The organism is Sphingomonas sp. Leaf25 (genome assembly GCF_001421635.1).
Taxonomy (GTDB): domain Bacteria; phylum Pseudomonadota; class Alphaproteobacteria; order Sphingomonadales; family Sphingomonadaceae; genus Sphingomonas.
The window spans coordinates 152,535-210,205 of the sequence record NZ_LMKU01000028.1; the positions used below are offsets into that span (position 1 = coordinate 152,535).

The following is a 57,671-nucleotide window of genomic DNA, read 5'->3' on the forward strand; positions in this document are numbered from 1 at the left end:
AGAGGCGCGGAGGCGCAGAGGAGGTTGCGTTCGAGGCTGTCTTTCCCGCGATAGCGGGCCTGTTGCCGGTCTCCCGATCGCACGGGACATTGCGTCCCGAACCACCTCCTCCGCGCCTCTGCGCCTCTGCGCGAACCAACCTTCTTCGCGCCTTCGCGTGAACTACCCACTTCTTACCCTAGGAATCGTCGCCCCAGCGAAGGCTGGNGGCCTCGTGCGGCTCCTGTCGCGCGCTGTCAGCGGGAGATCCCCGCCTTCGCTGAGATGACGTTTGTGTGACGGGGATCAGGCCCGCTTCGTCTCGCGGCTCCAGCGGACCCATTCGAGCAGAACGAACACCACCGCGACCAGCCCCAGCGCGGCGGTGAAGCGGAATACCGGGGCATAGCCCATCTGTTCGACCGCTTCGCCCAGCCCCGCGCGGCCGAGCGAGCCGACCAGCAGGGTGAGCGACGACAGCAGCGCATATTGCACCGCGCTGTGTTCCTTGCTGGCGATCGAGGACAGATAGGCGACGAACGCCGCGCCGGCCAAGCCACCGGCGATATTCTCCCCCGAGATCGCGACCATCAGCCGGACCATCCGCGCATCGACGCCAAGGTTCAGGAGGCCGGTCGCGCCCGCCACCGCATCGATCACCGGGGCGCCGGCCGCCAGATCGGCATAGAGCAGGTTGCTTAAGGCCGCGACGATCGCGCCGAGCAGCAATGTCGGCATCCGCCCGGCCGTCGCGAACAGGATGCCGCCCAGCGAAATGCCGAGGATGGTCATGCCGACGCCGAAGATCTTGGAGGCGAAGGCGACCTCGTTGTTCGTGTAGTGCAGTTCCGTGAGATAAAAGGGATAGGCGAACGGCCCCCAGATCGAATCGCACAGCCGGTAGCTGAGGATCAGCCCGAGGACGATCACCACGCCGTAGCCCAGCCGCCCGACCAGTTCGGCCATCGGCAGGATGAGTGCGCGATAGCCGTGTTCGACGATGCCGGTCGCCGGGTCGGTCCCCGCCCCGCTGCGCCGGGTCAGCCATGCCGCGACGAGCGCGGGAACGACGACGGTCGCGACGACGATCCACGGGCCGGTAAGGCGGGTGAAATCGCCGACGCTCGGTGGCGTTTCGCCCGGGCCGACGGCGAGCGCACGGGCCATGAAGGCGGCGATGGTCACGATCGCCCAGCCCCAGCAAAGGCCGACGATGATGAGCCCGGTGCGCTTGTCGGCACGCGACGGGCCGATGGCGGCCTCGCCCGGTGTCAGCGCGGCCGGGCGCGGCGTGTCGGGCGCGAAAAGGGTGACGATCAGCAGCAATGCCATCAGGGCACCCATGATCGCATAGACCAGTGGCCAGCCGATCCGTGCCGCCATCACCAGCGCCAGCGCGCCGCCGACGAGGCTGGCGGTGCGATAGCCGAGCTGATAGGTCGACGACAGTAGGCCCAGCGTCGCGCGTTCATCCGCCACGTCGATCCGCCATGCGTCGATCACCACGTCCTGCGTCGCGGCGGCGAACGCGCCGATCACCGCCAACAGCGCGAACCAGCCGAGCCCCAGCACCGGGTCGGTCGCCGACAGCGCGACGAAGGTGGCGGCGAGCACCCCCTGACACAGCAGCAGCCATGACTTGCGCCGCCCGAACCGTTCGAGCAGCGGCAGGCGGAGGCGATCGACCAGCGGCGACCACAGGAATTTGAAGGCGTAGAGCAGCCCGATCCACGACAGCAGGCCGATGGTGGCGAGGTTCACCTTCGCCTCCCCCAGCCATGCGTTGAGCGTCCCGAGCAACAGCGTGAACGGCAGCCCGGCGGCAAAGCCGAACGCCAGCATCGTGGCCGTCTTGCGATTGCCCAGCCCGGTACGGATCAGCGCCAGTCCGGTCGGCGCGGCGTCTGTCATGCCTATCCCCTTGTGCAGCGCGGGACCGTAGGCGGGGGGTGCGGTTGGAGCAAGGTGGTTGGAATTTGCTGCCCTCTCCCCGGATAAGGGAGAGGGATACCGCAGCTTGCCAGCTTGCTGGCTAGCGGAGGTTGGGAGAGGGCGGGTTGTATTCGGACTTTACCCGTCAAAACCCGGACTTCGTCACTCCCGCGAAGGCGGGAGTCCATATACGCTGGCGTTGCGATCCTATTGGGACGTCGGCGTGTATGGATTCCCGCCTTCGCGGGAATGACGAACATGCGTGGCGTGGCCCCTTGCCCTCCATTAGCCACGGCTTCCGATAGTTGCGCCTGAACCCCGCCAACCGAAAGCTTCTTGCCCTGCCCGGCCGATCGGGTAGGCGCACCGGCATGACTGTTCCCCATCCGATGGCCACGCATCGTCGCATCCTGATCGCCAGCCTGATCGGTACGTCGGTCGAGTTCTACGACTTCTATATCTATGCGACCGCCGCGACACTGGTGTTCGGGCCGCTGTTCTTTCCGTCGGACAGCAGTTCGGCGCAGTTGATGGCGAGTTACCTATCGATCGGCCTCGCCTTCATCGCGCGGCCGCTGGGCGCGGTGGTGTTCGGGCATTTCGGCGACCGGCTGGGGCGGAAGTCGACGCTGGTCGCGTCGTTGATGCTGATGGGTGGGTCGACGCTGCTGATCGCGTTTCTGCCGACCTATGCGCAGGTCGGCTGGGTCGCGCCGCTGCTGCTGTGTACGTTGCGGTTCGCGCAAGGGCTGGGACTGGGCGGCGAATGGGGCGGCGCGGCGCTGCTCGCGGTCGAGAATGCGCCGCCGGGGTGGCGCGGGCGGTTCGGCATGGTGCCGCAGCTCGGCGCGCCGGTCGGGTTCATCGCCGCCAACGGGCTGTTCCTGATCCTCGGCCTGACGCTCAGCGATGCCGATTTCGTGGCGTGGGGCTGGCGGTTGCCGTTCCTGTTCAGCGTCGCGCTGGTGGGCCTGGGCCTGTGGGTTCGCCTCAAGCTGACCGAGACGCCGGCGTTCCGGGCTGCGCTGGAACAGGAAGCGCCCGCCGGGGTGCCGATCGCCGAGCTGGCGGCCGGGCATCTGCGCGCGACGCTTGCCGGTACCTTCGGGGTCGTCGCCTGTTTCGCGCTCTATTACATCGCGACGACGTTCGTGCTGGGATATGGCACCACGACGCTCGGCTATACGCGCGGCGCGTTCCTCCAGACGCAATTGGTGGCGATCCTGTTCATGGCGCTCGGCATCGCGTGGGCGGGATGGTGGTCGGACCGGGCGACGCCGGGGCGGGTGCTTGCCGGAGGCTGCGTCGGCGTGGTCGCGGCGGGCGCGATGCTGGCGCCGATGGTCGGCGGCGGGAGCCTGTTCGCGATCGGAGCGTGGCTGTCGTTCGCGCTGTTGATGATGGGGTTCGTCTATGGGCCGCTCGGCGCGTGGCTCCCCTCGCTGTTCCCGGCGCGGGTGCGCTATACCGGCGCGTCGATGGCGTTCAACGTCGGCGGGGTGATCGGCGGCGGGCTGACGCCGAGCATCGCGCAGGCGCTGTCGGTCGGGCATGGCCTGAGCGCGGTCGGCATGATCCTTGGCGCGGCGGGGGTGGCGAGCCTGATCGGCCTGGCGATCACGCCGAGGCGCTGAACGGCGGCGTCGCCCCGACCGGCTCGGGCATCGGGCAGACGCGGTTGCGCCCCGCCCGCTTGGCGGCATAGGTCCAGCCGTCGGCGCGTTCCAGCAGGCGTTCGAGCGTGTCGCCACCCTCACGCTCGGCAAGCCCCGCGCTGACCGTGACGGCGGGGAGATGCGCGCCCATCGCCGGCATCGCGCCGCGTACCGCCTGCGCCGAAAGCCATGCGCCGCGCAGCGTCGTCCGGTCGAGCAGCGCGACGAATTCCTCACCACCCAGCCGGGCGACCAGCGCATCGGGCGGCAGCGCGGTGCGCAGGACATGCGCGAAGGTGCGCAGCACCGCATCGCCGGTGGCATGGCCATAGCCGTCGTTGATCCGCTTGAAATGATCGAGGTCGAACACGATCGCCGCGACCGGCGACCGGGCGGCGGGATCGAACAGCCGCGCGGCGCGGCGTTCCAGCCCGCGGCGGTTGGCGAGGCCGGTCAACGGATCGGTTTCGGATTCGGCGATGGTGTGGCCCATCACCTTCTGCATCACCAGCAACAGCACCATCAGCCCGGCGGTAACGATCAGGATGCCGCCGGTCGCTTGCGAGAACAACGCATAGGCGCTGGCGGCATAGTCGCGCGCGGTGGCGCCCGAGCCATAGGCGGCGGCGAAGAACGGCTTGACGAGGAAGTGGACGCCGAGCAGCCCCGAGACGAAGGTCAGCCCCCACCACAGCCGGCCGCCGCCGGTACGCGCCATCCGCTGCGCGACGACCGCCGACAACGCGCTGGCGGTCGCGAACGGCGCCTGGAAGCAGAGTTCGTACCACAGCGTATTGCGCGGCCCGCCCCAGATGCCGGCGCGGATGACGACACCGAGCAGCAGGATCGCACCGGCCGCCGCCCATGGCTTGCGCAGGCCGCCGAGCGCGGCGAAGCCCAGCGGCATCAGCACGATGCACAGCAGGAACGACGCATAGCTGGTCGCGGTGAACGTGCCCGTCCACTCGGTCAGCCGGACACCCAGTTCACTCAAGGGGGTCAGCATGCCGATCGCATAGACCGCGAAGAACCACATCACCTCGCGCTGGCCCGAATAGGACAGGCGGATGGTCGCGAACGCCACCGCGAACAACGCCGCGACGCACATATTCCCGATCAACGCATAGATCGCACCGTCCACCTGGCCTGTTCCGTCCGATACCGTACTGGATCGCCGACCTAGCACGGCGTCCCCACCAAGGCGTTAACGCGCCTGGAAGTCGGATGCTTTTGCCCGGACCCGTCGCCGGCATGACGTCGATCGATCAGGCCCGGGCAGTTCAGGCGAGGCGAAGCAGAGTGATCTTCGCCTTGCCATAGACACGTTCGACATCGATCGTGAATTGCGGCAGGTCGATCGTCTCGGGCTTCGCGGTTTCGACGCTGACCCAGGTGGCGGGGCCGATCCAGCCAAGCCGGGCGAGCTTGTCCGCCGCGACCGCGCCCGCGCCGCTGTCATAGGGCGGGTCCATCATCACCAAGTCGAGCGGACGCGGTGCCGGCCCGAGCGACAGGACCGAGGTAGCGCGGACATCGGTGCCCCCTGCCCCCAGCTTGGTGATGTTGGCCCGCAGCGCGTCGAGCGCCGCGCGGTCCTGTTCGACGAACAGGCAGGTGGCGGCACCGCGCGACAGCGCCTCCAGCCCCAGCGCCCCCGATCCGGCGAACAGATCGGCGACCGCCAGTTCGTCGAAGCTGCCGATGCGGCTGGCCAGCATCGAGAACAGCGCCTCACGCGTGCGATCGGCGGTGGGGCGGGTGGCGTCGCCCTTGGGCGCGGCGATCGGGCGGCCGCGCCATTCCCCGGCGATGATCCGCATCAGCGCTTGCCCCCGGTCGGACGCCCGCCCTTGGGTTTGCCCTTGGTCGGTCGGGTCGATGGCGTGGCCTTGGCCCAGCCGGTCGGCTTGCGCTTGGGCCGGTCGATGAAGCTGGCCCGATCGGCGTCGGACGCCTCCGCCTGCGTCATGCGCCGGTCGACCGGACCGCGCGGGGGCGCGGGCGCGGGTTCCTCACGGCGTACGACACCGCCGGTCCGGGCGGGACCACGCGCCGGGCGGGGCGCCGATTCCTGCTCGTCGTCGCGGGGTTTGCGCGAAACCCGCGCGACACCGTCATAGCCCGGCCGCTGGACATAGGCCGCCGCCCGCCGGGTGCGGGCGTTGGCGCCATCAGGGGCATGGCCATAGGCCCGGCGATCGCCCAGTCCCGGCTGCTTGCGTTCGGACGGCGTCTGTCCCGCCTGGGTCAGCGGATCGAACCCGTCCTGACGATCGACCGGGCGTTCGGTGGCGTGGGTGCGCGGGCCGGCACGACGCGGATCGACCGGCCGGGGACGATCGCCGAACCCGCCACGCTCGGTGCTGCCTTGCGGCCGGGCGCCGAAGCGGGGGCGTTCACCGTCACCCTGCGGTCGCGTGCCGAAGCTGCGGCGTTCGCCATCGCCCTGTGGTCGGGCACCAAAACTGCGGCGCTCGCCGTCGCCCTGTGGTCGTGCGCCGAAGCGGGGGCGTTCACCGTCACCCTGCGGCCTGGTGCCGAAGCTGCGGCGTTCGCCATCGCCTTGCGGGCGGGGAGCAAGCGTACGACGTTCGCCCTGCCCCGGCGCTCCGGCTGGCCCCTCGCGGTCGGGGCGCCGGCCGCTGAAGCCCGAGCGCTGGCCGTCGCGCTCGATACGCGGGCGGCGTTCGTCGGTGCGCGGCGTCGCCACCGGTTCGGGGCGGGGCAGCGGGCTCGCGCGCTTCCATGCCTTCAGCGCCGCCGGATCGGCCCCCTCCGGCGTCGGCTTGACGGTCGGCTTGTTCACCAGCGTCTTGCGGAAGGCGACCAGTTCGTGCTGACGGATCTCGTCGACCTCGCCTTCGGGCAGGTCTTCGAGGTAGAACGGGCCATAGCGGGTGCGAATCAGGCGCGAAACCTTGAGTCCGAGATGTTCGAGGACGCGGCGCACCTCGCGGTTCTTGCCCTCGGTCAGCGTCATCTCGATCCAGGTGTTGGTGCCGGTGCGCCGTTCAAGATTGGCGTTGATCGAGCCATAGCGCACCCCCTCGATCTCGATGCCGAGCATCAGGTCCTCGAGCTGCTGCTGGCTGACCTCGCCATAGGCGCGGGCGCGGTACGTCCGCTCGACCCCGGTGGCGGGCAGTTCGAGCCGGCGCTTGAGTTCGCCGTCGGTGGTCATCAGCAACAGCCCCTCGGTATTCAGGTCGAGGCGGCCGACGGGGATGAGGCGCGGCAGGCCGGCGGGCAGCCGGTCGTAGATCGTCGGGCGACCGGTGTGGTCGCGCTCGGCGGTGAGCGTGCCGGCGGGCTTGTGGAAGCGGAACAGCCGCGTCGGTTCGGGTGCCGCCACCGGCGCGCCGTCGACGGTCACGCCCTTCAGGTTGCGCAGGATCGTCGCCGGCGTGTCGATGGTGACGCCGTCGATCGCGATGCGGCCGGCGGCGATCATCCGTTCGATGTCGCGACGCGAGGCGACGCCCGCGCGGGCCAGCAGTTTCGCGATGCGTTGCCCGTCGGCGGGCGTTTCGGCGGGGGATTCAGGAGGCGTGGCGATGACGAAAATATCCAGCTTGCGGCGAGGCGATGAAAGTTTGCGCCAAAGCGGTTCCTTCATCGCATTCGTGAGTTTGACGCAATCGTATAGGATGGAAGCCATCCGGTGGAAAGCGAGTGGGTCCATGTTGTTCGGTCGGAAGAAACGGCACATCACGCGCATCCTCGTGGTCGAGGACGAACCGCTGGTCGCGTTCGATACCGAATATTTCCTGACCGCCAGCGGATTCGAGATCGCGGCGACCGTCGATTCGGTCGCCGACGCGCTGCGGGTGATCGAAGGCGGGACCGAAGTGGACCTGGTGCTGGCCGACATCAACCTGGTCGATGGCAGCGGGCTCGATGTGGCGCGGACCGCGCATGGCCGCGGCATACCGGTGCTGCTGGTGACGGGGTCCTGCCCCGAAGGCGCGCGGGTGTTCGCGGCGGGATGTCTCGCCAAGCCCTATCCGCAAAAGGATCTGCTCGGCGCGATCAATGCGATCGGCGCGGTGATCGGTGGCGAGAAGCTGCCCAACCGCCTGCCGAGCGGATTAAACCTGTTCGGCAGCGCGGCCTGAGCCGATTGCTCCCCTCCCAGAGAAGGGAGGGGAGCAGGAAAAGTGCTATAGGCCGATCCATCCGACCGAAGGCGTCGCCCCAGCGAAGGCTGGGGCCTCAAGCGGCGCTTGTCACGCGCTACTACCGGCAGATCCCAGCCTTCGCTGGGATGACGTTTGTTTCAAAGCAGATGGATCAGCTTCCGGTCGACCTTAGCGGACGCTGGCGACCGTTACGGGCCGTGCAATCTGCGCCACGCGGACCTGGGCATCGCGCTTCATTTCGGTGCGGCAGCGGCGGCTGTCGGCGTAGCCGCGCATGCCGGTGACGACCGAGGTGCAGGCGCGGCGTGCGGCGGTATCGATCCGCGCGTCGAGCAGGCGGCGGCCCTCGGCGGTGGCGAGGTCGAGGCCGGCATAGGAGACGCGGGTGCTGACGGGCTCGCGCAGTTCGGCATGGGCGGCCGACGACAGGCACGCGAGGGCGGCCGCCGCGAGGGCGATGGTACGGATGGTCATGGGGAAAGGCTCCTGCGAAGATCGCCCGTCGCGCCGATGGTCATCCCGCAAACCGGGTGCCGCCGTCCGCCGGCATCGCGGCCCTAGCCCTGCCGCATTGCAGCATCGTGGCGGGGCCATGTCGATATGATGACGGTCCCGAAACAACTTCCTTGCTTGCCGGTTTACCGCGCGTTCCCTACCTGTTCGGCCATGTCGCTTGTTCCTGCCGCCGCCGCCGAACCGCCCTATCTGCGCACGCTGAACGCGCCCCAGCGCGAGGCGGTGCTGACGACCGACGGGCCGGTGCTGGTGCTGGCCGGCGCAGGCACCGGCAAGACGGCGGCGCTGACCGCGCGGCTGGCGCACCTGCTCTACACCCGCAAGGCCTATCCGTCCGAAATCCTGTCGGTGACGTTCACCAACAAGGCGGCGAAGGAAATGCGCGAGCGCGTCGGCCGGCTGGTCGGCGACCTGGTGGAGGGGATGCCGTGGCTGGGCACGTTCCATGCGATCGGCGCGAAGATGCTGCGGCGGCATGCCGAACTGGTCGGGTTGCAGTCGAACTTCTCGATCCTCGACACCGACGACCAGTTGCGGCTGATGAAGCAGTTGATCCTTGCCGCGAACCTCGATGAGAAGCGCTGGCCGGCGCGCAGCCTTGCCGGGCTGATCGACGGGTGGAAGAACAAGGGGCTGACTCCCGCCGACATCGATGCGGGCGAGGCGGAGCGCTTTGCCAATGGGCGCGGGGGCGAACTGTACCAGCAATATCAGGACCGGTTGAAGGCGGTGAACGCCTGCGACTTCGGCGACCTGCTGCTGCATGTGCTGACGATCTTGCGGACCAATCGCGAGGTGCTGGCGCAGTATCAGCAGCGCTTCCGCTACATCATGGTCGACGAATATCAGGACACCAACAGCGTCCAGTATCTTTGGCTGCGGCTGCTGGCGCAGGAGCGGCGCAACCTGTGCTGCGTGGGCGACGACGACCAGTCGATCTATTCGTGGCGCGGCGCGCAGGTCGAGAATATCCTGCGGTTCGAGCGTGATTTTCCCGGTGCGAAGATCGTGCGGCTGGAACAGAATTACCGGTCGACCCCGCATATCCTCGGCGCGGCATCGGGGGTGATCGCGCATAACGGCGGGCGGCTGGGCAAGACGCTGTGGACCGAATGCGACGTGGGCGAAAAGGTCCGCGTCATCGGCGTGTGGGATGGCCCCGAGGAAGCCCGCCGCGTTACCGACATGATCGAGCGCGAGCGGCGCAACCTCGACGGGTTCGCCATCCTGGTCCGCGCGCAGCACCAGACGCGCGAGTTCGAGGACCGCTTCATCGCGACCGGCATGCCGTATCGCATCGTCGGCGGTTTTCGCTTCTACGAGCGCGCCGAAATCCGCGATGCGCTGGCGTATCTGCGCGTCGTCAACCAGCCGGCCGACGATCTGGCGTTCGAGCGGATCGTTAACGTCCCCAAGCGGGGGCTGGGCGACAAAGCGGTGCAGACGGTCCACCGTTTCGCCCGCGCGACCGGCAGTTCGCTGATGACGGCGGCGGCGCGCATCCTCGACACCGACGAACTGACCGGCGCGGCGCGCAAGTCGCTCGGGCGGCTGGTCGGCGATTTCGCGCGCTGGCGTGACATGGCGCAGAGCCTGCCGCATGCCGAACTGGCGCGGCAGTTGCTCGACGAGAGCGGCTATACCGCGATGTATCAGGCGGAAAAGACCGCCGAGGCCGCCGGGCGGCTGGAGAATCTGACCGAGCTGGTCCGGGCGATGGAGGAATATGAGTCGCTGGGCGCCTTCCTCGAACACGTCAGCCTGGTGATGGATAACGAGGCGTCGGCCGAGGAGCCCAAGGTCACGATCATGACGATCCACGCCGCCAAGGGGCTGGAGTTCGACACGGTGTTCTGCGTCGGATGGGAGGAAGGGCTGTTCCCGTCGCAGCGATCGATGGACGAGGGCGGCACCGCCAGCCTCGAGGAAGAACGCCGCCTCGCCTATGTCGCGATCACCCGCGCGCGGCGGCTGGCGGTGGTGCTGCACGCCGCCAACCGGCGCATCTATGGCCAGTGGAATTCCTCGCTCCCGTCGCGCTTCGTCGGCGAATTGCCGCCCGAGCATATCGAGACCGAGACGACGATGGCGGGGGGCGAGAGCCTGTGGCGGGCCAACTGGTCCGAACGCGGCGATCCCTTCGCCGATGTGTCGCGCGGCACCGGGCGGGGGCCGGGCTGGCAGCGCGCGGCGTCGCAGGGGTCGACCTTCACCCCCGCCCCGTCGCGCGTGGTCGAGGCGCGGGCGAGCGCGATCAGCCTGGGCAACAAGGGGCGCGGCGACCTGAAAAAAGGACAGCGCGTGTTCCACCAGAAGTTCGGCCATGGCACGATCGAACTGATCGAGGGCAACAAGCTGGAAGTCGAGTTCGCGACTGCGGGACGCAAGCGCGTGCTCGATACCTTCGTGACGATCGACTGATCTTTTTTGCCGTATACTGTTCGCCACTGATGCAGATCAGGAACGACGGATGGCTTTTGCCGTACATCCCCTGTTCAGCAACCGATGTTGCGGGAGATGTTCGATGGAACAACGGAACAACGCCGACTATTATCGCCGCCGCATAATCGAGGCACGGGCGCGTGCCGATAGCGCGTTCCTGCCTGAAGTGCGGGTGGTCCATACCGAGATGGCCGAGCGCTATGCGCAACTGCTGGCCGAGGTCGAACACGGTGACCGGCCGCGGCTGGGCATCGTTTCGCGGTCCTAGGCTGGATCGACATTCAACGAAATGCCGTCCTAATCTCCTCCCCTCCCTGACAAGGGAGAGGCCGGGGGTGGGTCGGCCCGAGAGGAAACATAAGCCCTCCACAACCGGCCTACCCACCCCCAAACCCCTCCCTTGTCAGGGAGGGGAGCNCGATAGGTCCCAGACTCCGGTGCATCCGAACGAAAGCGTTGCCCAGCGCAGGCTGGGACCTCAAGCGGCTCCTGTCGCGCGCCGTCACCGGGAGATCCCAGCCTTCGCTGGAATGACGCTTGTTGAAAGGAAGCCGGATCAACCTTCGGGGCACGATTTCGTACCGGCGTCCAAGCAACCGGCGGGAAGGTCGCTCGTTCACCAGCGGTGTTACCCGTTGAGCGAGGATTCAAGCACGATGCCCTATATCAAGACCCGCGATGGAACGAGCCTGTTCGTCAAGGACTGGGGACAGGGGCAGCCGGTCATCCTGATCCATGGCTGGCCGCTGTCGGCCGATAGCTGGGACCCGCAGTCGATGGCGCTGGCCGATGCCGGATACCGGGTGATCGCCTACGACCGGCGCGGATTCGGCCGGTCGGACCAGCCGTGGTCGGGCTATGATTACGACACGCTGGCCGACGATCTGGCGGATGTGATGAAGGAAACCGGCGTCACCGACAATGCGGCGATCATCGGCTTCTCGATGGGTGGCGGCGAAGTGGCGCGATACATGTCGCGGCACGGCGGCAAAGGCGTGACGAAGGCCGGGTTCATCGGCTCGGTCGTGCCGTACATGCTCAAGACCGAAGACAATCCCGATGGCGTGGCGCAGGACCAGCTCGAGGAGATCGCCGACAATATCAAGGCGGACCGGCCGAAATTCTTCCGTACCTTCTTCGACCAATTCTATGGCGTGGGCTTCATCACCAGCCCGGTGAGCGAGGAAACGCTCGACCTGTCGTGGAACACGGCGATGATGGCGGGGCTGAAGCCGACGCTGGCGTGCGCGGAATCGTTCGGGACGACCGATTTCCGGGGTGACATTGCGTCGATCACCGTGCCGACACTCATCATTCACGGCACCGCCGACCAGACGGTGCCGATCGACGCGACCGGCCGCGCACTGGCCAAGGCGCTGCCGAATGCCAAGCTGATCGAATATGACGGCGCGCCGCACGGGCTGTTCGCGACCGAGAGCGAGCGGCTGACGCTCGATCTGCTGGCGTTTCTTGGGACGCGTTGAGACAATAGGCCACCCTCGTCATTCCCGCGCAGGCGGGAATCCATAGACGCAACCGGCGTTGCTCCTTCGCGAATGCCAGCGTGTATGGACCCCCGCCTACGCGGGGGTGACGATATGGTGGCCATCTTTGCAAGCCCCGACCCAATACCCCCCAAGCCGATCTGCATTGCGCTCCCTCGGAAGCGGACCTAAGCCCCATTCCCATGTCCGCTTCCCCGCATCCTTTCGCGATCCCTGCGTTTCGGGCCTATTTCCTCGCCCGGCTGTCGAACACGCTGGCGCAGATCGCGATGGTCGTGGTCATCGGCTGGCAGGTGTACGATATTGCTCGGCAGACGATGACGGTGCGCGAGTCCGCGTTTCAACTGGGGTTGATCGGCGTCGCGCAGTTCCTTCCGTTGCTGGTGCTGTCGCTGGTGGCGGGGTGGGTCGCCGACCGGGTCGACCGGCGGTGGATCGCGCGCGGATCGGTGGCGCTGGAGGGAGGCTGCGCGCTGTTGCTGGCGTGGTTGACCTATAGCGGCACGATCAGCCTGCCGTGGCTGTTTTTCGTCGCCGCGCTGCTGGGCGTCGCACGGGCGTTCGCAGGTCCTGCGTTGCAGGCGCTGGCTCCCAATCTCGTGCCCGCCGCCGTGCTGCCGACCGCGATCGCGATGAGTTCGATCGCGTGGCAGGGCGGATCGGTGCTGGGGCCGGCGATGGGTGGCTATCTCTATGCCGCCGGCCATTATCTCCCCTATGCGGTGTCGGCCGCGCTGTTCCTGTTCGGGCTGGTCATGCTGTTCCTGATCCCGCCGATTCCGCGTGCGGTGATCGCGGGGAAGGCCAATCCGTGGCGGCAGATGCTCGACGGCCTGTCCTATGTCCGGCGCAACCGGCTGGTGTTCGGCGCGATTTCGCTCGATCTGTTCGCGGTGCTGCTGGGCGGAGCGACGGCAATGCTGCCGATCTATGCGCGCGACATTTTGCAGATCGGCGCGGACGGGCTCGGCCATCTGCGTGCCGCGCCCGCGCTGGGCGCGGTGGTGGTGGCGGGCGTCTTCGCCATCAAGCCGCTGTCGAAGGACGTCGGGGCCAAGATGCTGCTGTCGGTGATGGGCTTTGGTGCGGCGACCGCGTTGTTCGGCCTCTCTGCGCCGCTGCTGATCCCGGTGTTCGGCGCGGCGGCGATCGGCCATGATACCGCGCCGGCGGTGCTGCTGGCATTGGCCGCGTTGTTTGTGGTGGGTGCGACCGACATGGTATCGGTCTATGTCCGCCAGTCGCTGATCCAGTTGCACACCCCCGATGCCATGCGCGGGCGCGTCGGCGCGGTCTCCACGTTGTTCGTGTCGGGATCGAACGAGCTGGGCGAGGCTCGGTCGGGCTTTCTTGCGGCACTGGTCGGCCCGGTCGTGGCGGTGGCGGGCGGCGGCGTGCTGGCGATCGGCGTTACGATGCTGTGGTCGCGCCTGTTCCCCGAGTTGCGCGCCGCGCGAAGCTTCACGCCCCCCGACAATCTCGAAGTCATCCCCAAGGAGAGCCAGCCATGAAGGCCGATACCATCCTGCAAACGATCGGGAATACGCCGCACATCCGCATCAAGCGGCTGTTCGGCGATGCCGAGGTGTGGATCAAGTCCGAACGGTCGAACCCCGGCGGTTCGATCAAGGATCGCATCGCGCTGGCCATGATCGAGGCGGCCGAAGCCTCGGGCGAGCTGCAACCCGGCGGCACGATCATCGAACCGACCAGCGGCAACACCGGCGTCGGCCTGGCGATGGTCGCGGCGGTCAAGGGCTACAAGCTGGTGCTGGTGATGCCCGAGAGCATGAGCCTAGAGCGGCGGCGGCTGATGCTGGCGTACGGCGCGAGCTTTGACCTGACGCCGCGCGAAAAGGGCATGAAGGGCGCGATCGAGCGCGCGCATGAGCTGGCCGCGCAGACGCCGGGCGCGTGGATTCCGCAGCAGTTCGAGAATCCGGCGAACGTCGACGTCCATGTCCGCACCACCGCGCAGGAAATCCTGCGCGACTTCGCCGACACGCCGATCGACGTCATCATCACTGGCGTGGGCACCGGCGGGCACATCACCGGCGTCGCCGAGGCGCTGAAAAAGGAATGGCCCGAGCTGAAGGTCTATGCGGTCGAGCCTGAACTCTCGCCGGTGATTTCGGGCGGGCAGCCCGGACCGCATCCGATCCAGGGGATCGGCGCGGGCTTCGTGCCCGCCAACCTGCACACCCAGGCGATTGACGGCGTCATCAAGGTCGACGCGGCGGTCGCCAAGGACATGGCGCGGCGCAGCGCGAGCGAGGAGGGCATCCTCGTCGGCATTTCGTCGGGAGCGACGCTGGCGGCGATCCTCCAGAAGCTGCCCGACCTGCCCGATGGCGTGCGGGTGCTCGGCTTCAATTACGACACCGGCGAGCGCTATCTGTCGGTGCCCGACTTCCTGCCCGAACAGTGACGACCCCCGCCCGCCCCGTGCCGGCGTCCCCGGCGGGGGCGGGCGGCGTCCGTACCGGATCGCCCATCCTCGACGGCGTGCTGGTCGCGCTGTCGCTCGGCGCGGTCGTGGTGCCGGCGATCGTCGTCGAGCATGCGCCGGTGGTGCGCGCCAGCGCGATCCGGCCATCGCGGCAACCGGTCGCGGTGGTCCCGCCCGATGTGGTGCCGCCGGTCGAGCCGATCGCGTTCCGCGCGCTTCCCCCCGATGAGGCCCGCGCGTTCAATGCGACCGTGCCGTTCGTCACCGGTCCCAATCCGGCGGCGCGGCCGTTCGCCTTTGCCGGCGATCTGGAGAACCGCACCCGCGCCACCGACTGTCTGGCGGCGGCGGTGCTGTACGAGGCGGGCGACGATGCCGTGGGGCAGCGGGCGGTGGCGCAGGTCGTGCTCAACCGCGTGCGGCATCCGGCGTTCCCCAAGAGCGTGTGCGGCGTGGTGTTTCAGGGGTCGGAGCGGACGACCGGGTGCCAGTTCACCTTCACCTGCGACGGGGCACTGGCACGCGCCTATCCGCTGCCGTTCTGGGACCGGGCGCGCAGCGTCGCGGCGGCGGCGCTGGCCGGGGCGGTCTATGCGCCGGTCGGCTATGCCACGCATTACCATACCGACTGGGTCGTGCCCTATTGGCAGTCGAGCCTCGACAAGATCGCGGCGGTCGACACGCATCTGTTCTTCCGCTGGACTGGCTGGTGGGGCACGCCGGGCGCGTTCCGCCGCACGCCCGAGAGCGTCGAGCCGCGTATTCTCCAGCTCGCACCCTATAGCGACGCGCACAAGCTACCCGAGGTGCTGGCGGTCGAGCGTGAGGCGGGGCTGCTGACCGGCAGCTTCGCTGCGCCCACGCTCCGCCCGAGTGCGGATGATCCCGACACCTTCCTGATCGCGCTCGACCTCGCGTTGCCGCCCGACCAGTGGCCGCAACTGGCGCAGGCGGCGTGCGGCGAGCGGGCGCGGTGCAAGCTGCTGGGCTGGGGCGAGGCGGCGCAGGTGCCCGCCAGCGCGGCGGCGGCGAGCGATCCGGCGTCGATTGCGACGATGCGGTTCAGCTATCTGCGCGACCGCAGCGTGCCGCTGGAGCGGACGCTGTGGAACTGCCAGCAGGTGCCCCGGCCGCCGGCACAGTGCATGCGCCGCGCGGTGCCCGCCCCTGCCCCCACGCCGGCTGCGGCGGTGCGGCCGGAACCGGCGGCGGTCGCGACCCCGCTGGCGGGAGTGCGGCGCAAGGGCGAACCTGCCCCCGCTTCCGTGCCGTCAGTCGGCGCGACGCAGTAGCGCGCGGGCGAGCGCGTCGGCATCCTCGACCGCGAGGTCGACGACATCGGGCCGCGCCATCCCGCGCGCGCCCGCCGTGCCGACCTGGACTGTCGCGATCCCGAGCAGGCGTTGCAGCGGTCCGCGCGTCACCGATACCGCCTGGATGCGGGCGAGCGGTACGATCCACGCCTGTTTGGCGAGCACGCCGCGCATCACCTGCAGATGGTCGCCGACGATCGCATAACGGTGCCGCCGCCGCGCGATCAGCGCGAGCGCGACCGGGATCGGCACCAGCACCAGCGCGAAGGCGACCAACGGCAGGAAGACGGTGCCGACCGCGATCGCGACCAGCGGCACGCCGCCGCGCCAAACCCCCGCGCGCACGACATGGCCGAACGCGACAGGGCGCAGCGGCAGCGGATCGAAGCGCGGATAGCCGGCCTCCGCCAGCAGCGCCGCAACCTCGTCGTCGCGCGCGAACGGGGCGACGCTCTGCCGCCCGCCGGCATCGTCGCTGCCGCCCAGCGTCTGGAACCGCAGGCTAGACCAGCCGAAGCGGCCGCTGACCATGCCGCGTTCGATCAGCGCAAGCTGCACCCGGCGCAGGCTGACGACCACCTCGGTCCGGGTCAGCAGCCCGCGCACTCGGCGCAACCGGTCGCCCTCGCGCTCCAGCCGGAAGCCATATTCGACCAGCAACGTCCGCACGATGCCGCTGATCGCGCCCAGCAGCAGCGCGACGACGAAGGCGAGCGCGGCGAAGATCGGCGTGACGAGGCCGATCGCCTGTTCGCGCGCGATGCCGGCGATGTCGCGCACCTCGCGCCAGTCGAAATCGATCAGGTCGCCCAACTGGTTGAGCGCGGCGAACAGCACCCCGACCCAGACCAGCGAGAAACCGAACGCGCCCATCGCCAGCACCCGGCCGATCGGCATCGCAAACACCGTCACCCGCTTCGGTTCGACCGGGCCGGTGGCGGCGGCAGCAGGGGTCCCGCCCTGTCGCAGCACGGCGCGAAGCCGCGCGGCTTCGGCCAGCGTCACACTGTCGAGCGATGCCTCATCCGCCTCGCCGCCGCCGGTTTCGACCTTGACCCGGGCAAGACCGAACAGGCGCGCGAGCGGCTTCTGTTCGATCGACACGTCCTGGATCCGATCGAACGGGATCGAGCGGCGGCTGCGGTGGAGCAGCCCCTCGGCGATGGTCAGTTCGCCGGCGTCGATGGTGTAGCTGAACTGCCGCCAGCGGGCCCATGCGAACACGCCGAGCAGCACGATGCCGACCCCGAGGATCGCGGCGGCGATCTCGACCCGCCCGCGCGAGAATGCCGCGAACAGCGCGATCAGGCCGGGGATCTGCTTGGGGGCCTGCGCGATGATCGACAGGCCGATGGTGCCGGGGTGCAGGCGGCGCGTGTCGGCCACGCTCACCACGGCGATGCCTCGATCGCGGCGCGGATGCGGTCGCGCACCGCCTCTGCCCGGTCGCGCGCAAGGCCGGGCACGCGGACCTCGGCGTGTTCGGTGCCGGCGGTGTGGAGGACGAGCGTGGCGACGCCGCACATCCGCTCGATCGGCCCCTGCGTCAGATCGATATGCTGGACCCGTCCGACCGGCACGATGGTGTGGATGCGGACCCACCAGCCATGCGCGACGTGCAGTTCGGTGTCGTCGATCGCGAAGCGCCAGTGGGCGAAGCGACGCGGCGGCGCGACCAGCGCCAGCCATCCCGCCAGCGCCGCCGCGATCGCCAGCACGATGCCGTTCGGCAGATCGGTCTGGTAGAGGATCGCCTCTGCCCCCAGCGCCGCCGCCAGCAGCACGACGGCGACGATCGCGCCGTGCCAGCGCAAAACGCGCAGGAAGCGGGGATCGAGGGGGGCGAGCGCGAGCGGCGTATCCATGGCGGTGTGATAGACGGGTAAGACGCGCGCACTCAAGCGAAACCGGCCCCTTGTGCCCGCGCCCGCGCGGGGCCATAGCGCGCGCATCCTATCCATGACGCAAACCAGGGCGGTCCCATGAAACTTCGCATCGTCGTGACGCTCAAGAACGGCGTGCTCGATCCGCAGGGCAAGGCGATCGAACATGCGCTCGGCTCGCTCGGCTTTTCGGGCGTGGAGGACGTACGCGTCGGCAAGCTGATCGAGCTCGACGTCGCCGACGATACCGACGACGCGACGATCGACGCGATGTGCCGCAAGCTGCTGGCCAACACCGTCATCGAAAACTACCGGGTGGAGCGCGCATGAAAACCGCCGTCATCGTCTTTCCGGGGTCGAACTGCGACCGCGACATCGCGACCGCGCTGCGTGCCGTCACCGGCACCGCGCCGACGATGGTGTGGCACCGCGACAGCGAATTGCCGGACGACATTGGCCTCGTCGCGGTTCCCGGCGGCTTTTCCTATGGCGATTACCTGCGGTCGGGCGCGATCGCCGCGCGGTCGCCGGTGATGCAGGCCGTCGTCGCGGCGGCGGACAAGGGGCTGCCGGTGCTGGGCATCTGCAACGGCTTCCAGATCCTGACCGAAGCCGGGCTGTTGCCGGGCGCGCTGATGCGCAATCGTGGCCTCGCCTTTGTCTGTCGCGACGTGGCGTTGAAGGTGGGTGAGACCGCCTCGTCCTTCACCAGCGGCTATCGCGCGGGCGACACCATCCGCGTGCCGGTGGCGCATCACGACGGCAATTACGTCGCCGACGAGGCGACGCTCGACCGGATCGAGGGCGAGGGCCAGATCGCGTTCCGCTACGCCGAACCGGTCAACGGATCGGCGCGCGACATCGCGGGCTTGGTCAATGCCAAGGGCAATGTGCTCGGCATGATGCCCCACCCCGAACGCCGCATCGAAGCGGCGCACGGCGGCCGGGATGGCCGCGCCCTGTTCGAAGGACTGCTGGCGACGATCGGGGCGTAGGCGTCTAGGTCCGTCCCGCGAACGGCGAGAAATCGGTGTCGGCGTCGAACACGTCGACGCCTTCGCGCCGCTTGAGCCAGCCGACCACCCCATAGGTCAGCGGCGTCAGCACCACTTCCCAGCCGACTTTCAGCGCCCAGTTGGTGGCGAGCACCGTCAGCACCTGCCCGGTCGGCCACACCCCGAGGAACGCGAGCGGGTAGAAGATCGCGCTGTCGACCGCCTGCCCGACCACGGTCGACCCGATCGTGCGGGTCCACAACGCCTTGCCACCGGTCCACAGCTTCATACGGGCGAGGACATAGGCGTTGACGAACTCGCCGGCCCAGAAGGCGACGATCGAGGCGAAGACGATGCGTGGCACCTGGCCGAACACGCTTTCATAGGCACCCTGCCCGGTCCAGCCGGCCGCCGGCGGCATCGCCACGACGGCGGCGGCCATGAACGCCATGAACAGCAGCGCGGCGAAACCGACCCAGATGGCGCGGCGCGCCTGCGCATAGCCATAGACTTCGGTCAGCACGTCGCCCAACACATAGGAGACGGGAAAGAACAGGATGCCCGCGCCGAACACGAACGGCGTGCCGGCGATGTCGATCGCCGCGACCTTGCCCGCGCCGATGACGTTGGAGAGCAGCAGGATCGCGACGAATGCCGCCATCACTATGTCGAAGTGGCGGAAGCCGCCCTGTCCCGTCCTGCTCGTGTCGATCCGTTCCGTCATGCCGTCCCCCCCGTCCCCGCATGCCGGACGTTATGATAGCGGTTCCGCTCCGCCGCAATGCACGCTAACGGGAGGGCGGGCACCCGTAGCTCAGCTGGATAGAGCAAGGAGCTTCTACCTCCTTGGTCGGGGGTTCGAATCCCTCCGGGTGCGCCAATCCATGCCGTTCGGCGCGCAGCCGCGATCGTCGTTGCTGCCATGCACCGATCGCCGCGCTGCAATCCTCGGCCCAGCGCGCGGCATCATGCTCGCCAATCGCCTCGACGATCGCCTCGACGAGACGGGCCTCCAGCATGCGCAGTGGGTGGCGATCGGCGAGCAGCGCAGTGCGGTCCAGCGTGCGTCCTGCCACCTGTATGCTGCCGGTCGCGCGAATCACCGAGATCGCGTGGATCGCATCGCTCGCGATCCGGTGGCGGCCGATGGGCAGCGCCAGCATCGACCATCGCATTGCCGGGGTCAGCCCCAGCGGGATGGCGACGTCGCGCGGCGCGGTGTCGCGGTGGACCCGGTCGAGGTCGTCGAGCGTCGTGCAGCAGATAGCCCCGGCCGGCGCGGGAAACCGGTCGCCGGCGGCAAGGAACAGGCGGGCGACCGTCATCGGCGCTGGCCGGCCGATGCGACAGGGTCGACCCGCGATCGTTGTTGCGTTCCGGTCATCCCGATCATTCTCCGCTACGGTTCCGATCGCCGTATCGCTGCGGTTCTTAATGCCGGGACACCAGGACAATCTACAGTTAAATCAATGCACTAATGGAGTGAAACCAGTATCGTACCGGATCTTTCCCACCCCGAAAAGAACATGCCGCCCCAGTGGGGCGGCATGTCGGGTGCAGAAGCGATCGGGTCAGTTGTTGGCGCTGGTACGGATCGTACCGTTGACCCCACTCGGGAAGAAACCGCCGGAGGTTTGCAGCGAGCGGTTGAGGTACACGATGTTCAACACCTGCGCCGGGGTGCGGCTGAACGCGATCCCGCTCGAATCGGTGGGGACGAGGTTGGATACCGCGCTGGTGCCGCTGCCGGTCGGGCGGATGCCCTGATCGAGATCGGTGCTGCCGTCGAGGCTGTCACGCGCGTTGGAGATTGCCTCGACCTGACCGATCAGGTCGAGGTTGGGGGAGTTGATCCCCTTGCGATACAGCACGGTACGGACGAGGCCAGCGTGATAGGCTTCGGCGGCATGGATGCCGGCGGCGGCTTCGAGGAAGGTCTTGTTGTTGATGAAGCTGACCGCCCCCTTGTACGCGGTGACGCCGACATCCTCGAAGATGAACGCGCCGAGCAGGAACGCCTCGTCGCTGCCATAGACGTTGAACGCTTCTCCGGCACCGATCAGCCCGGCGGCGCGCGCCGCGTTGGAGAAGGCGCTGGTCGCGGTCACGCCGATGTCGATCGCCGGCTGGGCCACCGCCGCCGACCCCAGCGCCGCGCGCAGGAAGTTGACGTGGGCGACTTCGTCGGCGGCGATCTCACGGGCATAGCGCGCGACGAGCGGGTCGGTGAAGTTGACCCGCGCGCCGCCCGTCACCGCACCCTGCGTGCCGGTGCCGCTCAGGCTGCTGTTGGGCAGCCCCGCGCCGGTCGCGGCGAACGAATAGAATTGCGCTTCGAGATATTCGAGGTTCAGCGCAAAGTTCAGCACGTCGGCATCGCTGATCGCGCTGGTGGCGGTGGGCGTCGGCGTGGGGGTCGGTGCCGGGGCGACATAGCCGCTGCCCTTGTCGTCGCACGCGGCGAGCAGCGACGCACCGGCGGTGGCGACTGCCGCGCCCCCGGCATAGCGCATGAACTGGCGCCGGGCGGCGCGACGTTCGTCGCACGCTTCGAGCACTTCGAGAATCGGATCCTGGATGGTCATGGGAATCTCCGTGTCGCTCTTCGGCGTTAGTTGGCGGCGCTGGTGCGGATGGTGCCGTTGACACCGTTCGGGAAGAACCCGCCGCCGTTCGTCTGGGCCCGGTTGAGGTAGACGATGTTCAGCACCTGGCCGGCCGAGCGGCTGTAGGCGATGCCGTTGGTGTCGAGCGGCACGATGTTGGTCGCGGTCGCATTGCTCGACAGCGGGCTGAGCCCCTGATCGAGATCGGTGCTGCCGTCGAGGCTGTCGCGCGCGTCCGAAATCTTGTCGGTCGCCTCGATCAACATCGCCGACGGGGTCGCGATACCCTTGGCATACAGCGTCGTGCGCACGATCGCGGCATGATATGCCTCGACTGCGAGGATGCCGGCGGCGGCTTCGAGGAAGGTCTTGTTGGTCAATAGCGGTGCCGCGCCCTTGTAGGCGGTGACGCCGACGTCCTCGAAGATATAAGCGCCGAGCAGGAACGTCTCGTCGCTGGCATAAGGGTCGAAGGTAGCACCGGCGGCGATCAGCCCGGCGGCGCGGGCGGCGTTGGAGAAGGCGCTGGTCGGGGTCGCGCTGATGTCGATCGCCGGCTGGGCGACGGCGGCGGTGCCGAGCGCGGTGCGCAGGAATTCGACATGGGCGCGCTCGTCCTGCGCGATCTCCCGCGCATATTGACCGACCAAGGGATCGGAGAACGACACCTGCCGTCCGCCCGTCACCGCACCCTGCGTGCCGGTGCCGCTCAGGATCGAGGTCGGCAGACCGGTGCCGAACGCCGCATAATAATAGAATTGCGCTTCGAGATATTCGAGGTTCAGGGCGAAATTGAGCACATCGGCATCACTTGGCGCGGTCTGCGCCTCGGCGATTCCCGATTGGCTGGCGAGGACCGCAGCCCCGCCGACAGCGGCGGCACCGCCCATCAGACGGAAGAAATCGCGTCGTTCTTCGCGTCGTTTTGCCCGGGCGTCGAACGCTTCGGCAACAAGCATCTGATCGGCCATCCGTATTCTCCCTGATTATCCTTTTGCGCTTCAACCATCAGCTTCGATGGACCGGCCCGTTCGGATCCACCGGGGTACGGTTCCGTACCGGGTGCATCCGCCGCGTTGATCGCGACGAAACTTACGGGCAATTGTTTTGCGTAAGGAAGTTTCGGGTGAAGATAGACAGTTCGGGCGATACCGCGTCTTATCTGCCAACAACAGACAACCGACTGGTCGGTGGACTGAACGCGACCGCGCGTCGTCGGTTGGCGATGGCGGCCAGCCGCATCAAACTGGAACCGGGCGACGTGGTGATGCGCGCCGGCGATCCCATCGACCGGCTGATCTTTCCAGAGAGCGCGCCGGTGATGCTGTCAGTGTCGACCGGCGGATCGTCGCAGGACATCGGCATCGTCGGGCGCGACGGGGTGATCGGCTGGACCCGCCTGCTGGGCGAGCATCCGGCGCCGTTCACTGCGACGATCCGCATCCAGGGCGGCACGGCGATCGTCGTTCCCGCCGCCGCGATGATCGACGCGGCGGCCGACGACAGCGCGGTGGTGACCGCGGTACTGGCCTTTGCCCAGCGGTTTTCGATGCAGACCGCGCGCACCCTCGCCTCGGCGCTGCGCGACGCGCCCGAGCGGCGGATCGCCCGGCTGCTGCTGATGATCGAGGACCGGATCGATGGCGACACCATGGCCGTCACCCATGCCGCGATCGCGACCACGCTGAACCTGCGCCGGGCGACCGTGACCGATTGCCTGCACGTCCTTGAGGGCGAGCATCTGGTGCGCTGTTCGCGCGGGCGGATCGTGCTGCGCGACCGCCCCGGTCTGGAGGGGCGCGCCGGGCTGGCCTATGTCGCGGCCGACGGGCTGGGCTAAGCGTTCGTCTGAAAACCGGTGCCGGCCCGCTCCCCCTCCCGGCATCGCCTCGAAACTCGCGGTTGCGCGAGTTTTTGAGGACAATCCGCGTTACAGCGCGATCATCGTCCCTGTCGCCACGATTGGCCCGGCGGGTGCGGCGTGCGGCATGCCGGCGGCCTGTTCCATGCTGATCGCCAGCGTCGCCGGTCCGGCCGTCTCGCCGCGCAGCGCCGCCGGCAGCCGGATGGCGAGCATCCCGTCGTGACCGATCGGCCCCAGCGATTGCGGCGCACCGCCGGCCGGGATGATCCATAATTCGGGCAGCAGCTCCTGACGCGGCAGGTCGTGCATCCGCACGCGCACCTCGCCGCTGCGCCGTTCGATCCCGACCGCGAGCAGCGGCTTGCCCTGTGGATCGGACAGTTGCGCGACCGCCAGCAGCGGCACGACCGGCACCGCGACCGGCGGCGGCGCGACCGGGCGCAACAGCAGGACCGCGAGGGTGGCGGCGACCGCGCCCAGCGCCGCGCTGGTCCAGCGCCACTGGCGAACCCGCCGTTGCAACCGCATGACCGGATCGTCGAGTTGCGCCGCGATCCGCCGCCACACCGCGTCGGGCGGCGCGATGGGCGCGATTTCGGCGAACAGCGGCGACAGCCGTTCGTCCCAACGCGCCACGGCATCGGCAAACCCCGGATCGTTGGCGGCGCGCAGGCGTACCGCGTCGCCATCCGCACCGTCGATCAACCGCAGCGCGGCCTCGGCGGCGGTCAGGTCATCGTCCTCACGGGCGGCGGCATCAGGCATCGTCGAGACATTCCCGCAGGCGGAGCAGGCTACGGCGGATCCAGCTCTTCATCGTCCCGATCGGCACCCGGTGCCGGTCGGCCAGTTCGCCATAGCTGTAGCCGTCGAAAAAAGCAGCCCGGATGCAAATCGCATGGCCGCCATCCAGCTTGGCGATACAGGCGAGCATCCGGTCCTGTTCCTGCCGCTGTTCGATGACCACGTCGGCCAGCGGCGATTCGTCGGGCACGATGTCGGGCAATTCGCCGTCGGCGACCGGTTGCCGCTGCGCCGAGCGCAGCCGGTCGATCGCGGTGTTGCGCGCAATGCTGCATAGCCAGGTGATCGGGCTGGCGCGGACCGAATCGAACCGGTCGGCGTGGTGCCACACCTTCAGATACACGTCCTGCAACACCTCTTCGGCCAGTGCCGGGTCCTTCAGCACGCGCAGGCATACCGCGAACAGCTTGGCGGAGGTGCGGTCATAGACCAGCCGCATCGCCACCGAATCGCCGGTTCCCAACTGCCCGATCGCCATCGCCAGCCGGGCGCGCTCCATGTCCCTGACGCTCACGCTACCCGATCCGTCATCATTCCCCCCTGCTGGCCGGTCATGCCGGCGTATCCGCCCCGTTTCGGTTTCCACAAACGCCGGATGACGATCGTCCGCAAGCGGTCGCGATGCCGAAGATCGGTACGTTTCGGACCGAATGCACCCGTAGATCGGGCGCGCGGGTGGCGGATTTCGCTCATCCCGGTCGCCGGGCGGTACGCAGATCGATGCCAAGGCGCTGAACCTTGTAGTAGAAAGTCTTGCGCGGAATCCCCAGCCGGTCGATCGCCGCGCCGATCTCGCCGCCGGTCGCGGCGATCGCCGACAGGATCGCGTCGCGTTCGAACGCCGCCAGCCGATCGGGCAAGGGCAGCGTGTCCGACGGGTCGGCGGCATCGCCCGCCACGTCGTCCAGCCCGAGCACGAACCGGTCGGCGAAATGGGCGAGTTCGCGCACATTGCCCGGCCAGTCGTGCCGCGCCAGCAGGTCGCGGGCTTCATGGGTCAGCGGCGGTACGGCGCGCCGCAACCGCCCGGCCGAGGCATCGACCAAATGCGCGAACAGCAGCGGCACATCCTCACGCCGTTCGCGCAAGGGCGGCATGCGCAGCCGTACCGCGGCAAGGCGATAGAGCAGCGCCGGGGCGACCGCATCGGCCGCGCGCCGGGCTTCCTCGGCGGCGGTGGCGATGACCCGGACGTCGACCGGCACCGGATCGCGCGAACCGCGAATGGCGCGATCCTCGACCAACTGGGTCAGGCGCGCCTGGAGCGGCCGCGATGCCTGATCTATATCGTCGAGGAACAACGTGCCGCGATGCGCGCCGATCGCGCCGCGATCACCGACGCTGGCGAACAATTCGCTGTCGATCAGCGCATCGGGCAAGGCGGCACAGGCGACCGCGATGAAACGATGCCGCGCCCGCCTGCCCGCGCGGTGGATGAGGCGGGCGAGCAATTCCTTGCCGGTCCCGGTCTCGCCTTCGATCAGCAGGTCGATGTCGGCATTGGCGAGCGCCGGGATCATCTCGCGCAGCCGGGCGACGGCGGGCGAATTGCCAACCAGCGCGACCTGTTCGGCGCTGGCCGCCTGCGCGCGGAGTCGCCGATTGTCGAGCGCCAGCGAGCGTGCCGCCATCGCCCGCGTGGCGGCGGCGATCAGCGCGTCGGGATCGAACGGCTTGGACAGGAAATCCCACGCGCCGCGCCGGATCGCATCGACCGCCATCGCCACATCGGCATGGCCGGTGACGAGCACGACCGGCAGCGTCGCATCGCGTTCGTTGAGAATATGGAACAGCTCGATCCCCGACATATGCGGCATGCGGACGTCGGTGACGACGATGCCGTCGAAATCGGCGTCGATCGCGAGCAGCGCGGGCGGCGCGGCGGGAAAGGTCATGACGTCGAACCCGGCGAGCGTCAGCAACTGCGCGGTGGAAATGCGCAGATCCTCGTCATCCTCGACCAGCGCGACCTTCCCTGCGCTCATGGCACGCGCCGCAACGTCAGCTCGAACGTTGCCCCCCGGTCCGAGGGCAGCAGGCGCAGCGATCCGCCCAGATCGGTCATGATGTCCTGCGCGATGACGAGGCCGAGGCCAAGACCGCTCGGCCGGCTGGTGGCGAACGGCGTGAACAGCCGGTCGGCGATCGCCGGATCGATGCCGGGGCCGTTGTCGGCGATAGTGAGCGACACGCATTGCTCCTCGCTGCGCAGCGTCAGGGTGATCGCCGGATCGTCGCGGCCGTCGAGCGCCTCGGTCGCGTTCTGCAACAGGTTGACCAGCACCTGTTCGAGCCGGACGCGCCCGGCGATCACCAGCAGGTCGCCGGGCACGGCTACACCATGGAACGTCACCCGCGACAGCCGTTCCTTCAGGATCAGCAGCGCGCCGTCGACCACATCGGCGAGCACGACCGGGCCGATCGTCCCGCTGCCCTTGCGCGCGAAACCGCGCAGTTCCGCCGTCACCGACCCGATGCGATCGGTCAGCCGGGCGATGGTGCCGAGATTGCCGTCGACCGCCGCGAGGTCGCCGCGTGCCAGCAACTGGCGGGCGGCGGCGGCGTAGTTGCGGATCGCGGCGACCGGCTGCGCGGTTTCGTGCGCGACGCTGGCGGTGATCTGCCCCAGCGCCGCCAGCCGGTTCGCCTGCCGCAATCCCTCGCGCAGGTCGGCGGCGCGGCTTTCGGCGGCGATGCGGTCCTCGATCTCGGCGCGCAGCAGGCGGGTACGATCGGCGACCGCCGCCTCCAACTCGCTGGTGCGCAGGCGGCGGCGGCGTGCCCGTTCGCGCAGCGTCCAGCCGAGGCCGGCGAGCGCCAGCGTGACGAGCGCGGCGGCAAGCTCCGCGCCGCGCACGACGCCAGCGATCGTACGGGGCGGCGCCATCGCCAGATGCACCTGCCAGCCGGCATCGTCGGGCCGGGTCGTCACCAGTTCATAGGCGGTGGTCGAGCGCGGCAGGCGCAGCGTGTCGCCCTGCCGCACGAACGGCGGTGGCCCCAGCGCCTGCGCGCCGGTATCGGCGCGGACGGCGGCGGCGACCGCCGGCGCGATCGGCCGCGTCGTCGTGAAACGCCATGCCGGGCGGCTGGCGATCAGCACCACCCCCGCCGCATCGGTAACGAAGGTGATGCCGCCCGCCGCGTGCCATTCACGCTCGATCCGGTCGAACTCCAGCTTGACGACGACCACCCCGCCCTCGCGCGTGCGCCGGCTGAGGTACAGGCCGGCGCGGTGGCTGACGGTGCCGAGTGCGAACTGGGTGGCGGCACCGTCGCGCAGCGCGTCGCGGTAATAACGGCGGAAGCTATAGTCCTTGCCGACGAAACTCTGCGGATCGTCCCAGTTGCTCGCCGCGACGGCGAAGCCGGTCGGGTCGGTCACATAGATCACCGAGGCGCCCGTCGTCCGCGCCAGCCCCGCCAGCTTAGTGTTCAGCGCGCGCTGCGCATCGGGCACGCCGCGCACCGCGCCGACCACGTCGCGGTCGTCGGCCAGCGCCAGCGGCATCAGGCGGAACCGCGCGATCTCGCTGGCGAGCAGCACCTGTCGCAGTCGCGCGTCGGCAGTCATCCCGGCGACCATGTCGCTGCGCGCGCGCCGTTCGACCACCCGCCCGACCAGCAGCGCCACCGCGACCCCGAGCAACAGCGCCGCGAGGGTCCAGCCGGTCCACGGACGCGATGGCTTCGTCATGGAGTCGGTATAGGTCGCACGCCGCACCTGTGCAACAATTTGCACATCGCACCGTCCGATGTGGCAGAAAACTGCATGCCGACACGCCACATCTTGAACCATAGCATTGGTATTGAATGATATTTTATTTGCGATTGCGTTTAGGACAAGCCGGGTTGCAGCAAACTATCGTGCCTCCATCGCGCCAAGCCCCGTCGCAGAACGGCAAAGCGCAGTTCAGAGGATGAAAGGCACCCGCATGATGATTGCCCCCACCGCCAGCCACCCGCCGGTCCCGCCCGTCGCGAAGCCATGGTATCGCCACCTGTATATCCAGGTGCTGGTCGCCATCGTCGCGGGCGTGTTGCTCGGGCACTTCTACCCGTCGACCGGCGAGGCGCTGAAACCGATCGGCGATGCCTTCATCAAGCTGGTGAAGATGATTATCGCGCCGGTCATCTTCCTGACGATCGTCACCGGCATTGCGGGCATGCGCGACCTCGCCAGCGTCGGCCGGGTGGCGGGCAAGGCCTTCGCCTATTTCCTCACCTTCTCGACGCTGGCGCTGGTCGTCGGCATGATCGTCGGCAACGTGGTCCAGCCGGGTGCCGGGCTCAACATCGATCCGACGACGCTCGATACGTCGAAGGTCAGCGAATATGCCGCCAAGGCGCATGATTCGACGATCACCGGCTTCCTGACCGGGATCATCCCCGACACCTTCATCTCGGCGCTGACCGAGGGCAACATCCTCCAGACGCTGTTCGTCGCGATCCTGTTCGGCATCGGCCTCGCCATGATCGGCGACAAGGGCGAGCGCGTGCTCGACGCGCTCAACGACATCTCGATCGCCTTCTTCAAGGTCGTCGCGATCGTCATGAAGGCGGCACCGCTCGGAGCGTTCGGCGCAATGGCGTTCACCATCGGCAAATACGGCATCGGCACGCTGTTCAGCCTCGCCGCGCTGGTCGGCACCTTCTACCTCACCGCCTTCCTGTTCGTGACGGTGGTCCTCGGCCTCGTCGCCCGGGCCTGCGGCTTTTCGATCTTCAAGCTGATCTCGTATCTGAAGGCCGAACTGCTGCTGGTGCTCGGCACCTCGTCGTCGGAAAGCGCGCTGCCGTCGCTGATCGAGAAGATGGAACGCGCCGGCATCCCGAAGTCGATCGTCGGTCTGGTCGTTCCCACCGGCTATTCGTTCAACCTCGACGGCACCAACATCTATATGACGCTGGCGGCGCTGTTCATCGCCCAGGCATGCAACGTCGACCTGACGATCGGCCAGCAGATCCTGCTGCTCGCGGTCGCCATGCTGTCGTCGAAGGGTGCGGCGGGCGTCACCGGCGCGGGCTTCATCACGCTGGCCGCGACGCTCTCGATCGTGCCCACCGTGCCGGTGGCCGGCATGGCGCTGATCCTCGGCGTCGACCGCTTCATGAGCGAGTGCCGCAGCCTGACCAACTTCATCGGCAACGCGGTCGCCACCGTCGTCGTCGCCAAGTGGGAAGGCAAGCTCGACAAGCATCAGTTCGACGAGGCGCTGGCCGGGCGCAGCCTGCGCGTCGACCAGATGCCCGAAGGCGCCGTTCCGGCTGAGTAACCATCCTTTAAGCGATCGGCCGGAGGGAAGACCCCGGCCGGTGGCATGTTCCGCCCCGCGAGGCACCGGAGAGGTATCGATGACCATGTTCCTGCGGCTCTGCCGCACCACCACCGCCCTGACGATCCCGGCCATCGCCCTCGTCGCCGCAACGTCCGCCGCTGCGCAGACCGCTCCGCAAGCCTCGCCCGTCCGCACCCAGGTCGCCGTCGTGGCGCAGACCGGTTCGGACAACCGCAACTCGCCGTCCGCAATGCGCGGTCCGGTGGCCGACAAGGGGACGGCCCGCCCGGTGGCGCAGGAATATCCCGCCACCGGCGTCGGCGACGGCGTGACCGCCGGCGGCTACAACCAGTCGCGCTGGGCCGAGGACTGGAGCAAGTATCGCGATCCCAAGAAGCGCGACGACATCCTCGATCGGCTGAAATACATCCCGATCGTCGGCGACGACGTCTATCTGACGCTGTCTGGCGAGTTCCGCGCCCGCGTCAACCTGACCACCAATCCCAATCTGCGCGACCGCGAAGCGCAGCGGCAGGACATCTTCCGCGTCGTCGGCGGTGCCGACCTGCATATCGGCGAGCATGTCCGCCTGTACGGCGAGCTGGCGCATGCCGGCATGTCGGGCCGCAATCTGGGGGCGAAGGCCGGACAGTTGCACAACGACCTCGTCGTGCAGCAGAGCTTCGCCGACGTGACCGGGACGATCGGCGGCGTCGACGTCGGCGTGCGCTATGGCCGGCAGACCTTCGCCGATGGTCCCAACCTGATGGTCGTGCCGCGCGACAACAACACCATCTTCTTCGTCTACAACGGCGTGCGCGCCTGGGCGAAGGGCGACAGGGTTCGCGGCGACGTGTTCGATTTCAAGACGACCCGGCTGGGCGTCGGCGGCACGCGCGACGACATCGTCGACGACAATCGCCGTTTCTCGGGCGGCACCGCCGGCTTCGTCCTGCCCAAGACCTTGTTCGGCGGATCGAACCTGTTCTTCGATCCCTTCGTCTGGCGGCTGCGCAACAGCGCAGCGGTATGGGGCGGCCGCACCGCCGAGGAAGTGCGCAAATTCTACGGCCTGCACCTCTATGGCGATGCCGGTCCGGTCAACCTCGACTGGACGATCAACCATCAGGGCGGCGAGTTCAACGACCGGCCGATCTCGGCTTGGCTGATCCTGCTGCAACAGACGTACAAGATCGGCAAGGCCAAGACCGCGCCGCGCGTCGGCTTCCACTTCGATTATGCGAGCGGCGGCAATTCGTACAACGGCGGTACGCTCAAGACCTCGCTCGCGCCGTTCGGCAACAACATCTATTACAGCTACCAGCTCTATGCGACGCCGACCAACATGATCGCCTTCGCGCCGAGCGTGCAGGTCCAGCCGCACAGCAAATTGCGAGTCGCCGCCGAATATCAACTGTCGTGGCGCGACAGCCTGAACGATGCGGTCTACCGCGCCAACGGACAGGCGTTCGCCGGCACGCAACTGGGCAATGCGCGCAAGATCGCCGATACCATCCGCCTTCAGGCGATCTACACCGTCAGCCCGCGGGTCAGCCTGACCGCGCGCTACGAGCATCTGATCGCCGGCCCGGCGCTGACCGATGCCAATTACCGCAGTTCCGACTTCGTGGCCGGCTGGGTCAGCTTCCGTTTCTGATCGCGACTCTCCTGACGCCCCGGTGCCCGTCACCGGGGCCTTTCCTTGCCTGTTTGAAACGAGTCCGCTTATGTCCCCCGCCCCCCACGCCGCCGCCCGTGCGCTGCTCGCCGACCCGCTGACCAACAAGGGCACCGCCTTTACCGAGGAGGAGCGCGACGCGCTCGGGCTGCACGGCCTGTTGCCGCCGCATGTCGGCACGCTCGACAGCCAGATCGAGCGGCGGCGGCGGGCGCTGGCGCGGATGGGCGATGATTTCCAGCGCTATGCGTTCCTGCGCGAGTTGCAGGATTCGAACGAGATCCTGTTCCACGCACTGGTCCAGCGCGACCTGCCGGCGATGCTGCCGCTGGTCTATACCCCGACCGTCGGCGAGGGGTGTGAGCGGTTCAGCGAAATCTGGCGGCGCCCTCGGGGCCTGTTCCTGTCATGGCCCAACCGTCACCGCATCGCCGACATGCTCGCCGATCCGGCGCTCGACCGGGTGAAGGTGATCGTGGTGAGCGACGGCGAGCGTATCCTCGGCCTTGGCGATCAGGGTGCCGGCGGCATGGGCATCCCGATCGGCAAGCTGGCGCTCTATACCGCCTGCGCCGGCATCCATCCGGCCGAGGTGCTGCCGATCCTGCTCGATGTAGGCACCGACAATGCCGCGCGGCGCGACGACCCGCTCTATGTCGGCTGGCGCAACCCGCGCATCCGGGGCGCGGAATATGACGCCTTCGTCGAGGATTTCGTGGGTGCGGTCGCCGCGCGCTTTCCCGGCGTGCTGTTGCAGTGGGAGGATTTCGCCGGGCACAATGCGTACCGGCTGCTCGATCGCTACCGCGACCGCTTGCTGAGCTTCAACGACGATATTCAGGGCACGGCGGCGACCGCCGTCGGCACGCTGCTGGCGGCGATCGGGCGGACCGGGGTGCCCTTGGCCGAGCAGCGGGTGGTGCTGTTCGGCGCAGGCGCGGCGGGCAGCGGCATCGCCGAAATGCTGGTGCGAGCGCTGGTCGGCGACGGGCTGGACGAGGAGGCAGCTCGGGCGCGGATCTGGGCGGTCGATCGCGACGGGCTGATCCTGTCCGATATGGACGGCTTGAGCGGACCCCAAGCGGCGCTGGCGCGCGACCCGGCCGACTGCGCCGGCTGGACCCGCACTTCGCTGGGGGCCATCGATCTGTTCGATACCGTTGCCAACGTCCGTCCGACCGTGCTGATCGGCGCATCGGGCCAGCATGGCGCGTTCGGCGAAGGCGTGGTGCGGACCATGGCGCAGCAGGTCGCGCAACCGGTGATCTTTCCGCTGTCCAACCCGGTATCGCGCGCCGAGGCGCATCCGTCCGACCTCTTGCGCTGGAGCGCGGGCCGTGCGCTGGTCGGCACCGGCAGCCCGTTCGGCATCGCCGGGGTCACGCAGGTCAACAACGTCTATATCTTTCCCGGCGTTGGCCTAGGCGCGTTGGCGGCGGGGGCGCGGTCGATCACCGATGGCATGTTCATGGCCGCCGCGCGGGCATTGGGCGGCATGGGCAGCGACGACACGCTGCTGCCGCCGATCGAACGGTTGCGCGACGTGGCGCTCGACATCGCCGAGGTCGTCGCGGCGCAGGCGGTCGCCGACGGGGTGGCGACGACTCCCGACACCGTCGATCGGGCCGCGATTGCGCGGCGGATGTGGTCGCCCGCCTATTGATGTCTCGTTCCACGCGCCGGGAACCTTGCCCGGCGCAATGGCTTTGATGACGCACTGTCGTCATCGCCGGTTCACCTCCGACGGCACAGTATCGGCGTGAGAGGAACGAACATGAAGAAACTGTTGAACATTTTTGCCGGCATCGGGCTGATGCTGGCCGGGGCTACCGCCACCGTCTCCGCCACCCCCGGCGTGGCCGAGGCCCAGCCGCATCACGCGCGCGATGGCCGTCACGACCGGCGCGACGATCGCCGCTGGGACCGCGATCGCCGCAACGACCGGCGCTGGGATCGTGACCGGCGTGGGGATCGCCGCTGGCGGAACGACCGTCGCCGGACCGACTCGCGCTATCGCGGTGGCGAGCGGATCATCGACCCCCGCTCGCGCGAAGCGCGTGCGATGGGCGTCCAGTATCGTGGTCCCTGCCGCTATGTGATCCGCAACGGTCGCCGCGTCTGCGGCTGATCGTACCGGACCTTTCGACGAACACCGGGGCGATCACACGATCGCCCCGGTATTTTCGCATCAGAAGCGCAGCCGTGCGCCCGCGATCACCGATTCCTGATGATCGTCGCGACCGGTCTGAGCGCTGGCGACGCCGTACAGTTCGAAGTTCGGCGTGTAGCGATAAGTGACGCCGCCCGATGCGGTGCCGACCATCGGCGCACGCCCCGCGCCCAGTGCCAGCAGCCCCAGTCCGCCATTGGCATAGCCGCCGAGCGCCTCGGTCCGCGTCCCCTGAACCTGATAGCGACCGCCGAGCGTCACGAACGGCCGGAACGCCGCATCGGACAGTTCGCTGCGACCGAAGCCGAGGCCCGCATCGATGAAGCCCGCGCGATGCTGGTCGCGCGCGACGGTCAGCGCGAACGGGCTGCCGCCGGTTTCGCCCACCCCCTCGCGGGTCGTGCGGACGAAGGTGCCGCCGACGCGCGGGGTCAGCGCCCAGCTATCGCCGATCGGCGCGGCATAGAACACCGACGCATCGGCACTCCAGCTCGTCAGGTCATAGCGGCTGGTGGCCGCGCCGATCCGCCCCGGCACCAACCGGTCGGTCCGTGCCCGTGCGTCGTTATAGACCAGCGATCCGGCGAAACCGAAGCCGCCCGCGCTCTGGTAGCGCGCGGTCGCACCGGCGACGAGGCCGTCGGCACGGGTCTGCGTCGCCAGCGTGTTGATGAACTGGCGCGTGTCGAGCCAGCCGGCGAACACCCCGAACGAAGCGTTGGCATCACCATAACCGATCCCGCCGAGATAGCCGTTGCCGCGCGTCTGCGCCTTGGCGGTGCCCTGCGTCGCGTCGGCGCCCAGCGTATGCCACTGCCCGAGGACCTGCGCGAAGGTATAGGCCCCCGCGTCGGTGCGACCGGTAGCAAAGGCCGGACCGCGCGTCGTCTGCGCCAGCGTCAGCGCATTGTCGACGCCGATCTGCGTCGCGGAGGCATAGGCTTCGGGCGTGACGAGCGCGAAGCGGGCCGCATCCGCCCCGCCATTGGCGTTGAGCAGCGCCGGTGCGGCAAGGCCCAGCGCGCTGCCGTCCGGCTGGAGCACCAGCGTACGGTTGGCATAGTCGATGCTGCGCGCGACCTGCGGCGAGACGGTGCCGTCGGTGCGGAACTGGCCGAGCAGCGAAATGCGATCGGACCGCTGCGCGACATAGCCGAACAGGTCGGACGGCTTCTGGATGGTCGAGTAGCTGCCGGTGATCCCGCCGCTGGCGACGATCAGGTCGAACGACGTACCCGGCCGGATGGTGCCGGTGGTGAGCAGTTGCAGCGTCGATCCCGTCTCGATCGACACGGCGCCGTTGACGACCAGCCGGTCGCCGCCCGACTGGGCGAGTTCGAACTGCGAGATCGACCCCGACAGCAGCGCGACATTGCCGTTGACGGTCATCGTGCCGATCGACGCACCGGGGCTGAGCAGCCCGGCAACGGTCAGATTGCCGTTCACCGTTCCCGCCGACCCGAAGGTCGCGCCCGCGCCGACGTTGATCCGCGATGCGTTGATCGTCGATCCGGCCAGCCCGACCAGCCGCCCGGCGCTGAGCGAGGCGACGCCGAGCGAGGCGGTGCCCGCGATGGTGGCATAGCCGCCGGTCATCGCGAACGCCTCGACATTGCTGATCGAGCTGAAGGCGTTGGCCGAGGCGGCGTTGCCGCTGGTCACGGTGATGGCGTCGTTGCCCGCCCCGCCGTCGACCGATCCGGCGAACAGGCCGTTGACGACCAGTCGCTGATCGCCGGCGCCGAACGCGATCGGTGCCGTCACCCGTCCGTCGGACGCGATGGTCAGGTCGGTCGCGGCGTTGATCCGCTCATAGGCTTGCGTACCGGTCAGCGTCAGGATGCCGCTGCCGGCGCTCGCCAGCGTCTCGAACCCGGTCAGCGTGCCTTCGGCCAGCGTGCGGGTGCCGTTCACCTCGATCGTCGCGAGATCGCTGCCCGCACCGCCCGCGACGGTGCCGAACAGCGCGCCGCCTGCCGCGAGGCGGAAGCTGTCGTTGCCCGCTCCCAGGTCGATGTTGCCATAGGCACGGCCGCCGGTGCCGATGGTAAGCGACTGATCGCCGTCACCGAACGCAACCGATGCCCCGCCTTCGCCGAAGCTGCCGGTCACGGTCAGCGCGCCACCGGCGAGCGAGACGATTTCGAAGCCGATCGCCTGACCGCTCAGCGTCACCGCGCCGGTATTGGCGAAGCGCAACAGGTCATTGCCGGTGCCGCCGGCATAGAAGCCCGCCGCCGTCGCGCTGCCGATCGAGACGAGGTCGTCGCCGCCACCCAGCGCGATCACGCCGGCATCGCCGTCGATCACGACCCGCTCGGCGGCGTCGGTGCCGCCGATCAACCCGACGCGATTGCCCTGCTGCGTCAGGTTAAGGCTGGTGCCGGCCAGCGCGATGCGATCGAGCGCCTCGGTCTGGGTGAGGCTGAGCGTGCCGTTACCCTCGACGAACAGCCGTTCGAACCCGCGGATGCTGCCAAGGCCGTTGCGATCACCGGCGAGGATCACGTTGTACAGGTCGTCGCCATCGCCGCCATCGACGGTGCCGGTGACGCGCGACCCCGGACGGTCGACGAACACGTCGTTGCCCGACCCCAGCAGCACCGATCCGGCGACCAGCCCGGCGTTCAGGAAATAATCGTTACCCCCGTTCAGCGCCACCGATCCGGCGATCGTACCGTAGTTGTAGATCGTCTCCGCGCCATCACCGCCGGTGATCGTCGTCGCCCCGGCGCTGGTGAGCGTCTGCCCCGCCGCGACGGTCAGCGAACCGCCGCTGACGTCGACCGTGTTGAAGCGGAACGTACCCGAATAGGTGACGTTGCCGGCGCCGATCTGACGGAAGCGTTCGAAGTTGACGAACTGGTCGCCGTTGACGCTGCCGCCGCCACCGGCGTTGAGCACGAAGGTGTCGACGCCCTCGCCCGCATCGACCGTGCCGATCTGAGTCGCATAGCCGGCATGGAGGAAAGTGTCATCGCCCGCGCCGAGGAACACGTTGCCATCGATCCGGCCGTAATTCTCGACATAGTCGTTGCCGGCGCCGAGCGCGATCGAACCGATGATCGTGCCGGTGTTGCTGATCCGGTCGTCGCCACGGCTGCCCTGCACCGCACCCGCCAGATAGGGAGTCCCGAGCGTGAGGCCGAGCAGGTCGTCGTTGGCAAGCACGGTGCCCGCCCCGCCCCGGATCGTCGCGGCGTTGGTGAGGTCGAGGGTGGAGCCGTACACGATGATCGCGGACGAGCGCGCGCCGGTCGCCTCGATCACGCCGTTACCGAAGTTGGCGATGGTGGTGCGCACGCTCGACGGACCAAACACAGAGATCGCCGTGCCGGGATCGGTCGCGATGCCGGGACCGTTGGCCGTATTAAACACTTGCTCGATACCGCCGCCATTGGCGCGGATCAGGCCGGAATTGGCGATTTCCACGGTCCGGGTTTCACTCGGAAACTCGGTCGGTGCGAAACCGGCGGTCACGGCATGACCGACCGAACCTTCGGCAATGATCGACCCACCGTTGACGAGTTGGAGTTTGCCGCTGCCGGCACCGTCCTGCGCGCTCATGTCCAGCGCGGAACCATATTCGCTGCGTCGGGCCGAAATCGTGCCGGTGTTGATGACGACCACGCCGAAGCTTTCGCCAGGCGCCCCGGCGAACTGGCCGCTTGTGGTTGCGAACAGGCCACCGCCCCCAATCGTGCCGCTGTTGCGCGCGACGATCGACCAGTCGCTGTAAAGCGCGACCGTATCACTCTGACCGAAACTGTCGGAATTGCCGAACCGGCCGTAATTCGAGATGCCGCTGTTGCGGATCGTTCCGCTGTTATCGAAGCTGATCGCGCCCTTCGCCCGGATTTGCACCGCCGGACCGGCTAGGCCCGCACGACCGATCGTCCCGGTGTTGGCGAAGGCTCCGGTCTGGCCGTCGAAGAAGCCGATCGTCGCCTGGTTGGTGAAACCGCCGATTTGCGGGAATTGTACCATCCCGTCGGCACTGCGGAAGTTGTACGCGCTACCGGTATAGACGCCGTTGCGGAAGTTGGCGGTGTTGACGAACGACCCGTTGCCGCTGAGCCACAACGCGTCGTAAGACGGCGTGCCGGCAATCGTCAAAGTCGTCGCTACGTTGATCGCTTCGATGTCTTCGATCTCGAACCCAGTTGCGCTGCGCTGCCCAAGCGACACGGTGCCGCTCGTCGTCCGGCGATAGCGATAGACATCATCGCCCTCGCCGCCATCGATCCGGCCGGTCACGCCGGTTCGCCCATCCGTTTCGACGAACAGGTCGGTCCAGTTGCCGAACTGGAGATCGCCGTTCAGCGTGCCGCCTGACGAGGTGTACGTCGACGAACCGTAGGAATATTGTTCCTGCCGGAGATCGACGTTGCCGACGATCGTGCCGGCGTTGTCGATAACGATCGATTTTCCGGAAATCGCGGTCTGTCCACCACCGGAAATCGTGCCGCCCGCCAGATTGGTAAGCACCAGAGGATAATATCCGTAGCGCGACTGCGTGATGGCCGGTCCGCTCATGCTGGCGATCCGGCCGCTGTTGGTGAGCGTCGTGGCCTGGTAGGATTCGCCGTACTGCACCGCCGTACCCGCGACCTCGATCGTGCCGCTGTTGGTCAGGTTGCGCACGTTCGACAGGCCGGTCGCCGCCAGCCCGCCGGTCGCCTGGACGATCCGGCCGGTGTTGGTGACGTTGATGCTGTTGCCGATGCCGATACCGCCGTTGAGGCTGATCGTGCCGGTATTGACGATCGATTCGCCGCCGGCGATGGCATAGGCGCGCTGGAACGACGGCCCGCGATCGATGACCGCGATGGTCCCGGCGTTGGTGAACGTGCTGCCACTGCCGCCGACGACCGCCGCGTTGGCGCTGCTGTTCGTGCCGTAGTTGAGCGTCAGTACCCCACGGCTGGTCACGCGCAGGTTCTGCGTTGCCGCCGCTTCTTCGACTGCCAGCGTCGGCGTCGTCAGGATGAGGATCGGACCGGCGCTGGTAGTGACGTCGACCGAGGTATCGACGCTGCCGTTGCCCGCGAAGATCAGCGGACGGGTGCCGGTGGTGCTGGCGATCGTCAGTGCGGCATTGTCGTACAGGTCATAGCCGATGTTGCCGAACGTGCCGGGATTGACGCTAACGGTCGCATCGCCGCGCACCCGGTAGGTAATGGCCGCGCCCGGCGCATCGACGGTGCCGTTGATGCCGGCGAAGATGCCCGGCCCGCCGTTGGCCAGTTCGGTGACGATCCGGCCGTTGTTGCCGAGGACCAGATTGCCGTTCAGGACGCCGCCGCGCAGCGCGAAATAGGTGTTGTTGCTGGAGCTGTAGACGCTGCCATCCGACAGCACGACATCACCGGTGATCGTGCCGGCGTTGGCGATCGTGACGTTGTTGATCGACTGATAGAAATTCTGGCCGTTCGATGCCGGACCGATCGCCCGCGCACCGCCCGAGATCGTACCGCCCGCGCGGTTCACCAGTTGCGCGCCACCATTGATCGCGACCCCGGTGTTCGCCGACGTGATTGTGCCGGCGTTACGCAGATCGCCACCAAGCACCACGCCCGCCTGCGCCCCTTCGATCCGGCCGGTGTTGACATTGGGTTCGTTCGAATAGTTCGAGCCGTTGAAAACGACGCCGACCCCGGCAGTCGAACGGATCGTGCCGCTGTTGGTCAGCCCGGCGGAGAACAGGTTCGCGCCGGTCCCGGTTGTCGTGATCGTGCCGGTGTTGACCAGACGGCTGTTGAAGCCGGACTGCACCGAAACACCCGATCCGGTCGACACAATACTGCCGCTGTTCTCGACCCGGCCACCGTTGTTCCATGCCACGGCATAGGCATCGGGCGTCACGGCGGTCGAGCGGATCGTGCCGGCGTTGGTGAAATTCGACCCGCCATAGGACTGGCTGCCCAGATCGTTCGTCACGACCGCTTGCGCGGCAGCCAGATCGGTGTTGTTGACGACCGTGCCGTCGCCACCGATCCGCAGCGTGCCCGGCGAGGTGAAACCGGTCGCGAGCGTCACGGTAGTCGCGGGTGCCAGATACAGGCCGAGCGTTTCGAACCCGGTCGCGGACTGGAGCAGCGACGACGCAAGCGTCGCGCTGTCGGCGAAGCGGACCTGGAACTGATCGGTGCCCGCCCCGCCGTCGATCGCGCCGCTGATACCGGTGCGCAGCGCGCCGTTTTCATAGGTGACGACCAGCGTGTCGTTGCCCGCACCGAAACGGACGTTGCCGGTGATCGTGCCGGTACGGTTGGTGATCGTGCTGCCATTGACGAAGTTCGAGCCGTTCGACGTGGCGGCCACCACGACGTCGCCGGTGATGGTGCCGCGATTTTCGAGCGACAGCAGGTCGGCGGCGCGGATCGCGGTCGAACCGGCGGTGGTGATCCGCCCGGTCGTCGCGTTGGACAGATACACCGACTTGGTATTCAGCGCGGCGCCGGTTCCGGCATTGGCGATAACGCCGCTGTTGGTCAGATTGAGCGAACCGAAATTATTGGACGACAGGTCGCTCTGGATCGTCGCGGCGGTGGTCGACGCGGTGATCTTGCCGCTATTGACGATCGAATTGCTGGAATAGGTCGTGGTGGTGCCGAGCGGAATCAGCGCGCCACGCGTACCGCCGTCGATCGTGCCATTGTTGGTCAGGCTGCGCACCTGGCCCACGATCGCGCCGATCGTGCCGCCGGCCCGGTTGGTGATCGATTGAAAACCGCTGTTCGGCGCATTGGCAACCAGTCCGATGCCGGTGGTGCCGTTGATCGTACCGGCGTTGTCGATCGTCGCGAAGGTATCGCCGTAATAATAGAAATTGTTCGACGCCGCCGGTCCTGTCAGCAGAACGCCGACGTTGCCGGTGACGCTCGCCCCGGCGGCAACGTTCAGGTTCAGATACAGCGACTGATAATTGTTGAATGCGTTCGATGTCGGACGGAGCAGCCGGATACCGGCGCTGCCATTCCCGTCGACCGAACCGTTGACCGTGACCGATGCCGACGAATAATTCTCCGCCGGTGGCGTCAGATCGATCGCGGGCGCCCCTGCACCGCGCACGACGGCACCGTTTTCGACGATGACGCGCGGATTGACGACGGCGATCCGTATGCCGTTGTTGTCGGTCCCGCTGCAGGTAACGTCGGTATTTGCGACGGCCGGGTCGGGCGCGCATTCGGCATAGGCGGGTGCCGCGACCATCATCGCGAACAACATCCCGCTCGAGGCCAGGGCCCGCGACTTGACCAAGCCACGACCGGACGCGCGATTCATCATAACATTCCCCCTGTATCGGGGGGCAGCGCTATCGCAGTCCGCGAATACTGTCCATCGCAAACAACGGGCGGTTACGAACGAGGTACGCAAGCGGCTACAGAAACAAACCAAAAGATTATTTTCATATTTCTATACGCCTTGTCTTCACAAGTCAGGCGATAGCGCTGACCGCAATTTGATCCAGAACGGACTTTAATTCCATATCTGGATCGATCCCTGTCGATACGCTTGGGATTCGAGATCGAAACGATCCAGCAGCGCACCGCTCGCACCAAGGGTGCCGTCCCGACTTGCCGCACTACCGCCCCTGTGCAGCATCCCGGTGGTGGGATACCGGTGGTCACGCCTGTTCCAACGGATGTCACCGATGCCGATCGCCCGCCTGCTGTTCGCCACGCTGATGCTGGCCTCGTCGTCGGCGGCACGGCCAGCCTTGCCGCGTATCGAAGCGATCGACCGGGTATGGGCGGGCCATTACAGCCGCTTCGCGCTGGTCACGACCGAACGGCGGATCGTCGTCGCCTATTATGATGCCAACCGGCAACTGACCGTCGCGACCCGCGCGCGCGGCGATGGCGCGAGCTGGGTCTATCACCGGCTGGCGAGCTGGACCGGGTGGGATAGTCACAATTATATCGCGGCGGCGGTGGATTCCGCCGGGCAGATCCATGTCGTCGCCAATCTGCACAATGATCCGCTGGTCTATTTCCGTACCATGCGCGCGGGCGATCCGCGCAGCTTCGTGGGCGTGGCGACGATGGTCGATGGACCGCGCGAACGGCGGATGACCTATCCCGTCTTCCTGCGCGACGGCGCGGGCGGGCTGATCTTCAAATATCGCGACGGGGGCAGCGGCAACGGCAACGAGATCTACAACCGCTACGACCCCGCCACCGGACGATGGAGCGCGCTGCTCGCCACGCCGCTCGTCGATGGCGAGGGGCGGAGCAACGCCTATTTCGTGGGACCCACGCCGGGGCCGGACGGACGCTTTCACGTGGCATGGGTGTGGCGCGATACGCCCGACGCCGCGACCAACCACGACCTGTCCTATGCGGTCAGCCGCGATCTGGTCCACTGGACCCGGGCCGATGGCACGCCGCTGCCGCTGCCGATCACGCTGAAGGCAGCAGAGATCGTCGATCCGGTGCCGGTGCGCGGCGGCATGATAAACAACAACAGCGTCATCGGCTTCGACCGGCAGGGTCGGCCGATCATCACCTATCACAAGTTCGTCGCCGACGGATCGACGCAAATCTTCCTCGCGCGGTGGGAGGGACGCCGCTGGCACATCGCACAGGCGAGCGACTGGGCGGGGTTCCGCTGGGACTTCGGCGGCGGCGGGTCGCTCGTCAGCCGGCTGTTCGTCGAGGGCGCGGTGGCCGATGCGCCGGGCATGCTGCGCGTCCGGGTCCGGCGCGACGGCGCGCCGATCGACCTGATCGTCGACGAGGCGACGCTCGCCCGACGGGGTGAGCGCCCCGGCACGACACTGGCCGACACGCTTGCGCCGCTGATCGCGACGCCGCCGGGCATGACGCTGAACACCGTCGAGAGCGACGGCGTGGCGATCGCATGGCCGACCCGCCCGCCGAACCGCGACCGGCCGACGGCGGACATTCCCGAGCCGACGACGCTGCGGCTTGTCCTGCCCTGAGCGGCGAGCGGGCCGACACCGTTCGATGACTTTGCCGGTCGGTTGCCCTATCCTGCCGGCAGGACGGCCGGAATGGCGGAGAGAATCGGACATGCGCCACGGCTGGATCGCCGCCCTCGGACTGCTGACCACCGCGACCGGGCCGGCGCAGGACGTGCCGCTGCCGCCGATCGTCAGCCCGCTGCGCGAACCGCCCGCCGCCGATCGCCTGCCGGGCGCGCGGGTGGTGCTGGCCGACTATCGCCACGACGACCTGTTGTGGGAGAATGATCGCACCGCGCATCGCATCTATGGCCATGCACTCGAAGCGGTCGAGCCGCCATCGGGATCGGGCATCGATGCGTGGGGCAAGAACGTCACGCGGCCGTTCATGGATCGCCAGCTTCGCACCGGCGACCAGCATGGCTTTCATGGCGAGGGAATCGACTTCTACAATGTCGGTGGCAGTCGCGGGATGGGTGGCCTCGGCATCTGGTTCGACAACAAGCTGTGGACATCGCGCAACTTCATCGCGCACCGCATCCTCAGGACCGGCGGCACCGTCGCGCAGTTCGAGGTCGATTATGCCCCGTGGCCGGTCGATACCGGCCGGCGGGTGTGGGAGACGCGGCGCTTCACCCTGCCGATGGGGACGCATTTCACGCGGATGCAGTCGGTCCTCCGCTCCGGTTCGTCCGAGCCGCTGACAGTCGGCATCGGCTTGTCGAAGAAGGCCAGTGGCGATGGCCCGACGCTGAGCGTCGATCGCGCGCGAGGATTGATGACGCTGTGGGGGCCGGAGCATCCCGGGCACGGGACGATGGGCCTTGCGATCCGCGTCGATCCGGCGGCGGTCGTCGGCGTCGGTCAGGATGCCGACAATTACCTGATCCTGTTGCGCGTCCGGCCGGGACAGCCGTTCGTCTATCATGCCGGATCGGCGTGGAGTCGCGGTGTCGGTGGCTTCCGCTCGGCGGCGGCGTGGGACGCCTATGCCCGCGACGCCGATCTCGATTTCCGGCCCGTGCGTTGAGCCGGACTTTGCGCTAGACCGCACGGCATGGGCGCAGAGAGACGCATCGCGATCGTCGGTGGCGGCACCGCCGGCTGGCTGACCGCCGCCTATCTGGCGCGGGCGCTGGGCAGTTCGGTGCGGATCACCCTGCTCGAATCGCCGGGGATCGGCATCATCGGCGTCGGCGAAGGCACCTTCCCGACGATCCGTGAGACGCTGCGCTTCCTCGGCATCGACGAGGCGCAGTTCGTCACCGCCGCCGGGGCGACGTTCAAACAGGGCGTGCGCTTCGACGGCTGGCGGCGCGGCGGACCGGTGCCGCATCGCTATTATCATCCGTTCGAGCCGCCCTTCCCCGCCGACCGGCTGGTCGCGCACTGGCTGCGCGCCGATCCCGCGACCCGCCCGCCGTTCGCGCAGGCGGTGACGATCCAGCATCCGGTGGCCGCCGCCAACCGCGCGCCCAAACAGCCCGGCGACGAGGATTTCGACGGCCCGCTCGCCTATGCCTATCACTTCGACGCGGTGCGGCTGGCCGGCGTCCTCGCCGATCGCGCCCGCGCATCGGGCGTCGCCCATGTCGAGGGGCGGATCGCGCAGGTCGTCCAGAACGACGACGGCACGATCGAGCGGATCGATACCGATGCCGGACCGCTCCACGCCGACCTGTTCGTCGACTGCACCGGCTTTCGCGCCGAACTGATCGGCCAGTTGCCCGGTGCCGCGTTCCGGTCGGTCGCCGACCAGTTGTTCACCGACCGGGCGCTGACCTGCAAGCTGCCCTGCGCCGATCCCGACGCCCCGATCGAGAGCACGACGATCGCGACCGCGCACGAGGCAGGCTGGATCTGGGACATCGGCCTGTCGGGCGCGCGCGGCATCGGCTGCGTCTATGCCAGCCGCTATATCGACGACGATCGCGCCGCTGACCTGTTGCGCGCCTATCTGGGGCCGGCGGCGGACGGGGTCACGCCACGCCGGTTGACGTTCGACGCCGGCTGGCGTCCGCGACAATGGGTCGGCAATTGCGTCGCGGTCGGCCTGTCGGCCGGGTTCCTCGAACCGCTGGAATCGACCGGCGTCGTGCTGATCGAGGCGGCGGCGGCGATGATCGCCGAACTGTTGCCGCATGCCGGGCCGGTCGATGCCCCGGCCGGGCGGTTCAATGCGGTGATGGCGGCGCGCTTCGCCGGGATCGTCGATTTTCTGAAGCTGCACTATTGCCTGAGCGACCGGACCGAGCCGTTCTGGCGCGACAATGCCGATCCCGCCAGTTGGTCGCCCCGGCTGACCGACCTGCTCGACCAGTGGCGGCATCGCCCGCCCAGCCGGTTCGACTTTCCGGTCGACACCGAAACCTTCGCCTTCTTCAACTATCAATATATCCTGTACGGCATGGGCTTCGCGACGGTGCCGCCGCCGGGCGGGGCGGCGCAGCACGCCGAGGCGCAGCGGCTGTTCGCCCGCATCCGCAGCTATGGCGACCATGCCGTGCGCGACCTGCCGCCGCATCGCGTGCTGGTCGACGGATTGCGCGGACTGCCGGCTATCCCCGCGCGAACAGGTTCCTGAGCCATGTCGCGCGCCCGCGCGATGCCTGTCGCCAGTCGCCGTCGTCGGCGGGCAACTCGCCCGGCGCGGGCGTGTAGCGCCACGGATTGACCGTCCGCACCTTGCCCATCCGAAACGCCGCCGGATTGCTGGTCGCCAGCGTCAGCCCCTGTTCGAGCGCGGTGGCGGCGATCAGGCCGTCGACCATGTTGGCATAGCCGAGCGTCGCCGCCCGCATCGCCACGCCGGTATCGACCGGCAGGATGCGCCCGTCGAACGCGCGCCGCACCGCCCCGTCTGCCCAGCGCTGCATCGCCGCCGCGCCCGCCTTGTCCGCGCGTTCGATTGATCGTGCCCCCGCCCCCAGTTCGGCCAGCGCCAGCGCCGACACGAACAAATTGCCGCGCGATTGCCCCGCCGCCCATGCCGCGACCGTCGCATCGCCCCGGCCACTGCTACCATGGCGCAATTCCCACAGCACATCGGTGTCGAGCAGGATCATGGCACCCGTCCCCGGATCGCCCGCCAGTCGGGATCGGTCGTGACCGGCTCGTCGATCGCCAATACCTCGACGATGCCGTCGCCCTGCCCCGACAGGTGCCGGAACAGGTCGATGCCGACCAGCACGTGCGTCGGTCGCCCGCGATCGGTGACGACCACCGGGCCGTCCTGCGCGAGTCGCTTGGCATGGCTGACGTCCTGATTGAACGCCCGGCTGGACAGCAGTTTCATGGCGAAATGCCCCGCATCGATCACAAGATATGTAGGTACGTACCTATCTTGTAGCACCAGTACAACGATCGCCCACCCGTCGGCGAAAATCATCGGCGGCGGTCCGAACGGCCTATTGCATCGATCGCGTCCTGTGCGTGTAAGCGCCCGATCCGGTCCGCAGACGATCGGCCGTCATGGGGGAGGAACGGGAATGGACGACTGGCTGGACAGCCTTGGACGCACGGCATCGGGACTGTTATCGGCGCATGGGCCGGCGACGCCCGCCACCGCGCAAAGCTATGCGCCGGGCGATTTCAGCGTCCACTTCTTCCTGCAACTCGCGGTCATCCTGATCGCCTGCCGCGTCGTCGGCTGGCTCGGCAAGAAGCTGCTGGCGCAGCCGCAGGTGGTCGGCGAGATGATCGCCGGGGTCGTGCTCGGCCCCTCGCTGCTGGGGCTGTTCTCGCCCGATCTTCAGGCGGCGATCTTTCCGAAGGAAACGAAGAACGTCCTGTATGCCGGCGCGCAACTGGGTGTCGGTCTGTACATGTTCCTCGTCGGCACGACGCTGCGGCTCGACCATTTCAAGTCGAAGGCACGCAGCGCGTCGTTCGTGTCGCTGGCCGGAATCGTCGCGCCGTTCGGCATCGCGGTCCTCATCACGCCGATGCTGCTGGGCGTGCCCGACCTGTTCACGCCGGGCATCAGCCAGTCGAACGCCACGCTGTTCCTCGGCGCGTGCATCGCGCTCACCGCCTTTCCGATGCTCGCGCGGATCATCAACGAACGCGGTCTTGCCGACAGCGCGCTCGGCACGCTGTCGCTGACCGCCGGGGCGTTCGACGATGCGGTGTCGTGGTGCGTGCTGGCGATCGTGCTGGCGACGTTCGGCGGCGGTGCGGGCGTCGCGATCCTCGCGATCGGCGGCGGGCTGGCATGGGCGCTGTTCGTATTGCTGGCCGGACCACGGCTGCTCGCCCCGCTCGCCCGCATGGTCGAGCGCGACGGGGAGTTGCGCACGCCGGTGTTCGCGCTGGTGATGATCGCCTTCTGCGTCTCGGCGTTCCTGATGGACGTGGTGGGCATCCATGCGATCTTCGGCGGGTTCATCCTCGGCGCCGTCATGCCGCGCGGATTGCTGACCGAGGAAATCCGCCGCAAGCTCGAACCGCTGACCGTCGTGCTGCTGCTGCCGATGTTCTTCACCTATTCGGGGCTGAACACGCGGATGGACATGGTCAATTCGCCGGGGCTGCTGCTGATCGCGTTCGGCATCCTCGTCGCGTCGATTCTGGCGAAGGGCGGTGCCTGCTATCTCGCCGCGCGCCTGTCGGGCGAGGACAATCGCACAGCGCTCGGCATCGGCGCGCTGATGAACTCGCGCGGGCTGATGGAACTCATCATCATCAACATCGGGCTGCAAAAGGGCATCATCGGCCCGACGCTGTTCTCGATGCTGGTGCTGATGGCGATCGTGACGACGATGATGGCCAGTCCGCTGTTCGAGCTGTTCTATGGCCGCAAGGGCCGGGAGAGCGGCGAACTGGCCGCGCTGCCGCAGACCAGCTAACCAAGCGTGCGGCGCACCGCGTCGCGCCACCCGGCGACGAGTGGCGCGCGCTCGTCCGCACTCATCGCCGAGTCGAAGCAATGTTCGCGCGCCCACAACGCCCGAATGTCACCGAGTCCCGACCAGACGCCGGTCGCCAGCCCCGCGAAGAACGCCGCCCCGCGCGCGGTCGTCTCCAGATCGGCCGGGCGTTCGACCGGCACGCCGATCATGTTGGCGAGGAAGCGGCACAGCCAGTCGTTCGCCGCCATGCCGCCGTCCACCCGCAGCTTCGCCGGCTGCCCACCGCCATCGGCCACCATCGCCTGTGTCAGATCCATCGTCTGATAGGCGACCGATTCAAGCGCCGCCCGGGCAAGGTGCGCGGCGGTCGCGCCGAGCGTCAGGCCGAAGATCGCGCCACGCGCGTCCGGCGCCCAATAGGGCGCGCCCATCCCGACGAACGCCGGGACCATATAGACGCCGTGGCTGTCGGGCACCTGCGTCGCCAGATCGTCGGTCTGGCTGGCGTGGGTGATGACGCCAAGGCCATCGCGCAGCCATTTGATCGCCGCGCCGGCGATGAAGATCGATCCTTCCAGCGCATAGGTGGTCCGGCCACCCAGCCGATAGGCCGGGGTGGTCAGCAACCGGTGGCGTGACGCGACCGCCGTGTCGCCGGTGTTGAGCAGCATGAAACAGCCGGTGCCATAGGTCGCCTTGGCCATGCCCTTGTCGACACAGGCCTGCCCGAACAGCGCGGCATGCTGATCGCCCGCCATGCCGGCGACCGGGATGGCGCGGCCGAACAGGTCGGGCATGGTCGTGCCGAACCCATGCGCATTGTCGTGAACCTTGGGCAGCAGCGCCATCGGCACGCGCAGCAGCCGGCACAATTCCTCGTCCCAGCACTGGCGGTGGATGTCGAACAACATCGTCCGGCTGGCGTTGGTCGCATCGGTCGCGTGGGACCTGCCACCGGTCAGCCGCCACAGCAGGAAACTGTCGATCGTCCCGAACGCCAGTTCGCCGCGCTCGGCCCGCGCCCGCGCGCCCGGCACATGATCGAGCAGCCACGCGATCTTGGTGGCGGAAAAATAGGGGTCGACGATCAGTCCGGTGCGCTCGCGGATCATGTCCTCGGCACCGTCGGCCCGAAGCTGCTGGCATTGCGGGGTCCCGCGCCGGTCCTGCCACACGATCGCGCGGTGGATCGGCACACCGGTCGCGCGGTCCCACACCACCGCCGTCTCGCGCTGGTTGGTGATGCCGATCGCGGCGATCGATGCCACCGGCACCCCGCCGGTCGCGATCGCCTCGCGCGCGGTCGCCACCACGTCGCGCCAAATTTCCTCCGGATCATGTTCGACCCTGCCGGGTGCGGGATAATGTTGCGTGAATTCGGTTTGCGCGATGGCGATGCGGCGGGCCGCCGCATCGAACAGGATGCTGCGGGTCGAGGTGGTCCCCTGATCGACGACCAATAGATGCGACGCCACCTGCGCTCTCCCTTCACCCGCCGGAACGCGCCGGGCGGTCGTTTCGTTCGATCACCGGCGCGGCAGGGGGTCAAGGACCACGATGGAGCAGGACGATACCGAACGCTTCGACCTGCTGGTGGTCGGCGGTGGGATCAACGGCACCGGTATCGCGCGCGATGCCGCCGGGCGCGGCCTGTCGGTGCTGCTGGTCGAGCAGGACGATCTGGCGGCGCATACCTCGTCCGCCTCGACCAAGCTGATCCATGGCGGCCTGCGCTACCTCGAATATGGCGAGATCCGGCTGGTGCGCGAGGCATTGATCGAGCGCGAGCGACTGTTGGCCATTGCCCCGCACATCATCTGGCCATTGTCGTTCGTCCTGCCGCAGACGCACAGTCCGCGGGCGGCGTGGATGGTCCGGCTGGGGCTGTTCCTCTACGATCACCTCGGCGGGCGGAAAACGCTGCCGGCGACACGCACCGTGCGGCTCGACCGTTCGGCGCTAGGCAATGGCTTGCGCGAGCGGCGCGGCAAGGCGTTCGTCTATGCCGATTGCTGGGTCGAGGACAGCCGCCTGGTCGTGCTCAACGCGCTCGACGCCGCCGAACGGGGGGCGACGATCGCCACCCGCACGACGCTGATCGATGCGCAGCGCGAGGGCGACGGCTGGGTCGCGACGCTGCGGTCCGACGGCGGCGCGCGGATCGTCCGCGCCACGGCGCTGGTTAATGCCGCCGGACCCTGGGTCGCCGACGTGATCGGCCGCATCGGTGGCGCGCGTGCCGATCGTGGCGTCAGGCTGGTCAAGGGCAGCCATATCGTCGTGCCGCGCCTCTACGACGGCGACCATGCGTTCATGCTCCAGAACGACGATCGCCGGATCGTCTTCGCGATGCCCTATGAAGGGCGCTTCACCCTGATCGGCACGACCGACCTGCCATGGGCGGGTGCCCCGGCAAAGGCGGCGATCGGCGCGGAGGAAACCCGCTATCTGCTGGGCACCATCAACCGCTATTTCGCGCGGACCGTGGCGGAAGGCGACATCGTATGGAGCTATGCCGGCATCCGTCCGCTCTACGAAGACCATGCCGCCAATGCCTCGGCGGTCACGCGCGATTATGTGCTCGATCTCGATGCCGGGTCCGAGGGTGTCGACGCACCGCTGCTCAGCGTGTTCGGTGGCAAGATCACCACCTATCGCCGTCTCGCCGAACAGGCGATGCGCGATCTGGCGCCGTTCTTTCGTGACGCGGGCGGACCATGGACCGGAGCGAGCGCGCTGCCCGGCGGCGATTTCGCGGACTTCGATCGATTTGTGGCAGGGGTCATCGATCGTTATCCAGCGCTGCCCGAACCGCTGCTGCGCCGCCTCGCGCGTGCCTATGGGTCGCGGGTCGACCGGCTGCTGGGGCAGGCGCGGACGCTGGACGATCTCGGGCAGGATTTCGGCGGCGGGCTATATCGCGCCGAAGTCGATTACCTCGTCCGCAGCGAATGGGCGCGGACGGCCGAGGACATCCTCTACCGCCGCAGCAAGCTCGGCCTGCATGTTCCCGCCGGCACCGCCGACCGGCTCGACGCCTGTCTTGGCGGGGCCGTCGGTTAGCTGCCGGCAGGCCGTTCGAGCTCTACCGGCGTGTCGAGCGCGTCATGCAGTCGCAGCGCGACCGTCCGTCCCGACTGCGCCGGCAGCGTGATCGACGATCCGACGAACCCGGCCGGCACCATCGTCATCCGCTGCGGGTCCGACGGATCGCCCGCCGCCGCGATCACGAACAGGTCGCGTCCGCTCAGCACGCACCCGCCGGTCGCGCCACAGGTTACGCCGGTGATTGCCGGCAGCCGGACGACCTGCGCCAACGGCCGCCAGTCCCCCGCCGCCTCCCTGCGCCGGACCCGGACCCTGAGCGGCCCCGCCGCGTCCGGCCCGAGCAACGCCTGCGGCACGATCGACGCAACGACGACGTCACTGCCGATCCGCTGTACCCCGCCCGACGCGAAATCGAGCGATACGGTCCTTCCCTCCGCGCCGGCGATCTCGATCGTGTCATCGCCGGTCACGCCGCCGTCGACCCGCAGCGAGAAGCGCAGCGTCGCATCGACCGGCACGATCCCGTCGGGCAGCCGCAGCGGCAGCGTTCCCGCCACCGGCCGAACCGTCACGTCCCGGCCAATGACGGCGAGCGACGGACGCGGCGGGGCGAGCGTCGCGTCGACGCCGGCGGTTCGCTCGTCGCGCAGCCGCACCTTCGCGCTCGTCGCCTTATCACCGGCCTCGATCGCGCCATCGGCTTGCAGGACCAGCCGGTCGCCTTTCGCGCCGCGCGTCAACACACCCGCCACGAAGCGCCGCCCGGCGAAGTCGAGCGACTGGACCTGATCCAACCGTTGCCCGGTCAACACTCCTTCGCGGTCGCCGGCATGAATCGTGAAGCGGTCGAGCCGGCTCGCCTCGACCCGGCCGGTCAGGGCGAGCGCGGCCGGATCGGCCACGCCATAGCGCGCGATCCTGAGCGTCAGCGGACCCGGCCGGACCTTGCCCAGCGGCAACGTCGCGCGCAGTTCGTCGGGTGCGGTGGCCTTCCACTCGACCGGCAGGATCGTGTCGTCGCCCGCGACGATCGCGAGGCCGGCGACACACGCCGATGCTCCGCCACGCAACGTCAGCGGCGATTCGCGACCGACGACCACCGAGGCGTCGGGCTCGGCGTGCCACGTACCGGCGGCATCGGCCTGCACCGCAAGGCGCGGCCCGGTGAAGCGATCGAAGCCCCAGCGCCCTTGCAGCACGCCGCCCGTGACCGGCCCGGCGATCGCCGGCATTCCCGATGTGGCGCGAACGCCGCCACGTTCGACGTCGCGTACCATCGGCACGTCGACGCTTTGGCCGTTGGTGGTGGTGATCCGCAGCGTCAGATCCTGGGCGTAATCGGTCGCGAATAGCAACGACGCATCGTCGAGCGTCAGCACCGCATCGGGCCGGGTCAGGCAGACCGGGGCGGTCGCACCGGCCCGGAACAGCGGCGGCATCGCCGGGCCGATCGGCGGCAGCGGTGCCACCAGCACCGATCGCGGATTCTGGAACGACGGCGCAGCGTTCAGTTGCAGCGTCATCCGATCGCCGCTACCCGTCGTCAGCGCGGGGAGATATTGATATTGTGCGCTCTGAAACGCGCCGAACAACCGCGCCAGATCACGCGCGAGGCCGATATAGGGGCTGTAGAACCCCGCCCCGCCCTCGCGCGTCGCGGCAACGCCATAGGCGAGGTTCACCGGCGCGCCGGTCAGCGTTTCGGTGAAGCTGGTGCCCCGCCCGGCCTGAAGGATCGTCGCGCTGCGATCCTGCATCAGACACGCCGCCTGCAACGCCCGCTGCCGCGTCAGGCATTCCGCATTCAGCTTGATCCGCAGCGCGTCGGCCAGCACCGGCGCGACCGCTGCCAGCCGTTCGGGAGCACGCTCGCCGATCGACCCGACCACCCCGACGAAGGTGTCGAGCCGTGCCCGGTCGAGCGACGCCTGATAGAGATCCTGCGCCGCCCGCACGAAGATGCCGGGCCTACCGCGTACGGCATCGCGCACCGCGTCGAAGCCGCCGCCGGCATCGGGCACCATCAGCACGATCGCCTGTTCGGCGCCTTCGGGCACGCTCAGGGTCAGTGTGTTGCGTTTGGGCTTCCACGTCTCGGCGCGGAAGAACCATTGTTTGGGCGGCGGATTGGTTGCGCCGCGCAGGAAGGCGACGACCATCAGATAGCGCGCCGACTGGTCCGCCGGCAGTTCCGCCCGCGCGACCAGCCGGTCGCCGGGCTTGAGCGACGGCACGGCGGTCAGCGGCAGCGTGGCGTCGCCCCGGCCGACGGTGATCGTCAGTTGCGGGCCTGTCAGGTCGAACCCGCCCTGCTGGGCCAGGGCGGGCGATGCCGTGAGCGTCAGCAACGCCGTGCAGAAGCGGAAGAATACGCGAACCATGGCAGGGCTATAGTCGATCCATGCGCCTCGACGCCACGCCGCGTGTGCGGGCCGCTTGACGCCATCACCGGTGCTGTCCGATGATCGCGCCATGCTGAAACCCATCGCGCTTTCGATCAGCCTGCTGGCCCTTACCGCAGGCGTCTCCGCCCAGACCGTCCCGCAGCGGCAGGTGGGCAGCGCCACCCTGTCGGGCGTGCCCGACATTCCAAGCGACGTGCGCGAGGCGGTCCAGCGCTATCAGAACAGCCGCGCCGCGCAGTTCGAGGACTGGTTGCCCGACGGGTCGATGCTGATCGCCACCCGCTTCGGTTCGACCCAACAACTCCATCACGTCGCGCGGCCGGGCGGGGTCCGCACCCAGTTGACCTTCGGGGCCGAACCGGTGGCGGGGGCCATGGTGATCCCCGGCACCGACCGTTTCGTGCTGACCCGCGACACCGGTGGCGACGAATGGTTCCAGCTCTATGCACGCGGCCTAACCGGGCCGGCGCGGCAACTGACCGAGGCGGGGACGCGCAACGAGAATCCAGTGTTCAGCAAGGACGGCACGCTGCTGGCATGGTCGCAGGCGACCAAGGGCAGCGCCGCCTATTCGATCCTCGCCGCCGATTCGAAGGGCGGCAGCGCGGCGCGTGTGCTGTATCGCGCGGACGGGGCGGTCGCGCCGGCGGCGATCGCCGCCGACAAGACGCGACTGATCTTCGTGCGCAGCCTGTCGAACCGCGAGGACCAGTTGTTCGAACTGGACATCGCCACCGGCAAGGCGCGCCGCATCGCCGCCGATGCCCCGCCGGCGCTCTATCAGGATCCGCGCTACCTGCCCGACGGCAAGCGGCTCATCGCCATTTCGGATGCGGGCAGCGACACGCGGCAACTGGTCGAGATCGATCTGGCAACCGGCAAGCGGACGGTGCTGACTCCCGGCCTCAAATGGGACGTCGAAAGTTATGACCTGACCGACGATAGCCGGGTGCTTGCCTATTCGGTGAACGAGGACGGGCTGTCGCGGGTGGTGGTGCAGGACCGCATCACCCGTCGCGCATTGCCGCAGCCGAAACTGCCGCAGGGCGTGCTGACCGCGCTGCGCTTTTCGGGCGATGGCAGCAACCTCGCGATCGGGCTGACGTCGGCGACCTCGGCGGGCGACGTGTGGAGCTGGGGCGTGGCCAATGGCACACTGACCCGCTGGACGATGTCGGAACTGGGCGATCTCGACCCCGCGAAACTGGTCGAGCCCGAGCTGATCCGCTTCTCCTCGTTCGACGGGCTGTCGGTCCCGGCGTTCGTCTATCGCCCGAAGGACGTGGCCCCCGGCACGCGCACCCCGGTCATCATCGACATCCACGGCGGTCCGGAAGCGCAGACCCGCCCCGGCTGGAACTATGGCGCGCAATATTTCGCCGATGTGCTCAAAGCGACGGTCATCCTGCCCAATGTTCGCGGCAGCGACGGCTATGGCCGGCGCTATCTGAATCTCGACAATGCCGAGAAGCGCGAGGATTCGGTCAGGGACATTGGCGCGCTGCTCGACTGGATCGCGCGCCAGCCGGGCCTCGATGCGAAGCGGGTCGCGGTCTATGGCCAGTCCTATGGCGGCTATATGAGCCTTGCGGTCATGACGCATTATTCCGACCGGCTGGTCGGCGGGGTCGAGCGGTACGGCATCAGCAACTGGATCACCTTCCTCCAGAACACCGAAGCCTATCGCCGCGACAATCGCCGCGCCGAATATGGCGACGAGCGCGTGCCCGCGATGCACGCGGTGCTGACGCGGATCTCGCCGGTCGCCAATGTCGGGCGGATCACCAAACCGATGCTGGTGATGCAGGGCGCCAACGATCCGCGCGTGCCGCAATCCGAATCGGATCAGGTCGTCGCCAGCCTGCGCGCCAAGGGCAACGAGGCATGGTACGTGCTGTTCGCCGACGAAGGGCACGGCTTCCAGAAGAAACCGAACAACGACCTGCGCCGCGAGGTCGAGACGGTGTTCCTGCGCCGGTTGTTTGAGCCGCCGAAGCGCTGACCGGCCGGGCTGGCACGGGACGGGTCGACACGGTCCGCGCCTTCCCCGTGCCGGAAACGATTATTCACACTTCGCCAATACAGTGTAATATTATATCCTCTACCTGTTGCTGGTCCAAAGATCATGCAGGAAGAGGCGAACGGGATGTTTACGGATCAGATGGTACATGTGACGTTGCAGACGTGGTGCGACAATGTCGTCGCGGTCGGCAAGGTCCATAGCGAGGGTGGCGACGTCCATGCGTTCGCGACCCAGGTATTGAGCGACAATTACGACTATGATGCGGGCAAGGTGCTGTTCAAGCCGACCCTGACCCATGGTGCGCAGACCTTCCGCCCGACAAAGGCTGGTGCGCTATCCTATTTCGTCGGTGGCGATCCCGAGTTCCCCGATGACAAGGGGTTCAAGCTCAAACCATGGGTCAAGGTGTGGTACAACAAGCTCGATTATGTCCTGCACGGCGACATCGCCATCGTGCAGTGCAACGTCCACTTCATCGGCGCCGACGACAGCCACATCTTCGTGAACAAGAGCTTCGTGTTCAAGGAATGCGGCGATGGCAAGGTGCGGATCGTCCTTCACCAGTCATCGCTGCCGTATCAGCCCTGATCGGATCGGCGGGGCAGCGCGGGGAAGCAGGGTGTCACTCGCCCGCCTCGAACGGCTGATCGCGATCGGCGGCGACCGGGCATCGCTCGATCGCATCGCCCGGCCCGGCGCGGCACTGGCGATCTGGTGGCGGCACCTGCCCGAGCCGTTGCGGGCTGCACTCGCAACGCTCGACCTGCCGGGCGTCGGTGATCTGTCGGTCGAGGTCGACGCGGACCGATCGGTCGGTCCCGCCCTCCGCGCGGTCGGCTATGCCGGAAGTGCGCTTGCCCTTCTCGCGGCCGATATCGACCTGCTGGTCCGGCGGCACGCCGCGCTGACCGGCGAGGATCGGTTGCGGGTTCGGCTCGACGTGATCGAAACCGATGCGGGCAGTCGCTTTCAGGCCGGCTGCGGCACGCTGGGCCTGAACTGCACCTATGTCGGCCCCGGCACGGAGTGGTGCTGCGTCGACGGGCAGGATGCGATCTGCGAGGTACCGACCGGCGCGGTCGGCGTGTTCAAGGGCCGGGCGCTGCTGAACCCGCCCGAGGTCCTCCATCGCTCGCCGCCGATCGCCGCCAACGACGGCCCCCGCCTCGTCCTGTCGATCGATCCGCCGCCAGACCAATGATCGCGACGATGCCCAGGCCCGCCGCGACTGGTTCGCGGCGGGCCTTTTCGTTATTTCAGCGGCAGCAGCGCACTGGCGGCACTCGCCGGATCGGCACGATCGAGCAGCGACAGCCACATCGCCCGCGCGGTGCGCGGCACCCGCCCGTGAAACACGCGGCGGCCATCGATCGTCACCGTGACCGGCCGGTCGAGATCGAGCAGCCGGTCGGACAGGCGCAGCGTCGTTCCCGCCGGGACCGCGCCGGTCAGCGCAATGGTCTGTCCGGTGACGGTGGCGACGATCCGGTCCCCGGCGGCGACCTTGGCACCCTGCGGAATCTGCAACCAGTAGAAGCGGTCGCTCGTCACATCGTCCTGCACCCACACGATGCGCTTGGGCCAAGGGTCGCGGCGGAACTGCGCCATCCACGGCAGCGCCTCGGCGTCCTTGCGGTTCATCCAGTGCGGCAATCCGGGATAGATGCGCGACAGCCCGACATAGCCACCCGGATCGGCACGGTGCAGTGCTGCAAGCTCGGCGCTCTTCTCGGCGGCGATCCGGTTGCGGTCATAGGCGGCATCGGCCCCGCCCATGAAGATCGCGAACGGCAGGTTGCGCACCGGTTCGAGCCGCGCCTCGTTGGGATGGCCCGCCATCGTCGCCGCTGCGGCGAAGCGGTCCGCCATGCGCGGCGCGAGCTGCCACACCCCGTCGCCCCCGGCCGAATAGCCCAGCAGATACACCCTGTCGGGATCGACGCCGTTGACCGCGACCTGATAGTCGATCAGCCGCTGGAACAGCGGATCGATATGCGGCTCATGCCACAGGTTCCACGTATCGGTCGGCGCGCGCGGCGCCAAGTAGATGCCCTCCGCCGGTTCGTAGAGGCGAATCTGGTTGCGCCATTGCTGGTCGTTGACCGCCGCCGGGGCATTGCCGCCGCCATGGAGCGAAATCCACAGGCTGCGGCTGCCGGCGGGCGCGTTGCCGAAGGTCCGGCTTTCCCAGCGCAGCGTCCGGCCATCCAGCGTGATCGCCTTGGCATCGATCCCCGCGCGCCCTGCCTCGGCGACGGTCCGCAACCGCGCCGCCGAGAGCAGCGACAACGCCCGTGCCGCCGCCCCCCGGTCGAGCGGGCGCGCGAGGACCGGCACATCGATCGTCCGTTCGGCCGCCGGCCGTTCGAGCCATGTCGTCAGCGCGCCGGGCACGCCGCCGGCACGTTGCCCGCCGGTCGCCGGGGCCGGCGCGACCTGACACAATGCGGCCGCCGCGACGCAGCCGAGTAACGTCCGTCTGCCGGGAAGAATGCTGGGCATGATGGCTGTCCGGTTCGAGGAAATCATGGAAGGCGTCGCGGTAACGCGCCTGTCCGTCGATAATGCGCCGCCGCCATGGCCGACGAGGCAAGATACCGTCAACCTTCCGACCGTATACCGTCGCCAATACTGGAGGTTCCGACGATGACGATCGAGACGCTTGCACGTTCGCTGGCCAAAGCCCTTCCCGCGACCGCACCGACGTTGAAGGCGGGGTATCGCGTGTCCGAACGGATGCGATCATCGGTCGCCGCCTATTGGCCGCAAACCATTCGCGCCAACACCGAAAAGATCACGATCGCCATCACCGCGCACTGCAATTTGCGGTGTCAGGGGTGCAAATACGGGCGCGACTTCATGCCCGGCGCGCAACTGCCGTTCGAGATCGTCGAGAAGCTGCTCGAAGACGCCGCCGCCGCCAGGGTGCCGGCGGTGCGGCTCTATGGCGGCGAGCCGCTGCTCCATCCCGACGTGGTGCGGATGGTCGAAACCGCCAACCGGCTGGGCGTCGGCTGCTATATGACGACCAACGCCCTGATCCTCGACCGCAAGATCGCCGACCTTCACGCCGCGGGACTGCGCAAGGTGACGATCGGCTATTACGGGCAGGATGGTGCGTTCGACGAGTATGTCCAGCGGCCGGGCCGCTACGCCCGGTTCGTCGAGAGCCTCGAAAACACCCGCGCGATGTTCGGGCCGGACGAG

General features: G+C 68.1%; 45 protein-coding genes and 1 tRNA gene (1 of these 46 only partly in view). 26 read left to right on the forward strand and 20 right to left on the reverse strand.

Annotated features, from left to right (window positions below):
* Window positions 1-285: 285 nt before the first annotated feature.
* Window positions 286-1,890 (reverse strand): AmpG family muropeptide MFS transporter, encoded by a 1,605-nt coding sequence (locus ASE78_RS11425; protein ID WP_056497170.1) that lies wholly within the window; start codon window positions 1,888-1,890, stop codon window positions 286-288.
* Window positions 1,891-2,282: 392 nt separating this feature from the next.
* On the opposite strand from ASE78_RS11425, the gene ASE78_RS11430 reads away from it, so the two are divergent.
* Window positions 2,283-3,545, forward strand: a complete 1,263-nt coding sequence (locus ASE78_RS11430; RefSeq protein WP_056497172.1) for an MFS transporter — start codon at window positions 2,283-2,285, stop codon at window positions 3,543-3,545.
* On the opposite strand, the gene ASE78_RS11435 is transcribed toward ASE78_RS11430, so the two are convergent.
* The 3 genes from ASE78_RS11435 to ASE78_RS18360 all read right to left on the reverse strand — a co-directional run bounded on the left by ASE78_RS11435 (window position 3,529) and on the right by ASE78_RS18360 (window position 7,182).
* Window positions 3,529-4,707, reverse strand: coding sequence for a GGDEF domain-containing protein (locus ASE78_RS11435; RefSeq protein ID WP_056497176.1), 1,179 nt, complete (start codon window positions 4,705-4,707; stop codon window positions 3,529-3,531). The genes ASE78_RS11430 and ASE78_RS11435 overlap by 17 nt on opposite strands.
* 139 nt (window positions 4,708-4,846) lie before the next feature.
* On the reverse strand, window positions 4,847-5,386 hold the full coding sequence (rsmD, locus tag ASE78_RS11440) for a 16S rRNA (guanine(966)-N(2))-methyltransferase RsmD (RefSeq protein ID WP_055755469.1): 540 nt from the start codon (window positions 5,384-5,386) through the stop codon (window positions 4,847-4,849).
* Window positions 5,386-7,182, reverse strand: a complete 1,797-nt coding sequence (locus ASE78_RS18360; protein WP_082467169.1) for a pseudouridine synthase — start codon at window positions 7,180-7,182, stop codon at window positions 5,386-5,388. Before ASE78_RS18360 ends, rsmD begins: the two co-directional genes overlap by 1 nt.
* 64 nt (window positions 7,183-7,246) lie before the next feature.
* Here ASE78_RS18360 and ASE78_RS11450 point away from each other — a divergent pair, with 64 nt between their 5' ends.
* Window positions 7,247-7,681 carry a response regulator gene (locus tag ASE78_RS11450; RefSeq protein ID WP_056497179.1) on the forward strand — a complete coding sequence of 145 codons (435 nt, stop codon included), beginning with the start codon at window positions 7,247-7,249 and terminating at the stop codon, window positions 7,679-7,681.
* A gap of 192 nt (window positions 7,682-7,873) precedes the next feature.
* On the opposite strand, the gene ASE78_RS11455 is transcribed toward ASE78_RS11450, so the two are convergent.
* A complete protein-coding gene (locus ASE78_RS11455) occupies window positions 7,874-8,179 on the reverse strand; it encodes a UrcA family protein (RefSeq protein WP_056497182.1) in 306 nt (101 codons plus the stop codon).
* 192 nt (window positions 8,180-8,371) lie between these two features.
* Between ASE78_RS11455 and ASE78_RS11460 the strand changes: the two genes are divergently transcribed.
* The 6 genes from ASE78_RS11460 (at window position 8,372) to ASE78_RS11485 (ending at window position 15,909) form a co-directional block, all read left to right on the forward strand.
* A complete protein-coding gene (locus ASE78_RS11460) occupies window positions 8,372-10,642 on the forward strand; it encodes an ATP-dependent helicase (RefSeq protein ID WP_056497185.1) in 2,271 nt (756 codons plus the stop codon).
* A 103-nt stretch (window positions 10,643-10,745) separates the two neighbouring features.
* The gene (locus ASE78_RS11465) at window positions 10,746-10,931 is read left to right on the forward strand and encodes a hypothetical protein (protein ID WP_056497188.1); all 186 of its coding nucleotides are present in this window, start codon (window positions 10,746-10,748) and stop codon (window positions 10,929-10,931) included.
* Between the two features lie 388 nt (window positions 10,932-11,319).
* Window positions 11,320-12,147 (forward strand): alpha/beta fold hydrolase, encoded by an 828-nt coding sequence (locus ASE78_RS11470; RefSeq protein ID WP_056497190.1) that lies wholly within the window; start codon window positions 11,320-11,322, stop codon window positions 12,145-12,147.
* A 203-nt stretch (window positions 12,148-12,350) separates the two neighbouring features.
* A complete protein-coding gene (locus ASE78_RS11475; RefSeq protein WP_056497193.1) occupies window positions 12,351-13,679 on the forward strand; it encodes an MFS transporter in 1,329 nt (442 codons plus the stop codon).
* The gene (cysK, locus tag ASE78_RS11480; protein ID WP_056497196.1) at window positions 13,676-14,596 is read left to right on the forward strand and encodes a cysteine synthase A; all 921 of its coding nucleotides are present in this window, start codon (window positions 13,676-13,678) and stop codon (window positions 14,594-14,596) included. Before ASE78_RS11475 ends, cysK begins: the two co-directional genes overlap by 4 nt.
* Before the next feature lie 17 nt (window positions 14,597-14,613).
* On the forward strand, window positions 14,614-15,909 hold the full coding sequence (locus ASE78_RS11485; RefSeq protein WP_235515031.1) for a cell wall hydrolase: 1,296 nt from the start codon (window positions 14,614-14,616) through the stop codon (window positions 15,907-15,909).
* Here the strand turns inward: ASE78_RS11485 and ASE78_RS11490 are convergent.
* The gene (locus ASE78_RS11490; RefSeq protein ID WP_235515032.1) at window positions 15,889-17,322 is read right to left on the reverse strand and encodes a PH domain-containing protein; all 1,434 of its coding nucleotides are present in this window, start codon (window positions 17,320-17,322) and stop codon (window positions 15,889-15,891) included. The two genes, ASE78_RS11485 and ASE78_RS11490, sit on opposite strands and share 21 nt — an antisense overlap.
* On the reverse strand, window positions 17,319-17,795 hold the full coding sequence (locus tag ASE78_RS11495) for a PH domain-containing protein (RefSeq protein ID WP_056497203.1): 477 nt from the start codon (window positions 17,793-17,795) through the stop codon (window positions 17,319-17,321). The genes ASE78_RS11490 and ASE78_RS11495 overlap by 4 nt, the downstream gene beginning before the upstream one ends.
* A gap of 117 nt (window positions 17,796-17,912) precedes the next feature.
* On the opposite strand from ASE78_RS11495, the gene purS reads away from it, so the two are divergent.
* Window positions 17,913-18,143, forward strand: coding sequence for a phosphoribosylformylglycinamidine synthase subunit PurS (gene purS / locus ASE78_RS11500; RefSeq protein ID WP_055755458.1), 231 nt, complete (start codon window positions 17,913-17,915; stop codon window positions 18,141-18,143).
* On the forward strand, window positions 18,140-18,808 hold the full coding sequence (gene purQ / locus ASE78_RS11505) for a phosphoribosylformylglycinamidine synthase subunit PurQ (protein WP_056497207.1): 669 nt from the start codon (window positions 18,140-18,142) through the stop codon (window positions 18,806-18,808). The genes purS and purQ overlap by 4 nt, the downstream gene beginning before the upstream one ends.
* A gap of 4 nt (window positions 18,809-18,812) precedes the next feature.
* Here purQ and ASE78_RS11510 read toward each other — a convergent pair whose 3' ends face one another.
* Window positions 18,813-19,532: a queuosine precursor transporter gene (locus ASE78_RS11510; protein ID WP_056497210.1), complete on the reverse strand. Its 720-nt coding sequence runs from the start codon at window positions 19,530-19,532 to the stop codon at window positions 18,813-18,815.
* Window positions 19,533-19,611: 79 nt separating this feature from the next.
* Between ASE78_RS11510 and ASE78_RS11515 the strand changes: the two genes are divergently transcribed.
* Both ASE78_RS11515 and ASE78_RS18745 read left to right on the forward strand, forming a co-directional pair.
* Window positions 19,612-19,688: transfer RNA gene (locus ASE78_RS11515), tRNA-Arg, on the forward strand.
* 4 nt (window positions 19,689-19,692) lie between these two features.
* Window positions 19,693-20,286: a hypothetical protein gene (locus ASE78_RS18745; protein WP_156351479.1), complete on the forward strand. Its 594-nt coding sequence runs from the start codon at window positions 19,693-19,695 to the stop codon at window positions 20,284-20,286.
* A 93-nt stretch (window positions 20,287-20,379) separates the two neighbouring features.
* Here ASE78_RS18745 and ASE78_RS11520 read toward each other — a convergent pair whose 3' ends face one another.
* Together ASE78_RS11520 and ASE78_RS11525 are read right to left on the reverse strand one after the other, a co-directional pair.
* On the reverse strand, window positions 20,380-21,393 hold the full coding sequence (locus tag ASE78_RS11520; RefSeq protein WP_056497213.1) for a ferritin-like domain-containing protein: 1,014 nt from the start codon (window positions 21,391-21,393) through the stop codon (window positions 20,380-20,382).
* A gap of 26 nt (window positions 21,394-21,419) precedes the next feature.
* Entirely contained in the window at window positions 21,420-22,385 is a 966-nt protein-coding gene (locus tag ASE78_RS11525; protein ID WP_055755453.1) for a ferritin-like domain-containing protein, read from the reverse strand.
* 155 nt (window positions 22,386-22,540) lie between these two features.
* Between ASE78_RS11525 and ASE78_RS11530 the strand changes: the two genes are divergently transcribed.
* Window positions 22,541-23,254: a Crp/Fnr family transcriptional regulator gene (locus ASE78_RS11530; protein WP_156348999.1), complete on the forward strand. Its 714-nt coding sequence runs from the start codon at window positions 22,541-22,543 to the stop codon at window positions 23,252-23,254.
* Between the two features lie 90 nt (window positions 23,255-23,344).
* On the opposite strand, the gene ASE78_RS11535 is transcribed toward ASE78_RS11530, so the two are convergent.
* From ASE78_RS11535 to ASE78_RS11550, 4 genes are all read right to left on the reverse strand, one after another.
* The gene (locus ASE78_RS11535; protein WP_056497216.1) at window positions 23,345-24,043 is read right to left on the reverse strand and encodes an anti-sigma factor domain-containing protein; all 699 of its coding nucleotides are present in this window, start codon (window positions 24,041-24,043) and stop codon (window positions 23,345-23,347) included.
* Window positions 24,036-24,596: a sigma-70 family RNA polymerase sigma factor gene (locus tag ASE78_RS11540; RefSeq protein WP_230770789.1), complete on the reverse strand. Its 561-nt coding sequence runs from the start codon at window positions 24,594-24,596 to the stop codon at window positions 24,036-24,038. The genes ASE78_RS11535 and ASE78_RS11540 overlap by 8 nt, the downstream gene beginning before the upstream one ends.
* Window positions 24,597-24,771: 175 nt before the next feature.
* The gene (locus ASE78_RS11545) at window positions 24,772-26,067 is read right to left on the reverse strand and encodes a sigma-54-dependent transcriptional regulator (protein WP_056497222.1); all 1,296 of its coding nucleotides are present in this window, start codon (window positions 26,065-26,067) and stop codon (window positions 24,772-24,774) included.
* Complete coding sequence (locus ASE78_RS11550; protein ID WP_056497319.1) at window positions 26,064-27,779, reverse strand: sensor histidine kinase; 1,716 nt, start codon at window positions 27,777-27,779, stop codon at window positions 26,064-26,066. Before ASE78_RS11550 ends, ASE78_RS11545 begins: the two co-directional genes overlap by 4 nt.
* A 238-nt stretch (window positions 27,780-28,017) precedes the next feature.
* Here ASE78_RS11550 and ASE78_RS11555 point away from each other — a divergent pair, with 238 nt between their 5' ends.
* From ASE78_RS11555 to ASE78_RS11570, 4 genes are all read left to right on the forward strand, one after another.
* Window positions 28,018-29,358, forward strand: coding sequence for a dicarboxylate/amino acid:cation symporter (locus ASE78_RS11555; RefSeq protein ID WP_055755448.1), 1,341 nt, complete (start codon window positions 28,018-28,020; stop codon window positions 29,356-29,358).
* Between the two features lie 79 nt (window positions 29,359-29,437).
* Window positions 29,438-31,018, forward strand: coding sequence for an alginate export family protein (locus tag ASE78_RS11560; protein ID WP_055755447.1), 1,581 nt, complete (start codon window positions 29,438-29,440; stop codon window positions 31,016-31,018).
* A 70-nt stretch (window positions 31,019-31,088) separates the two neighbouring features.
* On the forward strand, window positions 31,089-32,702 hold the full coding sequence (locus ASE78_RS11565) for an NAD-dependent malic enzyme (protein ID WP_056497225.1): 1,614 nt from the start codon (window positions 31,089-31,091) through the stop codon (window positions 32,700-32,702).
* Between the two features lie 111 nt (window positions 32,703-32,813).
* Complete coding sequence (locus tag ASE78_RS11570) at window positions 32,814-33,167, forward strand: hypothetical protein (protein WP_056497228.1); 354 nt, start codon at window positions 32,814-32,816, stop codon at window positions 33,165-33,167.
* A 60-nt stretch (window positions 33,168-33,227) separates the two neighbouring features.
* On the opposite strand, the gene ASE78_RS11575 is transcribed toward ASE78_RS11570, so the two are convergent.
* A complete protein-coding gene (locus tag ASE78_RS11575) occupies window positions 33,228-40,439 on the reverse strand; it encodes an autotransporter outer membrane beta-barrel domain-containing protein (protein ID WP_235515033.1) in 7,212 nt (2,403 codons plus the stop codon).
* 427 nt (window positions 40,440-40,866) lie between these two features.
* Between ASE78_RS11575 and ASE78_RS11580 the strand changes: the two genes are divergently transcribed.
* The 3 genes from ASE78_RS11580 to ASE78_RS11590 all read left to right on the forward strand — a co-directional run bounded on the left by ASE78_RS11580 (window position 40,867) and on the right by ASE78_RS11590 (window position 44,722).
* Window positions 40,867-42,156, forward strand: a complete 1,290-nt coding sequence (locus ASE78_RS11580) for a BNR repeat-containing protein (protein WP_200911043.1) — start codon at window positions 40,867-40,869, stop codon at window positions 42,154-42,156.
* Between the two features lie 91 nt (window positions 42,157-42,247).
* The gene (locus tag ASE78_RS11585; RefSeq protein ID WP_056497236.1) at window positions 42,248-43,168 is read left to right on the forward strand and encodes a DUF4861 family protein; all 921 of its coding nucleotides are present in this window, start codon (window positions 42,248-42,250) and stop codon (window positions 43,166-43,168) included.
* A 27-nt stretch (window positions 43,169-43,195) separates the two neighbouring features.
* Window positions 43,196-44,722: a tryptophan halogenase family protein gene (locus ASE78_RS11590; RefSeq protein ID WP_056497238.1), complete on the forward strand. Its 1,527-nt coding sequence runs from the start codon at window positions 43,196-43,198 to the stop codon at window positions 44,720-44,722.
* Here the strand turns inward: ASE78_RS11590 and ASE78_RS11595 are convergent.
* Both ASE78_RS11595 and ASE78_RS11600 read right to left on the reverse strand, forming a co-directional pair.
* Window positions 44,697-45,203, reverse strand: coding sequence for a PIN domain-containing protein (locus tag ASE78_RS11595; RefSeq protein WP_055755441.1), 507 nt, complete (start codon window positions 45,201-45,203; stop codon window positions 44,697-44,699). The two genes, ASE78_RS11590 and ASE78_RS11595, sit on opposite strands and share 26 nt — an antisense overlap.
* Window positions 45,200-45,433 carry a type II toxin-antitoxin system prevent-host-death family antitoxin gene (locus ASE78_RS11600; RefSeq protein ID WP_055757160.1) on the reverse strand — a complete coding sequence of 78 codons (234 nt, stop codon included), beginning with the start codon at window positions 45,431-45,433 and terminating at the stop codon, window positions 45,200-45,202. Before ASE78_RS11600 ends, ASE78_RS11595 begins: the two co-directional genes overlap by 4 nt.
* 193 nt (window positions 45,434-45,626) lie before the next feature.
* Between ASE78_RS11600 and ASE78_RS11605 the strand changes: the two genes are divergently transcribed.
* Window positions 45,627-46,985 (forward strand): cation:proton antiporter, encoded by a 1,359-nt coding sequence (locus ASE78_RS11605; RefSeq protein ID WP_082467173.1) that lies wholly within the window; start codon window positions 45,627-45,629, stop codon window positions 46,983-46,985.
* On the opposite strand, the gene glpK is transcribed toward ASE78_RS11605, so the two are convergent.
* Complete coding sequence (gene glpK / locus ASE78_RS11610) at window positions 46,982-48,463, reverse strand: glycerol kinase GlpK (protein WP_056497241.1); 1,482 nt, start codon at window positions 48,461-48,463, stop codon at window positions 46,982-46,984. The genes ASE78_RS11605 and glpK overlap by 4 nt on opposite strands.
* An 82-nt stretch (window positions 48,464-48,545) precedes the next feature.
* Between glpK and ASE78_RS11615 the strand changes: the two genes are divergently transcribed.
* The gene (locus ASE78_RS11615) at window positions 48,546-50,051 is read left to right on the forward strand and encodes a glycerol-3-phosphate dehydrogenase (RefSeq protein WP_056497244.1); all 1,506 of its coding nucleotides are present in this window, start codon (window positions 48,546-48,548) and stop codon (window positions 50,049-50,051) included.
* Here the strand turns inward: ASE78_RS11615 and ASE78_RS11620 are convergent.
* Window positions 50,048-52,417, reverse strand: coding sequence for a hypothetical protein (locus ASE78_RS11620; protein ID WP_056497247.1), 2,370 nt, complete (start codon window positions 52,415-52,417; stop codon window positions 50,048-50,050). The two genes, ASE78_RS11615 and ASE78_RS11620, sit on opposite strands and share 4 nt — an antisense overlap.
* 91 nt (window positions 52,418-52,508) lie before the next feature.
* On the opposite strand from ASE78_RS11620, the gene ASE78_RS11625 reads away from it, so the two are divergent.
* The 3 genes from ASE78_RS11625 to ASE78_RS11635 all read left to right on the forward strand — a co-directional run bounded on the left by ASE78_RS11625 (window position 52,509) and on the right by ASE78_RS11635 (window position 55,665).
* Window positions 52,509-54,443, forward strand: coding sequence for a prolyl oligopeptidase family serine peptidase (locus ASE78_RS11625; protein ID WP_056497326.1), 1,935 nt, complete (start codon window positions 52,509-52,511; stop codon window positions 54,441-54,443).
* Between the two features lie 159 nt (window positions 54,444-54,602).
* Complete coding sequence (locus ASE78_RS11630; protein WP_235515034.1) at window positions 54,603-55,052, forward strand: hypothetical protein; 450 nt, start codon at window positions 54,603-54,605, stop codon at window positions 55,050-55,052.
* 31 nt (window positions 55,053-55,083) lie between these two features.
* Entirely contained in the window at window positions 55,084-55,665 is a 582-nt protein-coding gene (locus ASE78_RS11635; RefSeq protein ID WP_056497250.1) for a DUF1826 domain-containing protein, read from the forward strand.
* A gap of 50 nt (window positions 55,666-55,715) precedes the next feature.
* Here ASE78_RS11635 and ASE78_RS11640 read toward each other — a convergent pair whose 3' ends face one another.
* Entirely contained in the window at window positions 55,716-56,966 is a 1,251-nt protein-coding gene (locus ASE78_RS11640; RefSeq protein ID WP_156351480.1) for a dienelactone hydrolase family protein, read from the reverse strand.
* Window positions 56,967-57,110: 144 nt separating this feature from the next.
* On the opposite strand from ASE78_RS11640, the gene ASE78_RS11645 reads away from it, so the two are divergent.
* Window positions 57,111-57,671 carry the 5' end (the start) of a radical SAM protein gene (locus tag ASE78_RS11645; protein ID WP_056497254.1) on the forward strand. Its footprint extends 570 nt past the window's final position, so 561 of the gene's 1,131 nt are visible here — the first part of the coding sequence; it begins with the start codon at window positions 57,111-57,113; its stop codon lies beyond the right edge, outside the window.

Coding starts and splice junctions, on each gene's coding strand:
- ASE78_RS11425 (WP_056497170.1), bottom strand. CDS start 1,890: ATGACAGACGCCGCGCCGACCGGACTGGCGCTGATCCGTACCGGGCTG.
- ASE78_RS11430 (WP_056497172.1), top strand. CDS start 2,283: ATGACTGTTCCCCATCCGATGGCCACGCATCGTCGCATCCTGATCGCC.
- rsmD (WP_055755469.1), bottom strand. CDS start 5,386: ATGCGGATCATCGCCGGGGAATGGCGCGGCCGCCCGATCGCCGCGCCC.
- ASE78_RS18360 (WP_082467169.1), bottom strand. CDS start 7,182: ATGAAGGAACCGCTTTGGCGCAAACTTTCATCGCCTCGCCGCAAGCTG.
- ASE78_RS11450 (WP_056497179.1), top strand. CDS start 7,247: ATGTTGTTCGGTCGGAAGAAACGGCACATCACGCGCATCCTCGTGGTC.
- ASE78_RS11455 (WP_056497182.1), bottom strand. CDS start 8,179: ATGACCATCCGTACCATCGCCCTCGCGGCGGCCGCCCTCGCGTGCCTG.
- ASE78_RS11460 (WP_056497185.1), top strand. CDS start 8,372: ATGTCGCTTGTTCCTGCCGCCGCCGCCGAACCGCCCTATCTGCGCACG.
- ASE78_RS11465 (WP_056497188.1), top strand. CDS start 10,746: ATGGAACAACGGAACAACGCCGACTATTATCGCCGCCGCATAATCGAG.
- ASE78_RS11470 (WP_056497190.1), top strand. CDS start 11,320: ATGCCCTATATCAAGACCCGCGATGGAACGAGCCTGTTCGTCAAGGAC.
- ASE78_RS11475 (WP_056497193.1), top strand. CDS start 12,351: ATGTCCGCTTCCCCGCATCCTTTCGCGATCCCTGCGTTTCGGGCCTAT.
- cysK (WP_056497196.1), top strand. CDS start 13,676: ATGAAGGCCGATACCATCCTGCAAACGATCGGGAATACGCCGCACATC.
- ASE78_RS11495 (WP_056497203.1), bottom strand. CDS start 17,795: ATGGATACGCCGCTCGCGCTCGCCCCCCTCGATCCCCGCTTCCTGCGC.
- purS (WP_055755458.1), top strand. CDS start 17,913: ATGAAACTTCGCATCGTCGTGACGCTCAAGAACGGCGTGCTCGATCCG.
- purQ (WP_056497207.1), top strand. CDS start 18,140: ATGAAAACCGCCGTCATCGTCTTTCCGGGGTCGAACTGCGACCGCGAC.
- ASE78_RS11510 (WP_056497210.1), bottom strand. CDS start 19,532: ATGACGGAACGGATCGACACGAGCAGGACGGGACAGGGCGGCTTCCGC.
- ASE78_RS18745 (WP_156351479.1), top strand. CDS start 19,693: ATGCCGTTCGGCGCGCAGCCGCGATCGTCGTTGCTGCCATGCACCGAT.
- ASE78_RS11520 (WP_056497213.1), bottom strand. CDS start 21,393: ATGACCATCCAGGATCCGATTCTCGAAGTGCTCGAAGCGTGCGACGAA.
- ASE78_RS11525 (WP_055755453.1), bottom strand. CDS start 22,385: ATGGCCGATCAGATGCTTGTTGCCGAAGCGTTCGACGCCCGGGCAAAA.
- ASE78_RS11535 (WP_056497216.1), bottom strand. CDS start 24,043: ATGCCTGATGCCGCCGCCCGTGAGGACGATGACCTGACCGCCGCCGAG.
- ASE78_RS11545 (WP_056497222.1), bottom strand. CDS start 26,067: ATGAGCGCAGGGAAGGTCGCGCTGGTCGAGGATGACGAGGATCTGCGC.
- ASE78_RS11550 (WP_056497319.1), bottom strand. CDS start 27,779: ATGACGAAGCCATCGCGTCCGTGGACCGGCTGGACCCTCGCGGCGCTG.
- ASE78_RS11555 (WP_055755448.1), top strand. CDS start 28,018: ATGATGATTGCCCCCACCGCCAGCCACCCGCCGGTCCCGCCCGTCGCG.
- ASE78_RS11560 (WP_055755447.1), top strand. CDS start 29,438: ATGACCATGTTCCTGCGGCTCTGCCGCACCACCACCGCCCTGACGATC.
- ASE78_RS11565 (WP_056497225.1), top strand. CDS start 31,089: ATGTCCCCCGCCCCCCACGCCGCCGCCCGTGCGCTGCTCGCCGACCCG.
- ASE78_RS11570 (WP_056497228.1), top strand. CDS start 32,814: ATGAAGAAACTGTTGAACATTTTTGCCGGCATCGGGCTGATGCTGGCC.
- ASE78_RS11575 (WP_235515033.1), bottom strand. CDS start 40,439: ATGTTGTTCGCGATGATGGTCGCGGCACCCGCCTATGCCGAATGCGCG.
- ASE78_RS11580 (WP_200911043.1), top strand. CDS start 40,867: ATGCCGATCGCCCGCCTGCTGTTCGCCACGCTGATGCTGGCCTCGTCG.
- ASE78_RS11585 (WP_056497236.1), top strand. CDS start 42,248: ATGCGCCACGGCTGGATCGCCGCCCTCGGACTGCTGACCACCGCGACC.
- ASE78_RS11590 (WP_056497238.1), top strand. CDS start 43,196: ATGGGCGCAGAGAGACGCATCGCGATCGTCGGTGGCGGCACCGCCGGC.
- ASE78_RS11595 (WP_055755441.1), bottom strand. CDS start 45,203: ATGATCCTGCTCGACACCGATGTGCTGTGGGAATTGCGCCATGGTAGC.
- ASE78_RS11600 (WP_055757160.1), bottom strand. CDS start 45,433: ATGAAACTGCTGTCCAGCCGGGCGTTCAATCAGGACGTCAGCCATGCC.
- ASE78_RS11605 (WP_082467173.1), top strand. CDS start 45,627: ATGGACGACTGGCTGGACAGCCTTGGACGCACGGCATCGGGACTGTTA.
- ASE78_RS11615 (WP_056497244.1), top strand. CDS start 48,546: ATGGAGCAGGACGATACCGAACGCTTCGACCTGCTGGTGGTCGGCGGT.
- ASE78_RS11620 (WP_056497247.1), bottom strand. CDS start 52,417: ATGGTTCGCGTATTCTTCCGCTTCTGCACGGCGTTGCTGACGCTCACG.
- ASE78_RS11625 (WP_056497326.1), top strand. CDS start 52,509: ATGCTGAAACCCATCGCGCTTTCGATCAGCCTGCTGGCCCTTACCGCA.
- ASE78_RS11630 (WP_235515034.1), top strand. CDS start 54,603: ATGGTACATGTGACGTTGCAGACGTGGTGCGACAATGTCGTCGCGGTC.
- ASE78_RS11640 (WP_156351480.1), bottom strand. CDS start 56,966: ATGCCCAGCATTCTTCCCGGCAGACGGACGTTACTCGGCTGCGTCGCG.